We start from the raw sequence: 57,671 nt of genomic DNA on the forward strand, positions 1-57,671 counted from the left end.
CTCAAATAACCATAAAAAGGCGTGGGGCCTACACTTTTTTAGTGTAAGCTCCCACGCCTTAGTTTTTATTTACTGGGGTTTTGTCCCAGCCTCTTCTTTTTTTATTCTCCTATTCCTTTGAATGTTTTGATGCGTTCTTCTATGGCATCCCTTACCTCTTGAAAAACACGCCACTTTTCAGCTTCTGTTCCCGTTGCTTTTGCTGGATCGGGAAAACCCCAGTGATTTTTTTTGACGTGAGCCGGGGTGACTGGACAACTTTCTAATGCATCATCACATAGTGTAATAACAAGTGAAGCGTTATTAAGCGTATGTTCATCAACCACAGATGACTTTTGCTTTGAAATATCAATACCTACTTCTTGCATCGCCTTTACTGCTAAAGGATTTAAACCATGCGCCTCAATGCCAGCACTTCTAACATCCCATTCTTCACTTAAATATTTCTTTCCAAATCCTTCTGCCATTTGACTACGACAAGAATTACCAGTACAAAGAAAATAAAGTATAGGTTTACCCATCCTTTCCCTCCTCTTAAAAAATGACTAATGTGATATATAGACCCATTAATGTGATGAATAATGTTGGAATCGTTAAGATCATCCCTACTTTAAAGTAATATCCCCACGAAATATGAACATCTTTCGTTTTTAGAACATGTAACCATAATAATGTAGCGAGTGAACCGATGGGTGTTATCTTCGGTCCTAAATCACTGCCGATCACATTGGCATAAATGAGTGCTTCTTTCATAACTCCAGTTGCATTCGTCTCAGCAATAGCAAGCGCATCAATCATAACAGTCGGCATATTATTCATAACCGATGACAAGATGGCAGCGATAAATCCCATGACAATAGTTGCAACAAACATGCCTTGATCAACAGCAACTTGAATAACATCAGCTAATACAGTTGTTAGTCCAACATTTCGTAAGCCATATACGACGACATACATCCCAATGGAAAAGAAAACGATGTTCCATGGTGCGTTTTTTATAATACGAACAGGTTCTACTGTCTCACTATTTTTTCCTAATAATAAAAATAAAATAGCAATCGTCCCTGCTATAAATGATACCGAGATTCCCAAATATTCACTCGTAAAATAACCCGTTAACAATAATAATAAAATGACCCAGGATAACTGAAACATCCGTTTATCTTTAATGGCAGTATGTGGCATCGCTAATTCATTGACATCATAGGTTTTTGGAATATCTTTTCGAAAAAACAAATAAAGCACCACAATACTAGCAATTAAAGAGAATAGATTAGGAATAATCATTCTAGACGCATATTCAACAAATCCAATTGAAAAAAAGTCAGCAGAAACAATGTTTACTAAGTTACTAACGATAAAAGGAAGCGATGTCGTATCAGCAATAAATCCACTCGCCATAATAAACGGCAAGATGAACACGTCCTTAAATCGTAAAGCTCTAACCATTGCTAATACAATCGGAGTTAAAATGAGTGCTGCACCATCATTAGCAAATAAAGCCGCTACTAGAGCTCCTAAAATGGAGATGTAAATAAACATTTTTACACCACTGCCATTTGCTAGACGAGCCATATGTAAGGCAGCCCATTCAAAAAAGCCAATTTCATCTAATACGAGGGAAATGATAATAATTGCCACAAACGCTAATGTTGCGTTCCATACAATATTTGTAACGTCTTTTACATCTGCCAATGTTACGACACCAAATAATAGAGCTAAAATAGCTCCCCCAATCGCTATATAACCAATTCCAAGATTTTTGGGTTGCCAAATAACGAGAATAAGTGTCATAAAAAATATAATAATTGCCATGATTATTGCTATATCCATATACAATCCTCCATCATTTACATTAACAAATTGTAATATTGTCTATTTTCTTTAATAATTCATATGGAACTGGAATTTGCTTAAGAATGTGATCGATAAAGGGATACTCATTCGATTCTTTATTTAATTCATAATACACCCATTTTCCACGACGCTCTTCATTAACTAAATTTGCATCACGTAATCTTCTAAGATGCTGACTAATAGCGGGCTGAGACATATTTAATACTGAGACAAGTTCACAAACACAACATTCTTTCTGTTGAATAAGCTTTAAAATCATTAATCGCGTTTTATCTCCAAGTAATTTCAAAACAGGTACAATCGTATCAATATCCATTACTTTCGTAGCCAATTATGTACATCTCCTTTTTCATATAATCAAATAATTATATGATGATATTATAAATTGAAATGACCTAATAAACAAGAAGACAGAACACCAGAAGTCATTAACGAAGCCGCTTGATATACAAGGAATATTTATAAAACTGATTTTACGTCGGTCTTAATAATCTTGGGTATTCAGATTATGGTGTGGAAGACTACACTCTAAAACTTGAATAAATACTAAGTTTCTGTAAAATTTTAAAAAATTAAATAAGGAAAATGTTTTCTAGGGTTCGGTAACAAGTATGTTAGTCTGGTCCAAGAGAAAACTCACAGCTCATCTGTATCACGAAAGCCTGGGAGAAACTGTTTAACAGTTATCGCCGCTTTTTTTGAGGTATCTTGGTTAATTGAATTAAAACACACTGATGATTTTTGGACTTGGAGTGGAACAATTATTGTAATTATCATCAGTTTTTATTTAATGATTATGACACGTAGAAAACTCCCTGTTGCAACGTTCTATACATTATTTGTAAGATTGGGTACAGCAGGGAAGATTTTTTCAGATGTCGTATTTTTTCGTGAAAACATTTAAAGTAACAAAGATTATATTGATTTTAGTTTTATTAGCAGGGGTAATTGGTTTAAAATTAGTTACTAAAAACAATGTTCAAGAAGGTGTTGAACCTTAATGACATAGGTTACTTTAGTAGTTACAAGTTTATTTGAAATGTTTGGTGTTTCAATGATAATTTAATTGCATAAAGATCATAATTTGGAGTCTGTAATACTGCTAATTCTTGCATTTGGAGCAAGTTTTGTATTTCTTGCACATGCAATGAAATCATCTATATGGACTATATGCAATCTGGACAGGGTATGGGTACTTCAGGAGGAGCGTTATTAGGAATGATATTATATGGCGAATCAAAAGACTGGAAAAGAATAGTTTTTATAACAATGGTATTAGGATCAGCAGTTGGTTTAAAGCTAGTCTCGTAAAAGAGAAATACCTTGGTAAATATGGAAAAAGAGATATTCAACTACTTCATTTCTCCCATTACAAACTCCTATATAGAGTCTCTAAATCGTTTAATTAAAACAATGAAACATATTGGGGCGTGGATACTCTTTTGAAACACTTAGAGCTTTTGAGATTTACCTGAATAGCATGCAAAACGAAATAAGCGAAGAAACTTATCCGGTTTTCCCTCTTGTTCCAATCTGCGTATTTTTTAAAAAAGCTGTTCAGATGATTGGATCATCTTTGATCTTCAATACATTGTGTTGTTATAATTTTCCTCTGTGAGAGGATGTATTGAAGGATCAATGTAGCCTCTCATTTGGAGTTTTAGACACGAGAGGTCACATTGAAGGATCAATAAGGTGTCTCATTGCGTACTTTCACTGCGAGAGTACATGTTGACCCTTAAATATTCGCCACAAATTATCTTAGACAAGACTAACCATAAGAAGTAGTCAATCCCAAACTTGCAGATCAAATGTGATGAGGCGTTGACCGAGTTCCATTCTATCTCCTTGTTCGACATGAGCCTAAAAGCCTCCTCCTTTTAAAACGACTGTTTCTAAACCAGTGTGAATAAGAACTTCTACACCAGCATCAATTTTTAAACCGCTGGCATGTTTTGTGGGGAAAAGGGAAACCACTTCATCATCTTCTTGTATCATCGCTATCCCATCCCCTACTATTTTTTCTAAAAACGTTGGATCCAGAACCGTTTCCAGTTGTTGAACCGTTCCATTTAAAGGCGCATAAATAACGTATTGGCTATCCACATTTTGTTTATTAGCCATATCAAGTACTTCCCATATAATATATTAACTTGTATAGGCATCTTATAATTCAGTTTTAACCTGTATATACATGTTCGGCAACAATATTATAGAAGCCACCATCTTTTATAAGAACGCTTTAAATTATGTTACCCAAACTTCACGATATCACATAAAAAAATCGATATGTCTGAAAGTAAAAGGACATACCGATTTTATCTATTCATTAACTTTTATTTCGTTTTGCTGCTTTTTCACGTTCTGATTTATTTAAAATTTTCTTCCGTAAACGAATGGATTCTGGTGTTACTTCACAATACTCATCATCATTTAAATATTGTAAAGCTTCCTCTAAAGACATATCGCGTGTTTTTCGAATCGTAACCGTTTGGTCTTTATTAGCGGAACGCATATTCGTTAAATGTTTCTCTCTCGTAATATTTACGGTTAAATCATTTTCACGGTTATGTTCTCCAACTATCATCCCAGCATAAACTTCTGTACCAGGTTCAACAAATATAACACCACGATCTTCTAATTGCATAATTCCGTAAGTTGATGCTTTTCCAGTTTCAAGGGCAACTAAAGCCCCTTGACGACGACCACCAAGCTGTCCAGGTGTAACCGGTTGGTATGAATCAAACGTATGATTAAAAATACCATAACCTTGTGTTTGTGTCATAAATTCCATAGCGTAACCGATTAAGCCACGGGATGGGACCTTGAATTCAAGGCGCACTTGACCGTTACCGTAATTAATCATATCTAGCATTTCGCCTTTTCTCGAACCGAGAGATTCCATAACAGTCCCTGTATATTCTTCTGGTACATCAATTTGTACGCGTTCAACGGGCTCATATTTCACACCATCGATTTCTTTTATAATAACTTTCGGTTTAGATAGTTGTAGCTCATAACCTTCACGACGCATATTTTCTATTAATATGGATAAATGTAATTCCCCACGACCTGATACAATCCATGCATCAGGTGATTCGGTCGGTTCCACACGAAGACTCACATCTGTTTCTAACTGTTTCATTAATCGTTCCTTTATTTGACGTGAGGTAATATACTTTCCTTCCTTGCCAGCAAACGGGCTATTATTGACGACAAAGGTCATCTGTAACGTTGGCTCATCAATACGGACTTCTGGCAAGGCCTCTAAATGATCTGGTGGACAAATCGTTTCACCAACATTTAAATCGTCCATACCTGATAAGGCAACAATGTCACCGGCTTTTGCTTCTTTAATTTCAATCCGCTTCAAACCAATAAATCCAAACAATTTCGTGACGCGGAAAGATTTTGTCGAGCCATCGTTTTTCATAACAACGACTTGTTCACCGACACGAATTCTCCCACGAAAGATGCGTCCAATTCCAATTCGTCCAACATAATCATTATAGTCTAGTAATGAAACTTGAAATTGTAATGGCTCTTCGCTTTTAGCCTTAGGAGCAGGAATATGTTCTAATATCGTTTTAAAAACAGGATCCATTGTTTTTGCTTGATCGTTTGGTTCCAGTCCTGATGTACCGTGCAATGCAGAAGCATAGACAACTGGAAATTCCACTTGCTCATCATCTGCACCTAAGTCAATAAACAAATCCAACACTTGGTCAATAACCTCATCCGGTCGTGCATTAGGGCGGTCTATTTTATTTAATACAACGATCGGTGTTAATTTTTGTTCCAATGCTTTCATTAATACGAAACGTGTTTGTGGCATCGTTCCTTCATAAGCATCAACTACAAGAATAACACCATCTACCATTCTTAAAATACGTTCAACTTCACCACCGAAATCAGCATGTCCCGGCGTATCAAGTATATTAATCGTTGTACCTTTATATTTTACAGCCGTATTTTTAGCTAATATCGTAATGCCACGTTCTCTTTCAATCTCATCAGAGTCCATAACACGATCATCTACTTGTTCATGTTCATGGAATGTTCCTGAATACTTTAATAGCTGATCAACTAACGTTGTTTTTCCATGGTCTACATGTGCAATAATCGCAATATTACGTATATCTTCTCTTCGTTGCACAGGCAACGCTCCTCTCTTTATAACAACTTAATTAGTATAGCACATCTCATATGCTACTAAAATATTTGCATTTAATAAATTTATTTTTTTATCAGCTGGTGAAACATCATTTTAAACTTCGCTCCACCTAAGTCTGAATCATAGACTTCTATCTTACCATCTGAACGCTCGATAATCGCTCGTGAAATAGCAAGTCCTAATCCTGTTTCTCCATGCTTACCTTTTACAAAACGTTGAAATATATGCGGTTTCAGTTCATCCGGAATACCTTGTCCATCATCTTCTACAGTGATGATGACATGTTTATTATCTTCAGTGAGACGGATTCGCACAATGTCATGCGCATGACGAACACCGTTTATCGTTATATTTAACATCGCTCTTAATAGTTTTTCTTGATCTGCTTTAACAATCAACCCTTTTGTAACAGCATAATCCAAAGTAATATTTTTATCATTAGCTAAAGGAATGACGCGATCAATCACTTGTTCAACGAGCTCTGCCATATGAACAGGTTCTTCTTGATAGACCGTTTTCTCACTTTCTAATTTCGCTAAAATAGTCATTTCATTGATAATTTTTTTCAAACGTTTTACTTCAACAACCATGACTTCTAAGCCTTTTTCGGCTTCTGCTTGATCAAAGACACCTTCTTTGATCCCTTCCGCATAGCCTTGAATCGTCATTAACGGGGTTTTCAGTTCATGGCTAGCATTTTGAAAAAAAGTTTGCTGTGAATTGATATATCGTTCTAATTCATTCGCCATATGATAGACACCTTCTGCAACTTCATGAATTTCCCCAGTCGCTTGTATCGGTTGGATCTCATTAAACTTTCGCTGTTCAATCTTTTTTACTTGATGTTTTAAGTGAGTCAGTGGTGTCACCATTTTTCTCGTTAAAAAATAGCTCAATATAACAGCTACAATTGCCCCGATTAAAAACACAAGTAAAAGCCGAGTAAAAAAATCATGCTGAACAAGCTTCAAATCATGGAGCGGTGTTAATAATATAAGTTCCAATCCTGATGATCGTGGGTAAAAAAGAATACGGGATTGCACAAACTTATCATTGCGATAGCTCATTAATTTTGCGTGCATATTGGAAAAGTCATTAGATTTTATAAATCCTTGAACGACTTGATCCGGCATCGTTGAATAAAGCACTTGATCCGACTCTCTATCATATAAAAACATCTGTAAATCTTGTTCTTTAAGAAACGTATTAAACTGTTCAATATCTTTTTGGGTTTTATAGCGATCTGATAATACTTTTACAATAATTTGGCCTTTTTGTTCAAGTTGTCTTTGTTCATTTGAAATTAATAAATCCATGATAAGTGAATAAATGACAAAACCGGTAATCGCCATCATAATAATTAATAACATCGTAAAAGCTGTGTTTAATTGGGCTTGAAGTTTCATGTGGGTTCCTCTTTATCTCTCAGGCGATAACCATAACCCCATACCGTCTCTAATGGTATATGATTTAATTTTTTGCGAATACGTTTTACTAAATCATCAACAGCACGGTCACTGCCGAAGTAGTCTTCACCCCATACTTTAATAAGTAACTCTTCACGCGAGAAAGCCCGATTAACATTTTGTGATAATAATAGTAATAGGTCGAATTCCTTTGTCGTGACTTCTCGCTCTTTTCCTTTCCAGAACAGTCGCCGATCATGTTCATAAATGAGTAAGTCTCCTACTTTTATACGATGATCATCCTTTTGTTTATGTTGAACGGTAGAATCCAGACGTTTAAATAGACGTTTAACCCGGGCAACGAGTTCGCGAGGGCTAAACGGTTTTGTTAAATAATCGTCTCCACCTAATTCCAATCCAAGAATCTTATCAATTTCTTCATCTTTTGCCGAAATGATAATGATAGGAACATCACTTTCATTTCGAATTCGTTTACAAAATTCATACCCGTCCATTCCAGGTAACATAATATCTAAAATCCACATATCTGGAGGATTCTTTTTCCATAACTTCCAACCCGCTTCAGCTGAATCTAATAATGTCACATGATAGCCTGCTTTTTTTAAAAAAGCCGATACAATATTTTGGATATTCGTATCATCTTCAACTATACCGATATGCTTCATCTAGTCACCCTCCATTCGGTCTTTACTTCTATTTTCCCATATTCAAACAGTAAATAACAACATTCGCATTTAACAGACTCACATTTCCATACTTATTCCACAATTATACCAAATGAATACAAACTTCTTGATGTAAAATAACTATATAAGAGATAATAATAGAGAATGACCTTTTTATCTTTTATGAAGAAGGAGGCTTTTTCATGAGACATGATGATATGAAACCATATAATCAATCAGAAGCAAACCATCACGACGAAAATGAAACCAAACGTGACGTAGCTGAAACTGATACGTATAAACTAAAACAAGAAGAATCCTTAATCTTCAATGATGGACAGGGTGAACAACATACACACTCTAATCAACTGTTAACACCTGCTTCAAACGATGAATATAACAATCAACAAATGGCACGTCAATCCAGCCATAGAAAAACAAATCATTCGTCTCGCTTTAATATAGGAGCTTTTTTTAGTGGTATGATAGGTGGGTTAATTCCTGTAATTGTAGCCATATTATTAATCATGAATCATGTCTTACCACTTCCTATTTCAGGCAATGAACAACCACAACAAACACCAATAAAAGAAGAGTATAGCGAAGAGGTCGTATCGAACATCTCAAGTGATGATGCAGAAGTATCCACAGACATTTCAGAAGTATCTGATGCTGTTGTAGGTGTTCTTAATTTGCAACAGCGAAGCATTTGGGAACCGAGTGAAGAAGTCGGATCAGGTTCAGGAATTGTCTATAAAAAGAAAGATGGATATGCTTATATCGTAACAAATGAACATGTTGTACAAGATGCTCAGGAATTGGAAATAGTCTTTAATGATGATAAACGAGCAGATGCTAAGGTACTTGGAACAGATAAATTAACAGATTTAGCCGTTTTAAAAATTGATGGGAAACACGTTAAAACAATTGCAAAACTCGGCGATTCTGAAAAGCTAAAGGTCGGTGAAACGGTCTTTGCCATCGGAAATCCTTTAGGTATTGAATTTGCTAACTCACTGACAAAAGGAATCATTAGTGGACTTAACCGTTCAATTAGTGTGGATACGAATGGCGATGGGCAACCAGATTGGATTACAGAAGTTATTCAAACAGATGCCGCGATTAATCCAGGAAATAGCGGTGGCGCATTAGTTAATAAAAATGGAGATGTCATTGGTATTAATTCAATGAAAGTAGCAAGACATGCTGTCGAAGGAATTGGCCTTGCGATACCAATTGATGCTGCGTTACCTATTATGAAACAACTCGAAACAAATGGTGAAGTCGTTCGACCATTTATTGGCATTAGCTCGGCTCCATTAAGCGATGTCCCACCGCAATATAGAAATCAAATCGTTTTACCGAAAAACATCGAAGGCGGTATGGTCATCGCCAACGTTGAAGTCGGTTCCCCGGCTGACAAAGCAGGTTTAAAACAATTTGATATCATTACAAAAATCAATGGTCAAAAAGTGACTTCTATCTTAGAACTAAGAAAATTCCTCTACACTGAAGCTAATGTTAATGAAAAGGTGACTATTGAATTTTATCGTGATGGTAAAAAACAAGAAGTCGAATTAAAACTAACAGAACGAAGTATATAATAAGAAGAGGCTGGGACAAAACCACTGAAAGATGAAAAAATATTTTTGTTCATTTTTTCCTACTGTCCTAGTCCCCTTCTCCTAATGATCATGACAGTATGTGAATGATCATTAGAGCAATCTGTGGTTTGTTTGTATAGTAAAGAGATACTACAAATTATTGTCGGGTATTCTTCGCTATCATTTGAACTTTTGGATAAAATCATGCGGAGTGAAAAGAGCTACTCTACATGGACTTAAAGATTTGCACGTAACCATGCGGGGTGGAGAGAGCTACTCTGCATGGTTTTAAAGATTTGCACGTAACCATGCGGGGTGGAGAGAGCTACTCTGCATGGTTTTGAAGATTTGCGCGTAACCATGTGGGGTAGAAAGAGCTACTCTACATGGATTCTAAGATTTACGCGTAACTATGCGGAGTGGAGAACTTTTCTCGTTTCCAATTTTGATTTTTTGTATGTTATCATCTAATAGATGATAACAAATATGAAAAACGTAAAATAAATGTTGAACCAGTTTTGGATTCCTGAAGGCTAATTTGTCATTCCCTCAATTTTTCGTCAGTGGAAGATCGAAAGTAGAAAATGAATGAGCATTTACATTAATGGCGATAAACTTAAGAAGTATACCGCCAAAATACAAAATAATAATCATAACAATCCGAAACAAAAAATTGTGGAAACAACATGTTAATGTTTATTCCGCAATTTTTCTCTTTAAGACTGGTTTTTTAGTCCTTTTAATTTATCGAATCGTTTTTTTTAGTAAGTAAAACACAATAACAAAAAAGCACTTACTCTTCTTCTGTAATCTCATAATTTTCCAGTTTATTTTGTCGGAGTTCTGTTCCGAGAATCTCTCCGTCATCGGTTGAAGTCATCATGTTTTCAATTTCTTCTACAAAACCTACGAAACCGTCATTGTTTGGATACATCTCGTTATAGTCTTTTCGATCGCCAAAGAAATCAGACGGTGTTTCACTTGTACCGTATTGACTCACTTCTTGCCAGGCATCTTCAGCATCATAGCCTAATTGTTTCTCTGAAGTTGTATCATCCGGATTAATATTCGGACTAAACACTTGCTCTTCGACGGGGCGAGCGTTCTCATAAAGTGTGTTCGAAGCGTGTTCGATACAACGATCTGTCGTCGGAACAGCTTCTAAGCGCTCATAAGGAATATCCTCCCCGCATTCAACACAAATGCCATATGATCCTTCTTCAATCGCATGGAGAGCACGATTGATATCTTCTAACTCCTTCTCTAAATGTTCATTAAGAGCTAAATCCTTAGCTCTTTCATATGTTTCCGTCCCTAAATCCCCTGGATGATTATCATAATTCGACAATTCACCAGTTGTTTGTCTTTGGGCATTTTCTAAACCATAATGATTTTGAATTTGTGGAAAAAGTTCATTTTGCCTTGAAACTAATGTCGCTTTTAAATGATTCTTTTCCGTATCTGATAACATCGTCACTTTACCTCCTTAAACCTGTATAACAAATAGGTAGATGTAAAGTTACTTTATGTTATTTTGATCCGTTCATTCTGTTATTTCTTCCCATTACAAAACGGTAATCTTCCGTAATAGCTATCATCTCTGTGAAGTAGAATAATTTTTCTTAAAAAAAGAGCCCAGTTACGCGGAATTGAACTCTTTTTTATTTAGCTTAAATTCTTTTCACTCAAAGTTTACATTCAGCTTTTATACTGACTCCGGACTTATGTCATTCCCATTATCCAGTAAATTGACGATTCATTATTGAAGAAGATGTAAAACTTCCAAAAAGCATTCTCAATGTTAGAAATTATGGATATGTACTCACGAATAAATGTTAATGATTTATATTAAAAAAAGATGACATTTCAAATCAGGCGTCATCTTTTTTAATCTGTTCTATTTCTCTTTGGACAATAAATGCTAAATCATGATTTCCAAACAGCTGCAAAGCTTGTATAACAGTCTGTTCTGGAATCAGCTGGGACTCTTCTTTCGGTACTGTTAATTTAAGTGCCTCTTCTAAAAGGGGATTTATCATTTGCTCAGGATACGCTTCTTTATATAATTGTTCTGGATCCAGATCATGATTTATACACCACTGCGCATAAACAAGAATCATCATCTTTTCATCAGATTGATAACTATCTATGACTTGTTGTTCGACTTCTTTTTTATTCAATCTAAATCTACCTTCCATCGTTTATTTTTTTCGAAAACAATAAACCCACATAAAAGAGAGGGCTTGTTGTAATTCTTCAGTCAATTCCGCGTAATGATGGACTTTGACACCTCGTTTATATACACCGAAACCATCAACAAAATGAAAGCCTTGTTCCTCTGCTAGTTGTTTCAACTCCCACGGCATCATTGTATTACAAATTGCCACTTGTTCATACAATCTTGGATAACTATTTTTCCTAGGTCCCGCTGTTGGACCTAATATACCTACAAAAAATAGACCATCTTCTTTTATTACGCGGTCAATCTCTTGCAGTCCTTGCAACGGATGCTCTAACCATTCCAACACATTGATTGCCATCACTGCAGAAAATGAATGATCTTTAAAAGGAAGCTCGTGAATACTTCCCTTCAAAAAAGAAATACCCCTATAATTGGCTTTCGCAATGTCAATCATATCAGCGGATAAATCAACACCTGTCACATCATAGCCCGCTTGTTTTAATTTAAAAGATCCATACCCATCACCACAGCCAATATCAAGAATTGAAGCTTTATGTTGAAGATGTCTTTCGATAAATGGAACAATCTGCTTACGACTCCCTTTATCCCACATGTTCCGACTTCTTTCACTCCACTGGACGGCTTGACTATCCCATTGTTTTTTCGTTTCATCTTGCCAATTAAACACTTTCTAAAATTCCCTCCCTTTGTTTCTCTATATCCCTTTAAATTCATTATAGACTATTCAATAAATGTTTTTCAGGCTCTATACTAAAACTCTATGGTAATCGCTTTAAATGAGTATAAAGGAGATACTAAACAGCTTTTATTTGATTACTCAAATGGCTTTTTAGAAAGGATTAAGAAAACATCTGACAAAAGTCATAAAGAGAAATGCTTTTTATTTTAGAAATTTTCCTCAGGAAACGGGGGGAGTACTGCTATTACATAAGTATAAATAATTGGAAGCCACGTTGGATAAATGAGGTTCCAATCTCTCACTTATCCCAATATTTGGCATAATAGTGTTATTCAAAACAAAAAAGGCCTTCTTCATCACGAAGAAAGACCTTTTCTTTTTATCAATTATAGTTTAACAACGTTTGCCGCTTGTGGGCCACGGTTACCTTCAACGATTTCGAATTCAACTTCTTGACCTTCTTCAAGAGTTTTGAAACCTTCGCCTTCGATCGCTGAGAAGTGTACGAATACATCGTCACCGTCTTCACGCTCGATAAAACCGAAACCTTTCTCTGCGTTAAACCATTTTACTTTTCCAGTCATTCGAACAACCTCCTTATCCAATATAGTGTTGCAAAGTAATTGAATCATGAATACTTTTACACCACTTTGGTAAAGAGATCGTAAAAAATTATTCAACCTTCAATTTCCTTTTGCTATGTCTAACTTTACCTGTTTGTGGTGCTCATTGCAAGTAATAAGGAAAAATTTTTTAAAATTTTTTTGTTTTAGCATTTTCCTCGGTCTTATTATTCGATATATGTTCATTAGTATACGTCAGGTAAAATGATTTTCTTTTGTAATAAATGGTATCTTCATCATCTGTCTGTTATACACATTACTTAATTCATTCGAAGACGAAAAGATAGCTCTAGTTCGTCAAATACTTATACAGATTTAACGAAATACATCATGTCAATGACATGTCGCAGTCACTTTTCATAGATGTATCATTTTTCCAAAAAAACCATTTAAAATTCAATTGTCTACGATGATACGATGACATGAAAACTGTCCGACTTTCCTAAGTTTTTATTTATAAATGCAGAGTATTTTCTCTTATTTTATGCAAATATTAAGAGTAGATAATAATTATTTTTACATTTAAGCAAACATAATGACCATTGCATATCCTTATTCATATTTGATATAATTATTATTTGCAAGGTGTTTATAGTGTAAACCACATAATCATTTGTTCTTGCAAAATAAATGGGATAGGTGGTAACAAATTATGAAGGAAAAGTATCGCGTATTATTATATTATCATTACGTTCACATTGAAGATCCTAAAACATATGCGGCGGAGCATCTTCAATATTGTAAAGACTTAGGTATTAAAGGACGTATTTTAGTTGCTCATGAAGGAATAAATGGAACCCTTTCTGGAACAATTGAACAAACTGACACTTATATGGAACACATGAAACAAGATCCACGTTTCAAAGATATGGTTTTCAAAATGGATTTACATGACGGTCATGCCTTTAAAAAAATGCATGTTCGCCACCGTCCAGAGCTTGTCACACTTCGCTTAGAAGACGATATTAACCCTTTAGAATTAACCGGTAACTATTTAAAGCCGAAGGAATTTTATGAAGCCATGCAAGATGAAAACACAATCGTTATTGATGCACGTAACGATTATGAATACGATTTAGGCCATTTTCGTGGAGCTGTTCGTCCAGATATTCGCACATTCCGTGAACTTCCTGGTTGGATTAAGGAAAATAAAGAAATTCTAGAAGGGAAAAAAATCCTTGCCTACTGTACTGGTGGCATTCGTTGTGAGAAATTCACTGGCTGGTTAAAACGTGAAGGGTACGAAGATGTTAACCAATTACAAGGTGGTATCGTCACATACGGCTATGATCCTGAAGTACAAGGGGCATTATGGGATGGAAAATGCTATGTCTTTGATGAGCGTATTTCAGTTCCAATAAATAGAAAGGAACATGTTATTGTTGGCGTTGATTACTTCGACGGTACACCATGCGAACGTTATGTTAACTGCGCAAATCCTGAGTGTAATAAACAAATCCTTTGTTCTGAGGAAAATGAGCATAAATATATGCGCGGTTGTACGCATGAATGTCGAGTACATCCTCGCAACTTATATATTAAAGAACATAATCTTTCTGAAGAAGAAGTCGATCGCCGTCTAAAAGCAATCGAAGAAGAAGACAGATTAAAAAGAAAAGCAATGTAAACATAAAAAAACACGAGTGGTTCTTTATGAACTGCCCGTGTTTTTATTTTGAAGCTATGATGATGTTGTTGCCGACTGCTTATACGCAACCTTCTTGCTGTTATTAATAGAACGCTTTCTTAATAAGATGCGCTGATAAATGTTATTTAATAATAAAGCTAACACAATAAATGCTGTGCCTACTACATCGTATAACGTTAAGTTGTATCCTTGAACGTATCCAATCACTAACGTCGTAACAGGTACAAAACTTAAAAATAACAAACTGTTAATAGGCTCTAAAATTCGAACCCCTTCATTCCAGCCAAGAAGCGCAATAACCCCTGGAAAAATAACCATAAATATCATATCATAACGAACAGCATAAATCGCGTCTATCGTTGGAGCTTCAACTAAGCCAAACAAAGTCGTTAAAAACACAATACCTGTTGTTGTCACAATACCATATGTTAATGTCAATGTTGAGTAGCGAAGGATTGACCAATCAGGAAAACGTCCTCCACCCATTGTATAGACAACCCATCCAACAATACCAAAAAATAAGATTCCTAATGGGAACAACTGCTTATGGAGATTGGACAAGAAGCCAAGATCACCATTAGTTACAACAAGAACAACTCCTAAAAAAGCAATTCCTATTGAGAAAAGTGTAAACGCGCTTGGCCTTCTCCTACTTAACATCCATATAATTAATACGGAAACCATCGGGCTAAGTGACTCCATAATAGAAGCTAGTAAAGTTCCTGTTTCACCGAGCATTTCCTGACCCCAAAAAATAAATAAATTATAAATCGTAAACCCCATCGTTCCAAAAAACCACACATAAAATCCACGACCGTCTGTGTGAAAAGCCTCTTTTCCCTCTTTCACTAATAAGATGATGATTAATATGAGTGCCACAGGAATATAACGAAAAATAGTAAAATAAAAAGAGTCGATATATTTAAAACTATGGTTCGCAACCGGAAACATAGCACCCCATGATATACTCGCTAATAAAGCTAAAAAAACACCCCATAACATCTTGTTTTTACGCAACCATTCTCAACCCCCGTTGATTGTTCTATATCTATTTAACTACAGCTTTATTATCAAGTGAAATGATTATTATTGATATTTGACATCACTTTAAGAGATAGCAATTTTGTGTGAAAAATACAAATATTACTATGTATATGGGTAATAACAATTTTATAAAGGGACAATTGCACGTCATAAAAAACATTAACGCATTTCACAATGATTCAATGAACGACTTATTAACACTAATCATTCTCTTTATTAGAATTACCGTTTTTTTAGACATGTTATGTTTATATGATCAACTCATATTTTGAAACAATTATGTTAAAAAATAATCCGAAACAATCCAACTTTTTCTAAAAAAATCAAGTTTATGATGACATGCATTTCAAATAATAAACTAGCAGTTAAAATTGGATCACTGTCAAAGCATACACATTCATAAGAGACGGAGATAAGTATTGAGCTTGAAACTTTTAAAATAATGTAAGACACCACTTTCCATTTAATAATCGCACTTATAGCAGCATTTGTTATGAAAAAATATAAAACATAAAGGAAGGTATATGTTATTCGGGAATTCATCCATAGCTTGCTTCATAGATATCTTATATAATGATATATAAGAATATTTTCCATCTTATTAAATGATGTTAGGAGAGGCTGTCTAATGGATTTAAAAGATTTATATATATTTCAAAAAGTAGCTGAAAAAGGTAATGTTAGTAAAGCGGCTGAAGCATTAAATTATGTGCAATCAAACGTAACGACGCGCATACAAAAGTTGGAAGAAGAACTTCACACACCACTTTTTCATCGACATAATCGAGGGATGGTGTTAACTCCTGAAGGAAGAAAGTTAATTACCTATGCTGAGAAGATTATTTCTATAGTCAATGAAATGAAAAAAGTGATGCACGATTCAGACCAACCAGTAGGAAAGCTTGAAATTGGTACAGTTGAAACGGTGATTAAACTACCATTTATTCTTTCAAAATATAATAAGCAATATGAACACGTTGATTTATCTTTAACTTCTGGTGTAACGAAAGAGTTGATTGATCAAGTACTTCACTATAAGCTTGATGGTGCTTTTGTTACAGGTAATCACAAAAGTGCCCACCCAGACCTTGTTCAATATAAAGCTTTTGAAGAAGAACTTGTTCTCGTGACAGATAACACACCAACGACAATTGAAGAAATAAAGCAAAAACCACTACTTGTCTTTCGTTCAGGATGTGGCTATCGATCCAAGCTTAGAGAGTGGCTTCGTGATGAACAAGTTGTACCAACAAAAATAATGGAGCTTGGAACTTTAGAGACTATCTTGGGTAGTGTATATTCCGGATTAGGTGTTACTTTTATCCCTTATTCAGCTGTTCAACACCATGAAGCAAGAGGACTTATTCAATGTCATCATTTGCCAGAAAAGTATAGCAAAATCGATACCCTTTTCATCTGTCGAAAAGATGCATATCAAACTGCTTCATTAGAAAAATTTATTGAGACATTACAAACATGTAAAAATGATACAAAAGCACCGTTACCATTTATTTAAGATTGAGAAGACATGGACGAAAGTCTGTTATAGCTCAACGTCGAGATTACAAGAAATGACACGAGATATTAGTTCACAATAAAAGACACAATAAGAATCTTTGTTTGATGAAAAATAAGCGTATGTTGAAATAGGTTTAGGCGAATGATTGACAACAAAAAAGCACCGTCCAAAAGTATTAAAGAACACCCATTGGACAGTGCTTTTTTATGATAACACTTTATCTAAAAAATCTTTTGCGCGGTCGGTTTGTGGATTAGTGAAAAAGGTTTCTGGATCACCTTTTTCAATGAGTTTTCCATCATCTAAAAATAAAATTTGATCCGCCACTTCTTTAGCGAAATTCATTTCATGTGTGACAACGACCATTGTCATTCCCGAATCTGCTAAATCTTTCATAACATCTAATACTTCTTTGACCATTTCTGGATCAAGTGCAGATGTCGGCTCATCAAATAACATAACTTCAGGGTTCATCGCTAGAGCTCGCGCAATAGCAACCCGCTGTTTTTGCCCGCCTGACAGTTTATTTGGATATGTGTTTGCTTTATCTGTTAAACCAACTTTATCAAGTAACTTATATGCCGTTTCTTCTGCATCAGCTTTAGAAATATTTTTAACTTTCTGCGGAGCATATGTTACATTATCAAGTACGGTCATATGTGGGAATAAATTGAAGTGTTGAAATACCATACCAATATGTTCCCGCATCGCTAATTTATTTGTCTTAGGATCGGTAATTTTTTTACCTTTCAACCAAATATCGCCTGATGTTGGCTGTTCTAATAAATTTAAACAGCGAAGGAATGTTGATTTTCCAGATCCAGAAGGACCGATAATAGCGACAACTTCACCTTGTTTGATCGTTGTTGAAATTTGTTTTAATACGGTATTTTCCCCAAACTTTTTCACTAATTGTTCGACTTTAATCACTTTGGCGCATCCTCCGTTCTATCCGTTTACCGATTTGCGTTAATATAAAGACCATCACCCAATAAATAATACCAGCAAATAGGAGAGGTTCAAAGTTTCGGTAAATCTTAGCTCCAACTATTTCGGCACGACGCATTAAATCTAAATAGCCAATGACTGATACAATAGCAGATTCTTTCGTTAATGTAATAAACTCATTCATTAAAGCAGGTAAAATATTTTTTAGAGCTTGTGGCAAAATAATATGGACCATCATTTTTTGATATGGCACACCTAAGGCTTGTGCTGCTTCAACTTGACCGCGATCAACCGCTAAAATACCAGCACGAATAATTTCTGAAACATAAGCTGATGAATTTAATCCGAATGCTAAAACAGCAGATAAAAATGCAGATATATCATATCCAATTAATTGAGGTACAGCATAATAAATAATCATTAATTGTAGAATAAGTGGTGTTCCGCGAAAAATAGATGTATACGCATCAGCCAACCATTTCAAAAATGATAATTTTGTAATTTTACATAATGCAAGTATCGTTCCTAATAATAAACCAATCGATATTGAAAAAATGACAAACTTTAACGTCACCCATATCCCTTTTAACATAAAAGGAATATAAGGCACGATTTGGCTAAAATCCAAATTCATGCCTCACACCTCTCCTTCTCTTGTTGACTACTTCATCTTTTATTTTGCTTCATAATCGGATAACCATTTTTCTCTTAACTTTTCCATTTCTCCATTTTCTTCTAATTCGTTAAGTATCTTATTTACATCTTCGACAAGTTCACTATCTTTTGGAAATGCAATACCCATACCTGGTGCACTTTCTGTAGGGTCTTCAAAACCAACAAGATCTTGTGATTCCATATATCCTGTCGCTACTTCATGGTCCATATAACCAACATCTACTCGATTCGACATGATTTCCTGAATTACAATATTAACATTATCGAGCTTCTTCACTTCGAAACCGTATTCATCAGCTAATTTTTCTGCACCTTCTTCCTGAATCGACCCTAACTGAACGCCAACAACTTTGCCTTTTAAATCTTCCATTTGCTTCACTTCATTTTCAGGTTTACTAATAAACATTTGACTTGAATGATGATATTCCTCCGAAAAATCAACATTTTTCTTACGTTCCTCTGTTGCACTCATACCAGCAATTGCGATATCTGCTCGCCCTGCTTGAAGTGCGCCTATAATACCGTCAAAATTCATATCTTCTATTTGCAATTCAAATCCTAACTTTTCACTAATCATTTCTGCTAAATCAATGTCAAATCCAATTATTTCTCCCGCTTCATTCCGTGTTTCAAATGGTGGAAATTCAGCAGCCGTCACCATCTTTAAAATTTTCTTATCATCTTTTCCATTCTTTGCAGATGACGTTTCCTCTTCACCACTACATGCAGCTAATAAACTAACAAGCAACATAACGATGAGACTAATGACTATGTTTTTCTTCATGTTCCTACTCTCCTTTGATTTGTTTAAATTCTTCCTGAACGGCTTGAAATAACACTGAATCTGTCAATAAATCAAAACCTGTACTTGCTAAAGATAGAGCACCGTCAATGAGTGCTTGATGACCATCTTTTGTAATTGTTTGGTCAGCGAATGCTTTCGTATGTGCAATTAAACCTTTTTTATTTAGACCGATATATGGGTGAATGGCTGGGACAACATGACTGACATTCCCCATATCGATTGACCCGCTTGCAGGTTTCGCTTCATAAACCGGATATGGACTAATCGCTTGAAGGTTTTTTGTAAAAATATTAGACAATGTCTCATTTGTAATCATATTGTCATAGCTCAATTCATAGTTAGAAACCTCTAACGTTGCACCAGTCATTAATGCTGCCCCTTTAGCGATATTGACTACCTTTTCATTCACTTGATTAAGTGCTTCACGGGTTTTGGCACGCGTATAAAACTGTGCGATTGCTAAATCTGGGACAACATTTGCAGCTTGCCCACCTTCTGAGATGATGCCGTGAATTTTCACATGAGCTGGTAGATGTTCACGCAAAGCATTGATGCCATTAAACAATTGAATCACACTATCTAACGCATTAATACCTTCTTCTGGTGAAGCTGCTGCATGGGCGCTTTTGCCCGTGTATTTAAATTGCAGAGCATCCATCGCCAATGATTCACCACTTTTATATGATTGATCCCCAGGATGTAAAATCATCGCTACATCTATGTCATTAAAAATACCTTGCTCACTCATTGGTACTTTTGCACCATTCGTCTCTTCAGCTGGTGTCCCAAGAACGATTATTCGACCTCCGATTTCATCTAGCAACTTACTTAAAATAATACCTGCTCCAACGCTCATCGTCCCAATTAAATTATGACCACAGCCATGGCCAACCCCTGGTAAAGCATCATACTCAGCAAGAAATGCAATCGTTGGTCCTTTCTTTTCGGAAGCAAATTGGGCCTTAAATGCAGTTGGACGACCGGCAATTCCTCTTTTTATTTGAAACCCATGATCGTAAAGTAAATTTGTTAATTTCTTCATCGATTTGTATTCTTGATCCCCTAATTCAGGATTGTTATATAAATCATCACTTATGGACCACAACTCTTGTTTGATCAGTTCTATTTCAGATCGCAATCGACTTTTCATACATGTTCACCCGTCTGTATAAATATTATTGATTATGTATATTTATACTACAATATGCATTAAAATGCAAGTGCTTTTTATAATTCTTAACGAAAGAACTTCTAAGTCGGCTTAAAAATTTATGAAAATCAAGTAAATCGTTTATTAAAATAACGAAAAATTAGGCGGAGAAAACAGTATCGTTTTCTCCGCCTATAATCCCCTTATATTTGATTCAATGTAAAAGTTAATATGCTTTTGACCAGTAAACCATTTCTTTTGCTTTTTCACCGCAGCATACACACGTATCGGAAATATGCTCTTGATCGAAAGGTATACAACGTGATGTCGCTGTTGTATCTTCTTTAATTTTTTCTTCACATTCGATGTTACCACACCACATCGCTTTAATAAAGCCACCTTTTTCATCGAGAATTTGTTTAAATTCATCCATTGTTTTAGCAACAGATGTCATGTTTTCACGATGTTTAAGGGCACTCTCATAAAGATGTTGCTGGATTTCTTCTAATAATGCTGGAAGACGTTCTGCTAAATCATCCATCGCTACAAACTCTTTTTCGCCTGTATCACGACGAACAAGGACAACTAGATTGTTCTCGATATCTCTTGGCCCCATTTCAATCCGAACTGGGATTCCTTTCATCTCATATTCATTGAATTTCCAGCCAGGCATTTTGTCACTTGCATCGATATCGACACGGACGATGTCTTTTAATCGGTCACGAAGCTCATATGCTTTATCAAGAACACCTTCTTTATGTTGCGCGATTGGAACGATCATTGCTTGTGTTGGTGCTACACGTGGTGGTACGACAAGTCCTCGATTATCACCATGCACCATGATAAGCGCACCCATAATACGTGTTGACACACCCCAAGATGTTTGGTGAACATATTGTTGTTTACCTTCTTTATCTAAATATTGAATGTCAAATGCTTCAGCAAACCCTGTTCCAAGATAATGTGATGTTCCAGATTGTAAAGCACGACCATCATGCATCATGCTCTCAATGGTGAGTGTATATTCTGCACCAGCGAATTTCTCTTTCTCCGTTTTCTTACCTTTTAACACTGGAATTGCCAAGAAGTTTTCACACACGTCGGCATAGACATCGAGCATTTGTCTTGTTTCATGTTCAGCTTCTTCTTTCGTTGCATGACATGTATGACCTTCTTGCCAGAGAAACTCTGACGTGCGTAAGAAAGGTCGTGTCGTTTTTTCCCAGCGAACGACATTCGCCCATTGGTTATATAATTTCGGTAGATCACGATAGGAATGAATGTTTTTCGAGTAATATTCACCGAATAACACTTCTGATGTCGGGCGAACGACGATGCGTTCCTCTAACTCTTCGTCACCACCATGCGTGACCCAGGCAACTTCAGGGGCGAACCCTTCAATATGATCTTTTTCTTTTTGCAACATACTCTCTGGAATAAATAATGGGAAATATACGTTTGTATGACCTGTCTCTTTAAATTGACGGTCAAATTCTCCCTGAATATTTTCCCAAATGGCATATCCATATGGTCTAATAATCATTGTCCCACGGACTGGCCCATAGTCTACGAGTTCAGCTTGCTTAACAACATCTGTATACCATTGACTAAAGTCTTCTTCCATCGCTGTAACCTTTTCAACAAAATCTTTGTTCTTTTTACTCATTTCAAGCACACCTTTCTTTCATTTTTTAAACACAAAAAAACCTCCATCCTGAAGGGACCGAGGCTTGGTGGTACCACCCTTTTTTGCAATATAAAGCCAGACATGTATTGCACACTTCATTAGGTAACGGTTATTAGCCGCGCCAATCTTCAAGCATTTGTCTTTCTGATGGCGAACTCAAAGGCAGGTTCCAATTTACCACTTTGGAAAGTTGCACCGACCCTTTCCTCTCTAAGAAAGTGTATAAACTGTACTGATCCTTTTCATCGTTTCATATATTGCTTTTTGATGGCATCACATATCAATTGCGTTCATCACCGAAGCCATGCATACTTTGATTATACTATACATTTTACAAAATACAATGGCAAGTAAATTAACAAGAAACATCTATCATTAAAATGTTTTTTCATATAATGAAAAAGGTGTCCCTTCAATGTCGACTGTCTTTTGAAACATATATCCAGCTTGACGATAAAATTCATTTAAAACATGATTTTCGCCCACACAATCAAGGCGAATCAAACCATTCGTTACTGATAGGTTTTTTTCTATCCAGAATAAGAGCTCTAAACCGATTTGTTGGTGACGATACATTGGATGGACTGCTAGACGGTGCAAATAAAGCGCATCATCCTTTCGCTCTCCCCAAAGGGCTTGATCCCATTCGCTTTGGTCATGTGTTAAATTAAATGTCGCTACAAGTTGCTCCTTGTCAACAACAATATATGTCGTTCCTTCTACCACAGCTGCTTCTACTTCTAAAATAGCTTGATAATCAAGGAGATATTCCCATTGTTGGATGCCTTTTTGTTTTAAAGTCTGGGCAATATCGTGAAGCATTTGAAAAACAAATTGAACATCTTCAAGCGTCGCTTTTTTAATTGTAAATGTATTAAATTGATCCATTCGAAAAATAAATGACATGACATTAACCTCCACTTCTCCATCGTATACGATGATTTTATCATGTAATGAGTGATCTGTTGGTATTTATTATTATTTTACTTATATAATAGTATGAGACGGGGGTGACAAGTTGAACGCTGTTAATATTATCGAACAATTAAAGAAACGAAAACGATCCATGATTGGGGAAGAACAATTAAAAAAGTCAGCTGTCTTAATTCCACTCATTGAAAAAAAGGATGGTATTCATATCTTATTTGAAGTTCGCTCGATGATTTTACGTAGTCAACCGGGAGACATTTGCTTTCCAGGGGGACGAAAAGATAGAGAAGATCCAAGCCCATTACATTGTGCCATTCGTGAAACATCTGAAGAACTGGGTGTTAACGCCTCTGACATAAAAGATGTCGCACCACTTGACTATTTTATTCCAGATATGGGGCGAATTATTTATCCATTTGTTGGGAGAATTACCGAAAATCATAAACTAAAACCGAACCGAACTGAAGTAGCGGAAGTTTTTACTGTTCCATTAGACTACTTTTTAAATACAGAACCAAAGAAATATAAAGTAAACTTACAAGTTATTCCTGAAAAAAACTTCCCGTATCACCTCATTACAGGGGGAAAAGATTATCAGTGGAGAACACCAAAGATAGACGAACTGTTCTACCAGTACGATAATCGTGTTATATGGGGACTAACAGCACGGATTTTAAAGCATTTTATTGATCTTATTAAGTCTGAGTGATGTCAAAACAGTTAGTGATTTACTATATTATGAAAGTGCGAATACAGTAACGAAAAAGCAGCCTGATTAATAGATTCAGACTGCTTTTTCTTATTTCTTATGAAACAACTTCGCCACCGAGTACATTTTTTACATGTTTTAAAGCAAAATCATGACCTACAGCGTTAAAGCTTGCCACTCCTTTTTGGTGAACGACGACTTTAAATCCTTTATTATATGCATCAATTGCCGTATGAAGAATGCAAATATCTGTACATACACCAACAAGATGGACTTCTTCAATGCCTCGTTCTCTTAATTTGATTTCAATATCTGTTCCTTGAAACGCACTATACCTTGTTTTATCCGTGTAATACACATTTGGTTTATCTTTATATTTTTCATAAACATCGGCAAGCTTTCCGTACAGCTCTTTCCCTGGCGTTCCGACTATATTGTGTGGTGGGAATAATTGATTTTCCGGATGATATGGATCATCTGCTTCATGAGCATCCATCGCAATAGCGACAAAATCACCCGCTTCAATAAATTCTTCTGTCACTTTAGCAATATAATCCTCTAATACTTGACCAGGTGCACCGCAAGTTAGTTTTCCATCATCAGCTACAAAGTCATAAGAATAATCGATATTTAATAAAGCCCGTTTCATCATAAACCCTCCCAAAAGATTGTGAAGCGTTTTACAATCTAGTATTACATATAATATAACAAGTTTTTTGAAATAATTCTATACGATTAATTAAAAAATATTTATACAATTAAATCAAAAGAAAACACTGCCTTAAAGGCGTGTGTTTTCTAACGTTAAGTAATTATTTTAAAACAGTCGAATGGACTTTAATTGAATGTGCCTTGCCAAATTTACCGAAAGCGGCATGATACGTTGGACCGACTAAATCATTATATGAAAAGCCATGCGCAATGGCGGTTGTTACGAAACTTTTTGCATGGTGAACCGCTTCTTCTACTGATTTACCTTTAGCTAAATAAGCGGCAATGGCAGCAGAGTATGAGCATCCTGCACCACTTGTATTTTGCGTATCGATTCGCGGGGCTTCAAAAGTTGTTAATGTTTCACCATCATATAAAACATCAACCGCTGGTCCAGATAAACGCCCACCTTTTACTAAGACGTATGTTGCCCCTAACTGATGTAAATCGACTGCCGCTTGTTTTAAATCATCTACTTCCTTAATTGGCCGATCATCAAGTAAGACAGATGCTTCAGGCATATTCGGAGTGATAATGGTCGCTAACGGAATTAACCGTTCGCGTAGCATTTCAATCGCATCATCAGCTAACAATTTCGAATCGAGCTTACCGACCATTACAGGGTCAACAACAACATGCTTCGTCCCTGCCTTACGAATCATATGAGCGACGCGTTTAATAATTGAAGTTGAAAACAACATCCCCGTTTTTAAAGCATCAATCCCGATTTGCCATTTCGCCGTAGCAAACTGAGCTTCAATCGCTTCAATCGGCATTTGATGAACATTTTTGTTTGTTGTTGGATGACGGCCAACAATGGCGGTAATCACACTCATGCCGTAGACATCCAACTCTTGAAATGTTTTTAGATCAGCTTGAATGCCAGCACTTCCTCCTGAAGCGGCTCCAGCTATCGTCATGACACGTGGTAAATCAAACATGAATAAATCCCCTTTAACTTATATTCAAAAAATCATTGCGATGAAAAACCAAATGATCATCATAAGTTGTATTATTATTTTAGCAACTGTTCCACCCAAAAAGCCAATTAATGAGCCTGTTGCAGCACGAGTTGCTTCATGAATAGACCTAGCTTGAAACAATTCAACTATAACAACAGCGATAAACGGTACGATAAGAATACCAAACGGCGGAAAAAATGATCCTATAATTACAGAAATAGCCGCTATGTTTTCACCTAACTTACTACCTCCAAAACGTTTGACGAAGTGACGATTAGCAATGATATCAGCTAAAAATAACACTACCGTAAACACAATCATCATTGTCCAAAACAACCAACCTAATTCAGTTGAATTGATTTTAAAATGATAGACGAAAAAGCCGAGCCAAATCAATAATGATGAAGGAAGAATTGGAAAGACCAATCCGATAAAACTTAAGATAAATAATAGAATAATGAGTATCCAAAGATAAATATCTGCCATCTTTACACCTACAATTTGTGAAATACCACGAATGAAAGACTCTCTCGCAAACTTTTTCCTAATACAATTTGTTGAGTGAAGATCTCTACAATTTGTTTACCTTATTGTAAATGATACGCTTCTCTACTTGTTTGTTCAACTTTTCTTTTAATAGGCATTTACATAGACTTTTCTCTTAACTCTTCTTACACTAAAGAAAATAAGTAAAGGAAGTGGATCATATGATGATTAAAGGTATTCACCATGTATCAGCCATTACAGCTCATGCTAAAGACAATTATTATTTTTACACACATATACTCGGCTTGCGTCTCGTAAAAAAAACGATTAACCAAGATGACCCTTCTGTCTATCATTTGTTCTATGCTGATGAAATAGGTAGTCCTGGAACCGACTTGACATTCTTTGAACTGCCATATGCAGGAAAAACGATACCCGGGACCTCGAGCATTTCAATAACCTCTTTACGCGTGCCAAATGATGATGCTCTCACATATTGGTTAGACAGATTTAATCATTATCATGTCACACATCAAAATATTTCAAACCAAGGCAAACGAAAAGCCATTTATTTTCAGGATCCAGAAGGCCAGCGATTAGCACTTGTTTCTGATGAAAACAATAATGGAATACCTGGTGGAAAACCATGGAAGCATAGCCCAGTACCCGAACAATATGGGATTTGTGGTCTCGGACCTGTCCGATTAACTGTAGCTGATAAGCAGCCTACTGAACATATTCTGACAAACATATTAACATTTAAACTCATTGACAGATATCCTTCCCATACAGAAGGTCTCGAAGATATTTACGTTTTCTCAACAGGGGAAGGTGGAACAGGGGCAGAAGTTCATCTCGAAGTACGCACTGATCTCCCACAGGAACGGCTTGGACGAGGGGGTGTGCATCACGTTGCCTTTCGTGTGGAAGATGAAGATGAGTTAAATGATTGGCGTCACTTCTTAACTCAAAACAGAATTGCCAATTCGGGAATTATCGACCGATATTATTTTAAAGCACTTTATTTTAGAGAGCCAAATGGGATTTTATTTGAACTGTCTACTGATGGACCTGGTTTTACAACCGATGAAGATTTAGAGCATCTAGGAGAATCGCTCGCTCTACCACCTTTTTTCGAAAATCAGCGAGAAGAAATTGAAGCAATTCTCGAACCGTTAAATACGCGTAGATACAAATAAACACAAATGTCGGCTTATCTAATAAATTGATATATCTTTTTTTAATAAATTAGAGCAAATATCAGCTTTTAAAAGATAAATAAAATTCCACTCTTTTTAGTAAAGAGTGGACCTTTTATGTTATCAAGACGCTTCTAAGTACCAATATATTTGTCTGTCTACATGTCAAAAAAACTAAATAACCTTAGATCCTCTATGATTACAGAGCTAAGGTCAGTTAATCCATTTTTACCATTTCTGTTCTATGCTAAACATGAAGCGATTCGTTTTTTCCGTTCTTTTTGAACATCTATTGATTATCTTCGTTCTGATCATCATTCAAAGAAGGATACGGGTCGACATCATGCTTATATGAATAAGCTTTAGATATTAAAACCAATGATATTATTAAAACAATCACTACGATTGCAATCATACCAACGATATAATATGTCATTTTCCTACTCCTTTTAAGACTTTAAATCTTCTCCGATAATACGAACCTCTCGTTCAAGTTGCACACCAAATTTTTCCTTTACTGTTTTTTGGACATGATGAATTAAATCAATGTATTCTTGGGCAGTTGCATTGTTCTTATTAACGATAAATCCCGCATGTTTTGTTGATACTTCGGCACCCCCAACTCTTGTACCTTGTAAGCCACTATCTTGAATTAACTTTCCAGCAAAATAACCTGGCGGGCGCTTAAACACACTACCACATGATGGATATTCTAACGGTTGCTTCGATTCACGCTTAAAAGTTAAGTCATCCATAACATCTCTAATCGTATGATAGTCACCTTTCTGTAATTGGAAAGTAGCTTCTAATACGATATATCCCTTTTCTGGAATATTACTTGTTCGATATGATAAGTCCAGTTCATCAGCTGTTAAATGTAATCGTTCACCTTCTTTAGTGACAACGAGTGTGTGAGCGAGAACATCTTTTATTTCACCACCATATGCTCCTGCATTCATATAAAGTGCTCCACCAACTGAGCCAGGTATGCCACAAGCAAACTCTAAACCTGTCAGTTCTGCTTCTAATGCTTTTCTCGATACATCAATAATCCGTGCGCCACTCCCTGCAACAAGTGTCGTTCCATCCGTATGAATCTGATTCAATTGGTGTAAGTTCATGACAATCCCACGAATGCCACCATCCTTAACAATTAAATTCGAACCATTTCCTAATAAAGTAAATGGAACTTGCTCTTTATTAGCGAGTTTAACGACTTGTTGAACTTGTTCATACGTTTCAGGTGTAACGAAGAAGTCCGCCTTTCCTCCCAAACGTGTATAAGTGTGATCCTTTAAATATTCATCGACTAACACATCTTTTTTCGGAAGAATTGAAATTAATTTATGATATAAATCATGATTTATCATGCTACTCAGTCCTTTAAGTATTTACTTCAAGTCATAAAAAATAACTCATGTTTATTATTGTACGAAAAAAAAGTGGAGCTTTCCACTAACAATCATATGTCAAAACATAGTAGCATATGCTAATATGTTTTGACATACATTTTTACACTAGATACATATGAAACAGCACTGTATACATACGACAGTGCTGTTTTATTTACAGTTTCGTTTCTATATCAGCCGTTTCTTTTAACTGTTTTATTTTTTTCTGTAGTTTTTCCTGTTGTTTACGTTGGGATATTTGTTCTTTTAATACGCCTTCTATATCATCAAAAGTTGGTAAGTTTTCATCATCTTTCTTTAACTCTTCATAAAGCTCTTTTGCTTCTTCATCAGAAACTTTAACTGGAATCTCTTTTCCCACATACTTCATATAAACTAAACTATACATAATCTGTTCTTTAAACGATTCTTCCGTTAGCTGAAATTCTTCCAAATAATCATTTAGTTGTTCCCCATTTTCATTTTTTAACTTCGTAAATTCCTCTTCCACTTCATCTTTAGTGACGTGAATACCTTTTGCTTCAGCTTCTTGGCGTAACAACTCATGAGCAATCAGTTCATCTAGCGTGTCATTTTTTATAGCCTCTTGGTCATCAATATCTTGTCCAAATTGATGACGTTTCATTTTTGTCTGGATGTAGAGAGAATTATAATATTGACCAGTTATTTTATGACCATTAATTTCAGCGACAATTTTATCATCAATAACTTTTTCTTCTTCAGAAATCGTTAGGTCAGTATTTTGTTGCGTTTTATCTCCATCATTACTTTTCTCACCACATGCTGCCATGATGATTAATAATGCACAAATCATAAGCCCGATTAAGAATACTCTTAAATTCTTCATTCATAAAAGCCTCGTTTCATTCTATATTATCTTTATTGAAACATAGGAATTGAACACAAGTCAACTTATGCCTATAGATAAATCATGTGATTACTTACCATTTTTAAACACGCAAAAAGCTCCCGTTAAAGGGAGCTTTTCTATCCTCTATTTTAAGAAAGGGGGAGTAGAAGTTACTTAATGCTTGATTCTATTTCGGAAACCATTTTTTCAACAGAAACGAGTCCACCACCAGACAAATACCAAATCTCTGGATCTAAATAGACTATGCGATCGTTTTTATATGCTTTTGTTTTTTGAACGAGTTTATTTTCAACAACTTGTTTAGCTGATGATTCACCATCTACAACCGCACTTCGATCTACAACATATAATAACTCAGGATCTTTTTCGACAATATATTCAAATGATATGTTCATTCCATGTGTTGAAGCTTCAATATCTTCATCAACTGGTTGGACACCGAACACATCGTGAATAATTCCAAATCTTGAATTCGGGCCATATGCACTTACTTTATCATCGTTTGATAAGATAACAAGTGCTTTTTCATCCATTGCTTTTGCTTTTTCTTCTACGGATTGAATTTTCTCTTCGATTGCAGCTATTTCATTATTCATCTCATCTTCTTTATCAAATATTTCACCAATGACTTCCATATTTTCTTTAAAAGATTCCATATATCGAGTTGTATCTACACCTAAAAAGATTGTCGGGGCAATTTTGCTCAATTCGTCATAAACTTCAGACTGACGTTCTGATATGAAAATCACGTCAGGATCGATTTCACTAATCTTGTCAAAATCTGGCTCCTTCAAACTTCCAATATTAGCATAGTCATCACTTGTATATTTATCTAAGTATGATGGAATAACACCACTTTGTGCCACTCCTGCTACTTCAATGCCAAGTTTGTCCAATGTATCTAGAATTCCAAAGTCAAAGACAACGACTTTTTCTGGATTTTTTGAAACTTCTGTTTCACCTAACTCATGCGTAATTGTCACTGTCGCCTCTTCAGATGGAGAAGTGGTTGTATCATTTGTTTGCTTTTCTCCTTCACTGTTACCACAAGCTCCCAATGTCAATACTAATAGTGCAGTCATTAATATCATTATAAATTTTCTCATGACAACGAACTCCCTTTTACGATTTATTTTCTGTCACTAATGTTGCCATTTACAATACGGATTGCCTTATCAATAAAGGCTCCCCCTTCTTTATGGTTTACTTCATGGACATTCTAAGGTAAACTAAATGTATGGACTTGCCTTTGTACGGTTTATCTTATGAATCGTACGAAGGTTTTTTTATTTATAATGGCTTTTCCGCATTTTGTGCAACATTAGTGATCAAAAATAAACACAAATGCGTTGATTGTTAACTTCTTTAATATCAATATCCATATCGTAAATTTCTTTTAACACACAGCGGTCAATTACGTCACAAGACCTTCCTTGTTTAACAATTTTTCCATCTTTAAGTGCGACGATATGATCTGAATAACATGAAGCAAAATTAATATCGTGAATAACGATCACAACTGTCTTTCCTAACTCATCGACAAGCTTTCGTAAAATCTTCATGATTTGCACGGAGTGACGCATATCTAAATTATTAAGCGGCTCGTCAAGCATAATATATTCTGTATCTTGAGCAATAACCATAGCAATATGCGCCCTTTGACACTGACCGCCACTTAATTCATCAAGATATTTATCTTGAATATTCTCTAATTCCATATATCTAATCGCTTGATCGACCATTTCCCAATCATCTTGTTTAAGTCGACCTTTAGAATATGGAAAGCGTCCAAATGATACGAGTTCGCGCACAGTTAATTTTAATTGAATGGAATTTGATTGCTTTAAGATTGAAATTTTCTTTGCCAAGTCATTATTTTTAACCTTATCAATATCTTTACCATCGATTTCAATTATTCCCTCATCTTGAGCGATTAACCGTGTAATCATTGACATTAATGTACTCTTACCAGCCCCGTTAGGACCAATAAAAGATGTAATCGTGCCTTTTTCAATTGATAAAGACACATTATCGATGACTTTTTTATCGTGATACGACTTTGATAAACGTTCTACCTTTACCATGATCGATTCTCCTTTAATAATAAGTAGATAAAGTAAATACCACCGATGAAATTAATAATGACACTTATCGGCGTTTGAAAGACAAACATTTTCTCAACAATCAACTGTCCACCAATTAATGCGATAATACTAATAAGCGCTGATCCCATCATAATATATTTATGGCGATATGTTTTTAAAAATTCATATGCCAAATTAACAACTAATAAACCTAGAAATGTCATTGGACCTGTTAATGCTGTTGCTATAGAAACAAGCACACTAACGATGACAAGTAGATGCTTAACAACATAGTTATAAGGGACACCTAAGTTTATAGATAAATCTTTTCCTAGAGCTAAGACATCCAAATACTTCGCAAATCGCCAAAAGTAAACTAAAACAAAGAAAACAAGTATAACAGATAAGTAAACAAGGTTAGTATTAACATTATTAATACTAGCGAACATTTTATCCTGTGCAACCATAAATTCATTCGGATCAATTAACACCTGCATAAACGACGTTGCACTATTAAAAAATGTACCTAATATAAGTCCGACTAATAATAGAAAATAAATATTGCTATTTTCCCCTTTAAATAAAAACCGGAAAAGTATAAGAGAAAATAGAACCATGGCTAAAATAGATATGAGATAGTTCACATTACTGTTCATCATAACTAAAGAATGAGAGCCAAAAATGTAAATCATAATTGTTTGAACGAGTAAATATAATGAATCTAATCCCATCACACTTGGCGTCAAAATTCGATTGTTCGTTATCGTCATAAAAATCGTTGTCGAAAAGGCAATTGCCCCACCAGAAATAATGACAGCAATCACTTTCACAATACGTCGCGGTAATATATAATCGATATTCCCCGTTAAGTCATAAAAAATATACAAACATGTTAATATGATAGCCACAAGGAATAAGATGACTGTTTTCTTTTTATAAGCCATATTTCTTTCTCCTTAGTAACAGATAGAGGAACATCGCACTTCCTATGACTCCTACCGTTAAGCTAATTGGTATTTCATATGGATAGATGATAACCCTACCAATAATGTCACAAACAAGTACAAATACTGCTCCTAATACCGCTGTATGTGCAAGACTTTTCTTTAAATGATCACCTTGATAAATCGTGACGATATTCGGGATGATCAGTCCTAAAAACGGGATAACACCGACTGTTAAAACGACAGATGCTGTCACAAGAGCCACAATCATTAAACCGAGATTTACAACCTGACGATAATTTAAGCCTAAGTTCTTAGCAAAATCTTCTCCCATACCTGCAATCGTAAACTTATTAGCAAATAAGAAAGCTAAAGCTAATATTGGGATACTAATAAACATCAACTCATATTTGCCACTCATAATCATTGAGAAATCGCCTAACATCCAAGAACTAATGTTTTGGATTAAGTTGTTTTTATAAGCGAGAAAGGTCGCTAATGAACTAATAATATTCCCAAACATAAGACCTACTAGTGGGATAAAAACTGTATCTTTAAATTTAATTTTCTCAAGAAGCTTCATAAAGATAAATGTCCCTGCAAGTGCAAATAAGAAAGCGAGCGTCATTTTCGCTAATGGACTTGCCGATGTAAACATAAGCAAAGCAACGAGTATCCCTAACTTTGCAGAATCAAGCGTTCCAGCCGTTGTCGGTGAGACAAAACGGTTACGACTTAATTGCTGCATAATTAAACCAACAATACTCATACTCATACCAGCTATCAATATACTAATTAAGCGTGGGATACGACTATGCCATAAAATATCTCTTTGGTCTTCTGTTAATGAGAATATATCATTTAATGATAATTCGGATACACCAACGAATAGTGATGTAATCGATAGTATGATGAGTGATATGATTAAATAACGTAATTTCAAAGTATCCCTTCTCGCCTCGTGGGAATTATTTTGAAAATTCCCAATTGATAATCGTTTATAGTATGTCTAATTTATTGATAATGAGAGTCATTCTCAATTAGTGGCTAAATTGATTATAGCATAGTCTACTGTTTCGTCAACTGTTTTTACAACATTTTCAGTAGTTTTATGGTAAAAGTCATTTATTCTTCAAAATTATAAATGAGAATGAAGTGAAGAAATAAAAGAGTCGGTCCAAAACCGACTCTTTTATACGTCTTCTTCTCTCTCAATAACACAACCATCATCTGTACAATAGCTCGTCTCAGAATGTTTCGGTGTTATTGTTTCAAATGAAGGTTTAACACGCCGTCTTTTCCAAACTTCATCTAATACTTCTTTAAATACATGTGTTGGCTGTGCTCCTGAAACAGCATATTTTTCATCAAAAACAAAAAAAGGCACTCCCTGAACTCCTATCTCGCGAGCTACTGCTTCTTCTTCACGAACATATTTTGAAAATTTGCTTGACTCAAGCATATCTAATACTTCTTCAGCATCTAAACCAATATCGCTTGCCAATTCTGTTAAAATTTGGTGGTCACTAATTTGCTTTGATTCTGAGAAATAAGCAGCAAATAGGCGTTCAGCCATTTCCTTAGCCTTTCCCTTCTTCTCAGCAAATTTAACGAGACGATGCGCATCAAATGTATTACTATGTTGAATGGAATCAACACGATATTCTAGACCTGCTTCTTTTGCCTGTTCGACCATCTGCTGAACGGATTGTTTTGCCTGTTCAATAGTCATCCCATACTTACTCACTAACAATTCATAATACTTCTTGTTTCGAATTGGTTTCGCTACTGGATCTAACTCATAGCTTTTAAATTCAAGCGAAATTTCATCTTTAAATTCAAAATCATTAAGTGCCTTTTCTAGTCGACGTTTTCCTATATAACAAAATGGACAAGCGAAATCTGACCAAACTTCTATCTTCATCTTGTCACCACCTCTTTTCTTGCATGTATTTTAGCATAGAAAAAAGCATTTTTATATGTTTGTGCTTATATTGTTTAATGAACCTTGAATCAACAATTTTACACTACAAGCATAGGTTTAATTGTTTTGTTACGTAAACTTTAAGTATCATATATACATCAATAAATCATTTATACACATTTAAAAAACTCTCATAAATCAGCTACTGATTTATGAGAGACAATCTATTATTCCATGAGAGATTTACCCATAATTTCAACTCGATTCGTTTGTTTTAGATCTGTTAACGTCTTAGCACCGATACCAAACATCGTAATTCTTAATTCTAACTCGATTTGCTCCATTATTTGTAATACGGATTCAACTGATTCTGTTGCTGCTTGTAGTAAAGTACGTGCAAAACCAACCATATCTGCTCCAATTGTTATAGCTTTTGCTGCATCATGCCCAGTTTTCATTCCACCACTTGCAATGATCGGTATATTAGGTAATACACTTCGAACAGATACGATACAGTCTTTTGTCGGGATACCCCATTGATTAAATGCTTCAGCGGCCGCTTTTCGTAACGGGTCTTTGGAACGTAATTTTTCTACTTGACTCCAAGATGTACCTCCAGCTCCAGCAACATCGATATAAGCAATACCGACATCAGCTAATTGTTTTGCAAGTTCTCCTTCAATACCAAAGCCTACTTCTTTAACACCGACGGGAACATGTAATGCTTTACATATCGATTCTATTTTAGGTAACAAACTTTCAAAGTTAACATCACCTTCATCTTGAAAAACCTCTTGTAAAGGATTTAAATGCAAAACTAACGAATCTGCTTCAGTCATATCAACAATGCGTTTCGCTTCATCTATACCGTAGCCATAATTCAGTTGCACAGCTCCTAAATTAGCTATAAGGGCAGCATTTGGGGCTTTTTTTCGAATAAGAAATGAATCTTGATAGGCTTCACTTTCTAATAACGCTCTAGTTGAACCTAAGGCTATCGCCCAGCCACGTTCTTCTGCTGCTAGAGCAAGATTTTGGTTAATCTGGGCAGCTAATTTTGATCCGCCAGTCATCGAACTAACTAAAAATGGTGCTTTTATTTGTTTTCCTAAAAAGGTCGCAGCGATGTCAATATCATTAAAATTAATTTCTGGTAATGCATTATGAATAAATGAAATGCCTTCTAATCCTGTTGTTTTATTAACACCTTCGACTTGATCGGTTAAACAAAGACGTATATGTTCAGTTTTCCGCTTATTAATTCCCACTTCTGACATTTTTTCACTTCCTACATACATATTTGGAAAAAGTTGTTCACTTGAAGTTATTGAATCCTAATTCGTACCTACATGATAACAAAAAAAGAAACAGATTAAAAAACATATCGTGTAACAACATGCTCTTTTTATTAAAGTAATGATAACGTTTCGCCTAATTTTAATAGCAATAATTTTTCCTTCTTAATATTTCGACGTACCCATTCATTCATAAGGCGTTCAAGCGCCTCTAATGGCGTGTCATCTGCTAGCATAAATGCACCATAATGAGTCGGAATCATATACTTGGCCCTCGTATCTAGAAATGCTTGTACGGCTTCTTCAGGACTAACATGTTGGCGATGCATAAACCACTCAGGCTCATAAGCACCAATAGGCATTAACGCGTAATCAAGTTCAAATCGCTCACCTATTTCAGTAAATCCTCTAAAATAGCCACTATCACCTGCAAAATAGATAGCTGGCATTCGTTCTCCAGTGATCACCCATCCACCCCAATGTGATGTATTTGTATCAAATAACGTACGCTTCGTCCAGTGCTGGGCGGGGACGAAAGTGAATACTAAGTCTTTTAGGCGAAAAGATCCCCACCAATTGAATTCTGCGACATGCTCTATCCGCCGTTTTGTAAACCACTTTCCTAATCCAGCGGGTACGAGAAAAAGGGGATTACCAGGTAAATGATAAATCGTCTGTTGATGTAAATGGTCATAGTGGCTATGTGAAATAAGGACGACATCTATCGAAGGTATATCTGCAAGTGGAATGCCAGGCGATGTAAGTCGTTTATATGTAAATAATTGTTTCGCCCACACGGGGTCTGTGATGATATTCAATCCGTTAAGTTGAATTAAGAACGTACAATGTCCAATCCATGTGATGGTTGGCTCTGTCCGGTTCGTTTGTAGGTTTGTAATTTCAGGGTTTTCTACAAGTGGAACTTGAAAAGACAGATCCTTCTGTTTTTTCATCCGCTCCTTAAACCAGAGTAGTAAGTCACGCCATGAATGATTAACTTGGATATTGTCTAAGTTTTGATAGCGTGTTCGTTTCATAAAACCTTCCTTTTATTAAAATCTTTTAATCTTAATAACATGCTTCCCCAAAAATAATGAATTTAAAAGACAACCTCAATATATTATGTCATTATATCAAATATTAATTCGAATCATTTATTAAACATTTTTTTATTTTATGTCGATATAAAATAAAACATCTTTGTTTTCGCTAAATTAGTGTTCTATTTATTGTTATATAAATGCATTTTACAGACGTCTTTTCAAATGACGAGATGCGATTGGATAAGGGAATTGGGGGTCACGAGAAGATGAAAAAACATAAGCAAAAAAGAAAAAGATTTGAAAAGAGTTTTCTGAAATGGAACAATTATTCAATTGGCAGAAAATATATAACCGTTTTCTTTTTAACAGTTTTCTTTTTTATAGTGGCTGGTGTTATTGTATTTATTCAAATGTTTCAAGGTAACAAGAGTTTAGAAGACGTAGAAGTCACAAGTTCTCTCGTAAGTGATATGTCAGAAATGGCGGCTATTATTCAGACGAAAGATGTACAAATATCGGATTTCTTACTAACGAATAGTAAGCGTTATATTGAAGCATTTGAACAATATCAAGCTGAATTAGATCAACTGATTAAAAAAGTCAAACCGCAACTTCAAACAGAGAAGCAACGAACGACATTTAACAACATCATAAAAAATGATGCGAGAGTAAATGAGATATTTTATGATGAAGTGTTAAAATACGTAGATATGAAAAGTGACTATATGGCACTATCAACTCGAAATCAAACCTCAGAACTACGAGCTCATACGATACAACTCGTCGATGAATTAATGGACATGGTGAAAAAAGAAGAAGCCAAATCTGTAATTAGTGCGAAATCGAACTTAAAAATAAGTACAATCGCCTTAGTCATTGCTTTACCTACTGTCATCATGATTGGTGTTATGTTAATGATTTATGTCAGTCGAAAAATATCAAGTCATTTAAAGAAAGTCGTTAGCATCACGTCTGAAATAGCAAAAGGAAATCTTGCTGTATCTGATATGAATGACGTTGGAAATGATGAGATTGGTCAACTCGCACAGGCATTAAATCGAATGAAAGGAAATATGACAAATATTTTATCCAAGGTGGCAAACGCTTCAAAGGTTCTTACTAATCAAAGTAATGCACTTAACCAATCAGCACGTGACATTAAAGAAGGTAGCGAACAAATTGCTACAACGATGGAGGAACTATCTTCTGGTACAGAAACACAAGCAAATAGGACGTCAGATTTAGCAGAAAAAATGACTCATTTTGTTCAGAAAGTCACCCTTTCAGAAGTAAATGGTTCAGAAATAGAATCTCATTCTAATCATGTGCTACAGCTAACAGAAGAAGGTACAACTCTTATGAATCAATCTGTAAAACAAATGAATCAAATTGACACAATCGTTAAAGAATCTGTTAAAAAAGTTCAACGTTTAGATGCACAGTCTAACGAAATATCAAATCTCGTATCAGTGATTAAAGATATTTCAGATCAAACGAACTTACTCTCCTTAAATGCCGCCATTGAAGCGGCGCGTGCAGGTGAACATGGACGTGGATTTGCTGTCGTTGCAGAAGAAGTCAGAAAGCTATCTGATCAAGTTGCCAAGTCTGTTGGTGAAATTACAAGGATCGTAAACAATATTCAAGAAGAAACAGATGAAGTTGTTCATTCACTTAACCAAGGATATGACGAAGTGAAATCTGGTACAAACCAAATTGAAAAAACTGGAAAGACTTTTTCCGTCATTCATTCATCCATCACGGATATGGTTACAAAAATTAAAAGTATCTCTACCTATTTAAAAGAAATGAGTATGACAAGTGATAATATGAATCACTTAATTAGTGATATTGCTGCTATTTCAGAAGAATCTGCAGCAGGAGTTGAACAAGCAGCAGCTTCAGCTGAGCAATCTTCAAATGCAATGGAAGAAATTACACGAAATGCCAGTGATTTAGCTGATTTAGCAATACAGCTACAAGATGAGCTAAAAGTCTTTAAGTTCGTATCCTTTTTTGACCAATCTAAATAAAAGTGAAACCTTTGATTCGCTAAACCGTATAGTGAGGTGAGAAAATATCATACAGTCTAGGAGTGATAGATGATGTTAGTCGTTACAGCAAATCATGTTCCCGGAAAAAATATCACAAAAACGTATGGACTCGTTAAAGGAAGTACCGTCCGTGCCAAACACGTTGGAAGAGATATCGGTGCATCATTTAAAACACTTGTCGGTGGAGAAATCAAAGGCTATGCAGATTTAATGATAGAGGCTCGGGAAGAAGCAACAAATCGTATGATTGAAGAAGCAAGCCAGTTAGGAGCCAATGCAATCATTAGTATGCGTTATCAAACGTCACAAGTTATGAACGGTGCTGCTGAAGTCATAGCCTATGGAACAGCTGTCATTATTGAATAATTAAGACGAAACTAGAACATAGCCCAATTAAAAGTGTATGAAATCATGATTTATACATTTGATTTCATACACTTTTACTTTTAAATATCATATAACCTTTCTATTTATATACTATTAAGGAATAAATAAACGATTAAATAGCTCTAGAACTCTCTTCAATACAAAGCCAAAGTCCTTTTTTATGAATTCCATTATCTACCTGACAGGGAAGCCTTCAACTAGTTCTTATCTTCTTCTTGTTATATGGCGATAAAAAACAATCAATCGTGTGATCATTAACCATTCCTGTTGCTTGCATAAAAGCATAACAAATGACCGGACCGACGAAGGAAAAGCCACGTTTCTTTAAGTCCTGACTCATTAATTTTGATTCTATTGTTTGCTTCGGTATATCTTCTAATGATTCATACTTATTTAAAATCGGTTGGCCACCAACAAATTGCCAAATGTACTTATTAAAGCTACCGAATTCCTTTTGAACTTTTAGGAAAGCTTTGGCATTTGTTATAACAGAAAGGATTTTCCTTTTATTCCGAATGATTCCTACGTTGTTCAAAAGACGTTGCACATCTTTATCATCATATTGGCTTATTATGTCAGGTTGAAACTGACTGAAAGCCTCTCGGTAATGATGACGCCGATGTAAAATCGTTATCCAACTTAGACCTGCTTGAGCGCCTTCTAAACAGAGCGCTTCAAATAGTAAGCGATCGTCGTGCAACGGTCTTCCCCACTCGTGATCATGATACTCAATATATATAGGATCGTCTGTCACCCATTGACAACGTCGTTTAAGAGCCATATCCTACTCCTCCTTCGTTTCCACACGATGATCCTCATAGGAAATCCAATCACTGTAGCCACCAGGATATAAGTAAATCTGGTCATAGCCTGCTTTTTTAAGTGCAAAAATATTAGGACATGCTGAAACACCAGAACCACAGGACACAATAATAGGCGTATCTTTTGGCAATTGTTTAAAATGTTGTTTTAACATGGCTTTACTTTTATATTGACCATAATCCGTAAATACATCTTTCCAGAAATAATTTTTAGCACCTGGAATATGTCCCGCCTTATGATAAAGTGGTTCTATTTTTCCGAGATAACGCGCCTTCGAACGCGAATCCACTAGAATGGCCGCCTTGTTTTTCAACTTTTCCTTTAGTTCTTCGATGTTAATAGTATGTCTATATGTCTGTTTTGCCTTATAGACAGTCGGCTTTTGTTTAGGAAGCCTCGTTTCTAACGAAAGTCCCGCTTCTTTCCAAGCAGTTAATCCCCCATCTAATATAGAGACTTTTCGGTGACCAATTGCTTGCAACATCCACCATAGTCTCGCAGCAGTCATATCACGCCCATCATCGTACACAACGATTTTTGTATGATGATTAATCCCATGTTTACCGAGTATATCGACAAAAGAAGCTAAATCAGGTAGAGGATGTTTTCCACCATGTTTACTTACCGGTCTAGATAAATCTTTATTTAAATCAAGATAAATAGCAGTCGGAATATGTCCCTCTTGATAAACTTTATAACCATATGTTTCATCAGTTAAATCAAAACGAACATCAATAACAGTTAGACGCTCTTTTTTATCTAGTTTTTCTTTTAAATGCTGAACGTGAATTAAGTTCGCCAACGTCATATCGCCTCCCATCTTTACCTTCTATGTTAGCAAATTTTTAATCTATGAAAAATATTTTATAAAAGAATATGATAAAATAAAATAATATATGAATGAGGAGCTGAATAATTATGAAAGAACAATTAATCGAACGTCTTACTACATATGTTAAAATCGATACCCAATCAAATGAAAACAGTCAAACAACCCCTTCTACTAAAGGCCAATGGGATTTACTTCACTTACTAGAAAACGAGCTAGAAAAGCTTGGACTAGAAAATATAACACTTGATGACAATGGTTATTTAATGGCTACATTACCGGCCAATACAGACGTTGACGTCCCTACGATAGGTTTTCTCGCTCATGTTGATACAGCAACTGATTTTACAGGAAAAAATGTTAAGCCACAAATTGTTGAGAATTACGATGGTCAAGCAATCATGTTAAATGAAGACTTAGGGATTGCCTTGTCACCTGATGATTTTCCTGAATTAATTAACTATAAAGGACATACGCTCATAACGACTGATGGGACAACGTTACTAGGTGCAGATAACAAAGCAGGTATCGCGGAAATTATGACAGCATTAGAATACTTAATAAATAATCCTGAAATTAAACACGGCACCATTCGAGTTGCTTTCACACCTGATGAAGAAATTGGCCGTGGTCCGCATAAATTCGATGTCGAAAAGTTTAATGCAGATTTTGCCTATACGATAGATGGTGGCCCACTTGGCGAACTCCAATATGAAAGCTTTAATGCAGCATCAGCGAAAATAATATTTAAAGGGGAAAATGTTCACCCAGGTACAGCGAAAGACAAAATGGTAAACGCTGGTAAGATGGCTGCAGAGTTTATTCAACATGTACCTGAACAGGAAGCACCTGAATATACAGAAGGCTATGAAGGGTTTTTTCACTTAATTTCCGTTAATGGTGATGTTGAAAAAGCGGAAGTTTATTACATTATCCGTGATTTTGATAAAGATAAGTTTTCTGCACGAAAAGATCTGATTAAACAAATTGTTGAAAAAACGAGAGAAAAGTATGGAAATGACCGTGTCATATTAGATTTACGAGACCAATATTATAATATGCGAGAAAAAATTGAACCCGTTAAGGAAATTGTCGAAATAGCAAAACAAGCGATGATAAATTTAAATATCGAACCTATTATTGAACCAATCCGTGGTGGAACAGATGGTTCGCAATTATCCTATATGGGCTTGCCGACTCCGAATATTTTTACTGGTGGGGAAAATTTCCATGGCAAGTATGAATATATTTCTGTTAATAATATGGAAAAAGCCGTTAAAGTTATTATAGAAATATGTCGTTTGTTTGCAATGGATCGTAAATAATTTAATGACATTCATAAAATAAGGAGCGGACAAACGATGCACGTCAATATTAGAAATGTATTTTTCATTATCTTTCTTTTATGTTTCTTAACAGCTTGTGAAGAAGTAGATCTAGCAAATAAATCGAAACAAGCTCCTTCAGTTGAAAGCGGTGCTACACAAAAAAACGAGGAGGTTAAAAAAATGATTCTACCTGATACGCCCCTTCAAAAAGGAGATCAAGGTGAAGATGTTAAGGCTGTGCAACACATACTTAAGAGCATAGGTTACACAGTTAAAGAGTCTGGTATATTTGACGAAGAAACCGTGTGGGCTATGACTGATATCCAGCTACAACAAAGTGATTCACTCGAAGTCACTGGTTTATACAATCATGAAGTGAAAGCTATACTAGAAAATTGTCTTGAGGAAAAAGTTGACATCCAACCTGGTAATGGTTTTGACGAGAACAATATTGAATTTAATCCTTATGAAATTTTAGTATTAGTGAATAAAAAACATATGCTTCCTGAAGATTTTGTTCCAGAAGATCTTGTCGTACCTGATGTGCCTTTTCCATTTACAGAAGATTTACCTAAAAAAATGATGCGTAAACCTGCAGCTGCTGCATTAGAAAAGTTATTCGCCGCAGCTCAAAAGGCAGATTTAAATTTATTTGCACAATCAGGTTATCGCTCATATGAACGTCAAAAAGAATTGTATACGGCCTATGTAGAACGTGATGGTGAAGATGCTGCAAATAAATATAGTGCTCAACCCGGACAAAGTGAACACCAAACGGGGTTAGCGATGGACGTAACAAGCCCTGACGTTAACTTCTTACTTAATGAAGCTTTCGGTGAAACAGATGAAGGTAAATGGATTAAAGAGCATTGTCATGAGTTCGGTTTTATTATTCGCTACCCTAAAGGAAAACAATCGATTACTGAATATCAATTTGAACCTTGGCATTTGCGTTATGTTGGTGAAAAGGCTGCAAAGGAAATAATGGAAAAAGGAATTACACTGGAAGAATATTTAGAAGATCTATCTTATTAAGAGTTTATATAAGAGAGGGCATTCCATAATGTACCGAAGTTTAGATACTCTATAACTGATATGCAACTTCATTTGTATAAAAAAGAGTCCAGTCCGATACTGAACTCTTTTTTTATTTAACTAAATATTATCCTATTTTTAAATACATGTTGACGGTGCTACTTGACTTGTAATGGTTTCTTTTTCTGGAACACAGTAGTAACCTACAACATGAAAATTATATTTTTTCAAATCACGGATACTAACATTTCGAGATATACGATCTGATGCAATAATTGCAACTTTCTTCGTTGGAATCTGCTGGTAGTTACGTCCTAGATAAGGTATCGGAATATGGATAATTTGAGAATTATGATCGTATACAATGTCATTATAATCACGAACATCAATTAACGTTACATCATCACCTGGCATTTTTTCTAAACGTTTCACACCAGGGACAGGGACATAACGTTTATAATAAATGCTTAAGATGATGATAAGCATCAAACTTAGCAAAATATATTCCATCTGGTTATGACTCCTTTTTATTATAAATAATGTGCATAAAGTATAGTATATGATTCTTCATTAATTCGTCAAACATTTAGTTTCAGGAAGTATTCATGAAAATGACAAAAAAAGAAGAGGATGTTGATGTAATATTTGTTGTGAGGATTAGTTAATCAGCTTTATTCTATCTATTTGTTGTTCTTCGTCAATTTTGGCATCGAGGGCACGGATACGCTCAAGAGCAGTATTAGGATCTATTTTTTTATAATGATGGTGACCACCTGCTTCTTCATCCGCTTCATCAGCTAAAGCAACAACTTGCTGAAGAGGATCTAAATTCAATTGACCCTCAGGTAAATAGGAATCCGTATGAAGTAATATAGCGATGGCGATTTTTTTTGCATGACGTGGATTTTCACCTATTTCCATTAGTAATTCATGGGCACGATTTGCTCCCTTAATCGCATGAATATCATTTTCTTTATACTGTTGATAATCCCATTCGCCATTTTTATACCAAGTATAGTGTCCAACATCATGTAATAAAGCCGCTTTTGTCGCAAGATCAGGATTGACTTGGAATCTTCTCGCAAAAATATAAGCATATTCTGTTACCTGAATGGCGTGAGCAACACCTGAACGTTTTAAATACTTCTGAGTCGTAGGATGAACAAATACTTCTTCTAAAGTCACTCTTCGCATCCATTATACCTCCCCTCTTATTTGAACGAAAAATATATTGTTAAAGAATATAACATGTTTCAAATCAATTTGCAAACCGTTACTAATCCCGCTTGAAATCGCGCGATTTTCGCCCAGGGTTGCGCGATTTTGACCCAGGGTTGCGCGATTTTAGCCCAGGGTTGCGCGAAAAGCCGCCAAGCGGTGCTGGCGGCTTTTCTATAGGCTTTAATTTTATGCTTAGTCTCTCATAAAATGATACGGTCTTCAATCTTCAATAAATCGTGTGTTAATATTATATGCTACTTGCATTTCCAATTTGTATAACGTATAAATGAATTAATAGTATATTTTTTAAAAATTATGTGAAATACTTCACAAATGATAGGGGTTTTCAAAATGGTAACATTTCTAAGAAAAAAAGGCATTTCTTTATCATTAAAAGAATACGTTATTACAGCTTTAAGTTATATGGCACTCGGACTATTCTCTTCACTCATTATCGGTCTTATTATTAAAACAATTGGTGAACAACTTGTAACCATTGACATGTCAACAATCGGCAGCTACATGATTGATATGGGTTCCTTCGCCATGGATGCGAAAATTATGGGTGGTGCGATCGGTGTTGCAATTGCCTATGGACTAAAAGCCCCGCCACTTGTTTTGTTTTCTGCTTTATTTGCTGGAGCATTTGGAGCTGAACTTGGTGGACCCGCTGGAAGTTATGTTGCAACATTATTTGCTACAGAATTTGGAAAACTCGTTTATCAAACGACACGCATTGATATTATTATCACCCCCTTTGTTACGATCTTTATTGGTTTTGTAACAGGGAGCTTAATTGGTAAGCCAATTGATTCGTTTATGACTGGTTTCGGTCATATCATTAATTGGGCAACAGAACAACAACCTTTCATTATGGGAATTATCGTTGCTGTTCTTATGGGATGGGCACTTACTGCACCGATATCAAGTGTTGCTATTGCTTTGATGCTCGGTTTAGATGGTCTAGCAGCTGGAGCAGCTACTATAGGTTGTTCTGCACAAATGATTGGTTTCGCTGTATCAAGTTATCGTGATAACGGTATTGGTGGTCTATTAGCACAGGGGCTAGGAACGTCGATGCTTCAAGTTGCAAATATTATTAAAAATCCCCTCATTATATTACCACCTACAATTGCTGGAGCAGTTCTTGCTCCTTTTGCTACAATCGTCTTCCAATTAACGAATAATCCTTCTGGAGCAGGGATGGGAACGAGTGGATTAGTTGGGCAGATGATGACATTTGAATCAATGGGGTTTTCATGGCATATATTATGGCTAATAATTGGTCTACATATTATAGCACCGGCTATCATTAGTTTAATCTTTTCTGAATGGTTTATAAAAAAAGGGTGGATTAAACCTGGTGATATGAAAATCATGTATCAATAATAAATAAACACTCATATTACTTTAAATGGATTGAGCTTATCATATAAGGGAAAGTTGCAAATTCTGCTCTCATTCGATATAATTTAATTGATAATGATTATCAATTAATCATAAAGGAGACAAATCAAGATGGGGTTATCTAATCTTAGAGAGATTATCCGCGGGCGTCGTTCCATAAAAAAAGGCTACACAAATCAAGAAGTGAAGAAAGAACTTGTTTTAGAATTATTAAATGATGCTGTATGGGCACCAACTCATGGAATGCGTGAGCCTTGGCGGTTTATTTTTATAAATCAAGATCATTTACCAGAATTCGCTGAAAAAGTAGCTAAAACATATCCAGAAGAGATGCAAGAAAATCGTAAAAATTACTTAATGGAGCCAAATGCAATTTTAGTCGTCGTTATGGAAGCACCACCACTCCCTAAACAATGGGATGAAAACTTCGGTGCAACAGCTGCTATGATTCAAAACTTCTGGTTATTAGCTTGGGAAAAGAAACTCGGAGTCGTTTGGAAAACAAATCCACATATTTATAATGAAGAAGTGAAAAAACTTTTAAATGTTCAAGAACATGAAAAAATTGTCGGCTTTTTACATCTAGGCTATTTTGAAGATATACCTGAAGATAAAGGGCGTACAAAAGCAGATGACAAATTTACAGTATACGGTATGTAAATCATGTTTCAGAAAAAGAAGTGAAGAAGCGAAACAATCGTTTCTTCACTTCTTTCATTTTTTATTCTTCTCATATCATTAAATCCTTTATAATGCTCATTTAATTTCACTTCCCACAAAACAATATCTTTATTTCTGTATAAAACAATCGAATTAATCAATGCTAAGAAATATATACAACTCTCATAAGAAAGGAGTAAAAACAATGAAGACATTACAAAGAATTGCGCTTATTCTTACCATTATCGGTGCCATTAATTGGGGTTTGATTGGTTTTTTTAATTTTGATCTTGTTGCTGCAATTTTCGGCGGACAAGATGCAGCGTTTTCTCGAACGATTTATAGTCTTGTCGGTTTAAGTGGATTGTTCGCCATTACATTGCTATTCGATCAAACAGATGATATTCATCATGAGGAAATGCAAGAAGGATCTTATCAAGATGTCAGGTATGGCACAGAATTTGCAGAAGACCAAGATTTAACAAGTAACGATTTAGAAGATAAATAAAAAGCCGATAGTCATTAAAAGAGCAAGCGAAGAAATGTCTTTAATTCTTCGCTTGCATTGGATTAAGCTATTTGCTTATTTCTCATCCCATACTGAGCTTTTAAGCTTCTGATCTGCTTCATGACGCTCGATAGCTAATTCAATCAATTTTGTAATTAAATCTGTATACGACATACCACTTACTTCCCATAATTTCGGATACATACTAATTTTTGTAAATCCTGGAAGCGTATTAATTTCATTGACATATAAATCACCATTATCCGTTAAGAAGAAGTCAACACGTGCCAATCCTTCACATTGAAGCGTTTCATACGCATAAATAGCTGTTTCTTGAACCTTTTTAATTTCTTCTTCTGTTAAGTCTGCTGGAATAGCAAGTTCAGCACCCTTTTCATCGATGTATTTTGATTCATAAGAATAAAAGGCAGTCTTCGGTAAAATTTCACCAGGCACAGAAGCTATCGGATATTCATTACCTAGAACAGAGCATTCAACCTCTCTACCACGAATGGTTTCTTCTATGACGATTTTATGATCATATTCAAAAGCAAACTCAATCGCTGACATAAATTGCTCTTCTGTTTCGACTTTACTGATCCCGACAGAGGACCCTTGATTAGCTGGTTTAATAAAAAGTGGTAAGCCGAGTTGTTCCACAACTGTTTGATAATGGATTTGCTGTTTTTTTGATCGGGTATAGACAAGCCCTTTGGCTACTTTTATTCCCGCAGCTGCTAACAGACGTTTCGCAATATCTTTATCCATACAAATAGCCGAACTTAACACGTTTGGACCTACATATGGTAAATTAGCCATTCTTAACATACCTTGTAAGCTACCATCTTCACCTAATGTTCCGTGAACGATTGGAAAGACAACGTCCAATTGCTCAAGGACTTCAGCGGTTTCAGTCTGAATGAACTGATGGTCATTCGATCCTGGAATAATTGCAACTGATTTGTTAGATTTATTTAATTCAATATGTTTTGGATCATCAGCATTTTTCAAGTATGAATGTTTATCATTCACGTGCCATTTTCCGCTTTTATCAATCCCAACAAGGACAACATCAAATTTCTCTTCATCAATCGCATCAACGATATTTTTTGCAGATTGTAATGATACTTCATGTTCAGCTGACTTTCCACCAAAAATAATCCCAACTCTCGTTTTCTTCATCTTTTTATATCCTCTCTTTATCATAAGCTTTATTTAATATGTATGCACATTTGATTGATAAATGAATGACCTATTTTCCCCTGCTTCGCTTAGCATGCAAGTAATCCTTAAAACTCACTTCACCTTTTTCCATTCGTTCTTCTAACAGTTCAAGGGAATCTTGAACAGGATTTTTTTCAGCTCGGAAGCGGTATAAAATATAAATCAACGCAATAAAAACAAGGACTGTGAGAAGAATGCGGACACCAATTGGAATCGACCAAAGCGCTAACATAATCCTATCACCTCGTCATTGTTCATTATCTTTATTTAAGCACAATCTGTTGGAATTGCCAAATGTGAGAAACTTTTAAAACCCCTTTCATTCAAATGTATATTTGATTGACAAATACCATTCTCCTTTCATATAATACATTCAAATGAATATTTGAATGAGGTGTTCCGATGTCTAAAGTAAACCACGCTGATAATGATAAACAAACATGTGATATATATTGTTATGATGAAGAAATTGTGAATGACGTAAAGCCAAAAATAAAACAAGTGGATGGTGTAGAACAGATTTTTAAAGCTTTGGCTGATTCCACACGTTTAAAAATTGCCTATGCACTAACGATTGAAAAAGAATTATGTGTATGTGATGTCGCTCATATTATAGGAGCAACAACTGCTACAGCTTCTCATCATTTACGTTTGTTAAAGAATATGGACCTTGCAAAAAGCCAAAGAAAAGGGAAACAAGTCTTTTATTCTTTAAAGGACGACCATGTTAGACAATTAATTTATATTGCCATGGTCCATGCACATGAGGAGGATCACGATGTCTGAACAACAAACACAAACATATCGTCTTGAAGGATTATCCTGTACAAACTGTGCTGCAAAATTTGAAAAGAACATTCGTCATATCGAAACAGTTGAAGATGTTCAACTTAATTTTGGAGCATCGAAAGTGACAATACATGGTGAAGCTTCAATTGAACAATTAGAAGAAGCTGGCGCATTTGATGATATTAAAGTATTCCCAGAAAACATACGCCTTAGTAAAACAAAAGAACCTTTTTGGAAGAAAAAGGCGAATAAAACCGTATTAATTTCTCTTGTTTTCGTATTATTAGGATATATATCGCACTTTAATTATGGCGAGAATCATGTTGTGACCATCGGATTATTTTTAACTGCTATTATCATCGGTGGTTATCAAATGTTTATCGAAGGATTTAAAAATTTATCCGTATTAGATTTTGATATGAAAACATTAATGACGATTGCGGTAATCGGTGCAGCTATTATCGGTGAATGGGCTGAAGGTGCTGTTGTTGTATTTTTATTCGCAATTAGTGAAGCTTTAGAAGATTATTCAATTGATAAAGCAAGGGAATCGATCCGATCTTTAATGGATATTGCTCCAAATACAGCTATTATTAAGCGAGATAATCAAGAAGTTGAAATGAAAGTAGAAGATGTCCGAATTGGTGACATCATGCTCGTTAAACCTGGACAACGGCTTGCAATGGATGGAGAAGTCATTCGCGGAGAATCTTATATGAGTGAAGCTGCTATTACGGGTGAATCGCTTCCTGTTTTTAAATCAATTGGTCATGAAGTATTCGCTGGCTCCATTAATAAAGAAGGATTTCTAGAAGTAAAAGTTACAAAACATGTTGAAGATACAACGATAGCTAAAATCATTCATCTCGTTGAAGAGGCACAAGCTGAAAAAGCCCCTTCGCAAAAGTTTGTCGATCGATTTGCCAAGTATTACACGCCAACTATCATGTTAATAGCGTTACTCGTTGCTATTATACCACCAATATTCGCCCAAGCGGATTGGTCGACATGGGTATATAGTGGATTAGCTGTACTTGTTGTTGGTTGTCCTTGTGCACTCGTTATTTCCACACCTGTCGCTATTGTCACAGCAATTGGTAACGCGGCACGACACGGTGTTTTAATTAAAGGTGGTGTTCATCTAGAAGATTTAGGACATTTACGAGCGATTGCCTTTGATAAGACAGGGACACTAACGGAAGGAACACCAAAAGTAACACATGTCATACCATTAAATGATAAAAATGAAACAGAGATTTTGTCAATCGCTCATGCCATTGAATCTTATTCCGAACACCCGCTAGCAAAGGCGATCACTAATTATGCAGAACAGGTACAAGTGCCTAAATATGATGCAAAACAGTTTCAATCCATCACAGGAAAAGGCGCTAAAGCGACGATTAAACATACTGAATACTATATTGGAAGTCCTGCCTTTTTTAATATTGAACGAACAACGTCTGAAACCATTCGTCATACAATCAACGAATTACAAAAGGATGGTCAAACCGTCATCGTTCTCGGAACAAAAACAGAAATATTCGGTTTAATCGCTGTTGCTGATCAAGTACGTAAAGAAAGTCACGATATAATCGATCAATTACATCAAATCGGTATAGAAAAAACAATTATGTTAACGGGTGATAATAAAAATACGGGACTTGCCATTGGCCGCGAACTTGGTATATCGGAAGTTAAAGCGGAATTATTACCAGATGAAAAATTAAAAATGATAAAGAGATTACAACAACAATACGGAAAAACCGCCATGGTTGGTGACGGAATTAATGATGCACCAGCACTTGCTGGATCTTCAGTCGGAATTGCGATGGGTGGTGCTGGAACAGATGCAGCTCTTGAAACAGCTGATATCGCTTTAATGAGTGATGATTTATCTAAATTACCGTACACTGTGGCACTTAGTCGTAAAACACTTGCAATTATTAAACAAAATATTTCATTTGCGCTTGGATTAAAGTTACTTGCTCTCCTACTCGTCATTCCAGGATGGTTAACACTTTGGATTGCGATTTTTGCCGATATGGGAGCAACACTTATTGTTACCCTAAACTCTTTAAGACTTATTCGTAGTAAGTATATTTCAGCATAAAAATAATAGCGTTCGCTATATACGAGCGAACGCTTATTTATTTGACATATTTTGCTTTCCTTCATAAGCCCTTCGACGGCTTTCTTTCAAATAAGCTTTTATATTTGGACAGGCGTCACATGTCTCATCTTTAAATTGCAAATACAATTCTTTATATTCATCATCTGAGATCTCACCTTTAGCAAGACTTTTGTTTAATGCGTTAACGACTTTTTGATCACGCTTTTTATCTTTCCTAATAATAATCATCGTCGTGAGAATCGTAATGATAATGACGCCAATCCAAAGTAAGCCAAACAGTTCCCCGCCCTGCATTTATATCCCCTAACACAAATGCTGCTACTACTTATTTAACCATGATTGAATTAGAATTGAAACAAACTTAACTTAAGAGAAATATAGTCCAGTATCTACACCTATTTTTCCTTTACAATTTAACTTCTCATCGTTATGATGATACTAAGATATGATAAGCACTAGGGGTGCCACTTTTGGCTGAGAAGATTAATTATTCTAACCCTTTGGACCCGATCTAGATCATACTAGCGTGGGGAAGTGCAGTATTCCATGGCATAGTTTTATTCACATGGTGCTGCATTCCGATTGTGAGGGTGCAGCTTTTTTTATGACATGAATTTAAACCAATCAAAGGGGGAGTTATTTTGGGAGAAACATGGAACATCTTACGAACGGGCTTTCACGATGCCCATATTAATATGGCACTAGATGAATCGCTATTGAATTGGCATAGTCAAGGACTTATTTTGCCAACATTACGTTTTTACGGTTGGAAAGAACCATCACTATCAGTAGGGCATTTTCAAAAGGTTGAGAAAGCAATCTATTTCCCTGGGTTGAAAAAACATGGCTGTCAATATGTTCGGAGATTAACAGGTGGTAGTGCCGTCTTACATAATCATGAACTTACTTATAGTATTGTTGTTTCCGAAGAACATCCAGAAATTCCACAAACGATACAGGAAGCATACTATGTATTGTCACAAGGTGTATTGGAAGGATATAAAAATCTCAGCATAGAAGCCGAGTATTTCATTCCGAAACAAAAGAGCAAAAGAACAGCTGTCTGCTTTGAAAGGCCAACTTTTTACGAATTAGTCGTTGATGGTAAGAAAATATCAGGTCACGCACAGACGAGAAAAAAAGGAGTTCTTTTACAACATGGTTCTATTCCTATTCAGATGGATATTGACATGCTTTTTGATCTATTTATCTTTCCTAATGAAAGAATGCGTGACATGAACAAGCGTGCCTTTAGACATAAAGCAGCGAGCATCGAGCAATTAACAGGGCGAACATTTACATACGACGAAGTGGAAGAAGCATTTTATCATGGATTTCAATCAACACTAGACGTTCAATTTAAATCTTTTGAACTGACAGACAGTCAATGGGATGAAGTATATCAATTAGCAAATAAAAAGTATAAAGAAACCGTTCCGTCATTCATTTAATCATTCTCACTAATCTTTTTAGGAGGCAAAACATGAAAAATAATAAAGAGATGTTAAGAAAACCGAAGTGGTTAACGACGAATATTAACACGAATAAATCTTATACGAAATTAAAAAAATTAATGCGCTCTAAAAATCTTCATACAGTTTGTGAAGAGGCGAAATGTCCAAACATCTATGAATGTTGGAGTGAACGTAAAACAGCGACATTCATGATACTAGGGGATATATGTACGAGAGGTTGTCGATTTTGTGCCGTTAAAACAGGGTTACCAAGTGAATTAGATTGGGATGAACCAGAAAGAGTGGCAGACTCCGTTCAGTTAATGGGACTCCGCCATGTTGTCGTTACAGCAGTAGCTCGCGATGACTTAAACGATGGTGGGGCTCAAGTATTCGCTGAAACTGTACGCGCAATTCGGAGGAAGAATCCTGGCTGTACAATTGAAGTTCTTCCATCTGATATGAAAGGTGATTATGAAAGTTTAAAAACATTGATGGATAGTCGACCTGATATTTTTAACCATAACATTGAAACCGTAAGGCGATTAACAAAACGTGTACGTGCACGTGCAACATATGACCGTTCACTTCAATTACTAAAAAGAGTTAAATTATTATCACCGCATACTCCGACAAAGTCAAGTATTATGGTTGGTTTAGGGGAAACGAAAGAAGAGATTATTCAAGCAATGGATGATTTGTTAGCACATGGCGTTGACATTATGACAATCGGACAATATTTACAACCGACACGAAAACATTTAAGTGTTGAACGATATTATCATCCTGATGAATTTAAGGAATTAAAAGAAATTGCATTAGAGAAAGGATTTAAACATTGCGAATCCGGACCGCTTGTTCGTTCATCATATCATGCAGATGAACAAGTTAATTACACAGCTCGTCAACGGCGGATTAAGTATATGAAAGGGTATGAACAACAAGAAGGTAAAGAAATAGACTTTACTTTCAACCATTAACAATTAAGACCATTTTCAAAAATAGAGCGTGTTTATTTTAAAGATGCTCCACCAACGTTTATGTAACCATTATCAAAAGACAAAGGGGAATTTATTTATATCACAGTTGAAAAATCTACCATTGACACCACCATTCGTAGCAATCATTATTAACAAAAGAGAACCTCTCACAAGGAAGGTTCTCCTTTATTATTTTATTTATATTAGTCAAAATTACGAAAACTAAATAGGCGATGTCGCATATGAAATGATATAAACTTAATTTAACATACGAAATGGACTCATAAACAAAAAGCATGCCTAGACAATCAATCCGTGCTATGATAACAGAAAGAATGGAGGATAAATGATGAGAGAATTTAAAGATTTACATTCAATAGAAGAAATAGATACCTTCATAAATGATCATCAACTCGCATTTCTCTATATAAGCATGCCTAATTGCAGTGTGTGCCACGGTCTTTTACCACAAGTACAAAAACTAATGGAGAACTACCCACAGATTCAGCTAGCACATGTTGATGCATCAGAAGTAGAAGCTGTTGCCGGTAAATTTTCTATTTTTACCGCTCCCGTTCTACTCTTCTTCGTAGATGGTAAAGAATATGTACGTGAAGCACGAATTGTTCATATGGATTTATTTAATGATAAACTAAAGAAAATATATGAAAATGTGGCTGAATAAAATTCCGCCACATTTTTATTTTTAAAATGTTACAATAAAATTGAAGTTTGATTTATAGAAAGGGGTTTTGTTGCAATGAGAATTCTTGTCGTAGGAGCAAGTGGAACAATTGGAAAGGAAATTGTTAAAACACTTGAACCAGACCATGAGATTATTCGTGCGAGCAGAAATGGTGAAGATGTTCAAGTCGATATCTCCTCGCTTGATAGTATAAAAAAGATGTATGAACAAGTAGGAAAAATTGATGCTGTCGTTAATGCAGCTGGTGGTGCAAAGTTCTCAAAACTAACTGACATGACACCCGATATTTATAATGTAGGGATTGAGAGTAAATTGAAAGGACAAGTTAATCTTGTTTTATATGGTTTAAATTATATGAACGACAATGGAAGCTTTACATTAACAACAGGTATTATGATGGATGATCCGATTCGTGAAGGGGCTGCGATTGCGATGGCAAACGGTGGTGTCAAATACTTTGTCAAAGCAGCTGCCATTGAAATGCCTAGGGGTATCCGCATCAATAGTGTTAGCCCAACAATTATGGAAGAATCATGGGAAGCATTAGGGGATTACTTCCAAGGCTTTAAACCAGCTCCAGCACGTGAAGCAGCATTACTTTACAAAAAAAGTGTCCTCGGCTTACAAACAGGAAAGAATTACGAAATGTATTGAATACAAATGATTAGGATTGATCCAAAAGTCGATTTAACTTTTGGGTCAATCCTGTTGTAAATAATCATTTTCAACATCCAGTCCAGAATTTCCCCTAAACTGGATTCATTTACTGATTAATATTAAGAAATGCATTTTGAAAAACATAGTCTTTTACAGGTGCTTTCCCTTTTTGTTCGACTTTCCCTTTATATATCGTTTCACCGGTAACAATGTCCACAATAATTAGTTCAATACTCTTACTTTCATCTATTAAATTCGTTACGTATAATTTATTATTATAAAATATTGTATTCGCTCGATAATCCCCGTACTCGTCTACAAACGAATCAAATGTTTGTTTAGATGTTATCTTTTTCTTAGAGTGATCATAACCTACAACATGAATGCTTTGTTCAGCTTGTTTAACAAAATATAAGACATCCCCATTAAAATGCTCGAATGTATACCCTTCAAGTTCTTTCGGAATCGTTATGTCACTCAGTTTATTTGCCTTGATATCATATTTCTTCAATGCTACCGTTGATTGTGTTTGTTGATTATACTCGCCCTCTTCCTCACTCTCAACCGTTATATCTTTATAAGATCTTTCTTCAATCATAATAAAGTCTGAAAATCCATCCTTTTTATCTGTATGAAAGTCGAGCGTTGAATATTGATTTTCTGAAATGTCTTCATTCGTATATTCGAATATTTTCTCAGCGTCTATCACTTTTTTTGTATCTATATCAATGGTATATACGACATAGTCCGTTAGTGTTATGTGACTTTTTGGTTCTTCATATTCATTCGAAGTGATAATCTTCAATTTATTATCATTTAATGAAGCTGTTACTAGGAAAAGCCAGCTATATTTATCGACATGCGGTAGTTTGACTTCAAAAGAGTCTTTCTCTTTTGTTTTTAAATCATATATTGATACAGTGACGTTATGTTTTTCACCATTATGAGTAAATGGATTTAAACTATCATCTATATGCACAAGTAAATCATCTTTTTCAAAAAAACGTCCTACACTTTGCTTCCCTCTGATAAAGCTACCGTATTTCTTTCTTAGCCGATTTATTTGGGAGTTTTTAGATATGTGTTTCAGATGTTCATAGATAGATAAATGACTATAAACAATTGAGCCCTTATTCGTAATCCCTACCATTTCCCGTCCATCAGTATAATTGATTTCAGTGTCTAAACTAATGTGCTCAACTTCTTTATCATCTCCTGACTGCTTTGCAATAAAGAATTGTGCAATAGCTTTAGAATTTGATTGCAAATGTATATAATAAGTTATAAATACAATACTCGTTATAAGCGGTATTATAATAACTTTCCAATACTTTCCCATCTTCTTTCCTCCTCTTATACCGTAATTTTTTTATTTAATAAAAAACGACTTGTTAATATCGACATAACAAACACTAAAACACATAAAATGAGTTCAAAGTAAAACAGTTCAAGCGGATATAGATAAGATGTCTCCGTTATAGCAATCATAATGACTGGAGAAAAGAGAATTAATAATGATAAAGCAATATATAAAATGCCATAAACAATCCCTTTTAATCGAAAACTACGTTCGAATAAAATCGCAGTAAATATTAGAGAAACAGCTAATAAACCGAGACCATAATGAATCATAAAATTACTAAATGAAAAAGGAAATAGAATTGTTAATACATTAAATCCGCTAATCATTTCCTTAAAAGATAAATTCATAAAATAAGCTTCTGGCACTAAAGAACCCATAAGTTTATTTAATACCGGTAATAACATAATTTGTAAGGCAACAAGGCTTAGAACCATCACCATAATCGTTGTTAATTTAGCAAAAAATATGTTCATCCGTTCTGTTGGTAACATAAGTAATCGATAAATAAATGTATTTTTCCCGAACCAGTCGCGATACCATATTAAAAGTGTGTAAATCAGTAGAACACTTATACAAAATAATATGGGTCCTTGAATCCAAAGAGAATGAATAATTGCATACATAGACATATCCCCAAATTGGCTTAAAAATTCATCTATAGCCATACCTTCATGGTAAACATGTTCATTAATTTTATTCGTGTAAGATCTGGATGTAATCACAGCACCTAATACTTGGACGATAACCGTAAAGCCAACAAGAGCTAGGTATCCTTTTAAAAAGCGCCCCATTTCAAAATTAAATAGTTTGACATAGTTCTTCATACTCGAAACACCTC

60 protein-coding genes, 3 pseudogenes, 1 riboswitch and 1 other annotated feature (1 of these 65 running past the window's edge) are annotated in these 57,671 nt (G+C 35.3%); of the genes and pseudogenes, 22 read left to right on the plus strand and 41 right to left on the minus strand.

All coding sequences use genetic code 11. The annotated features are described in order from the left end of the window. Nucleotides 1-101: 101 nt before the first annotated feature. From arsC to HNQ35_RS10385, 3 genes are read right to left on the minus strand one after another with little or no spacing between them, the layout of a single operon-like run. Nucleotides 102-521 (minus strand): arsenate reductase (thioredoxin), encoded by a 420-nt coding sequence (arsC, locus tag HNQ35_RS10375; protein WP_146938159.1) that lies wholly within the window; start codon nucleotides 519-521, stop codon nucleotides 102-104. 13 nt (nucleotides 522-534) lie between these two features. Beyond that, nucleotides 535-1,833 carry an arsenic transporter gene (locus HNQ35_RS10380; protein ID WP_146938158.1) on the minus strand — a complete coding sequence of 433 codons (1,299 nt, stop codon included), beginning with the start codon at nucleotides 1,831-1,833 and terminating at the stop codon, nucleotides 535-537. Between the two features lie 22 nt (nucleotides 1,834-1,855). Further along, entirely contained in the window at nucleotides 1,856-2,188 is a 333-nt protein-coding gene (locus HNQ35_RS10385; protein WP_146938157.1) for an ArsR/SmtB family transcription factor, read from the minus strand. 354 nt (nucleotides 2,189-2,542) lie between these two features. On the opposite strand from HNQ35_RS10385, the pseudogene HNQ35_RS10390 reads away from it, so the two are divergent. The 3 genes and pseudogenes from HNQ35_RS10390 (at nucleotide 2,543) to HNQ35_RS10395 (ending at nucleotide 3,303) form a co-directional block, all read left to right on the plus strand. Next, a pseudogene (locus tag HNQ35_RS10390) lies at nucleotides 2,543-2,858 on the plus strand (DMT family transporter). Between the two features lie 65 nt (nucleotides 2,859-2,923). After that, a pseudogene (locus tag HNQ35_RS14280) lies at nucleotides 2,924-3,168 on the plus strand (DMT family transporter). A 21-nt stretch (nucleotides 3,169-3,189) separates the two neighbouring features. After that, nucleotides 3,190-3,303 carry a transposase gene (locus HNQ35_RS10395; RefSeq protein ID WP_371862320.1) on the plus strand — a complete coding sequence of 38 codons (114 nt, stop codon included), beginning with the start codon at nucleotides 3,190-3,192 and terminating at the stop codon, nucleotides 3,301-3,303. 417 nt (nucleotides 3,304-3,720) lie between these two features. Here the strand turns inward: HNQ35_RS10395 and HNQ35_RS10400 are convergent, their stop codons facing one another. The 4 genes from HNQ35_RS10400 to HNQ35_RS10415 all read right to left on the minus strand — a co-directional run bounded on the left by HNQ35_RS10400 (nucleotide 3,721) and on the right by HNQ35_RS10415 (nucleotide 8,123). Beyond that, the gene (locus tag HNQ35_RS10400) at nucleotides 3,721-3,981 is read right to left on the minus strand and encodes a PTS glucose transporter subunit IIA (protein ID WP_246118091.1); all 261 of its coding nucleotides are present in this window, start codon (nucleotides 3,979-3,981) and stop codon (nucleotides 3,721-3,723) included. 205 nt (nucleotides 3,982-4,186) lie between these two features. Continuing rightward, nucleotides 4,187-6,013: a translational GTPase TypA gene (typA, locus tag HNQ35_RS10405; protein ID WP_146938156.1), complete on the minus strand. Its 1,827-nt coding sequence runs from the start codon at nucleotides 6,011-6,013 to the stop codon at nucleotides 4,187-4,189. A gap of 80 nt (nucleotides 6,014-6,093) precedes the next feature. After that, entirely contained in the window at nucleotides 6,094-7,437 is a 1,344-nt protein-coding gene (locus HNQ35_RS10410; RefSeq protein ID WP_146938155.1) for a sensor histidine kinase, read from the minus strand. After that, nucleotides 7,434-8,123 carry a response regulator transcription factor gene (locus HNQ35_RS10415; protein ID WP_146938154.1) on the minus strand — a complete coding sequence of 230 codons (690 nt, stop codon included), beginning with the start codon at nucleotides 8,121-8,123 and terminating at the stop codon, nucleotides 7,434-7,436. Before HNQ35_RS10415 ends, HNQ35_RS10410 begins: the two co-directional genes overlap by 4 nt. Nucleotides 8,124-8,326: 203 nt before the next feature. On the opposite strand from HNQ35_RS10415, the gene HNQ35_RS10420 reads away from it, so the two are divergent. Continuing rightward, nucleotides 8,327-9,727 carry a S1C family serine protease gene (locus HNQ35_RS10420; protein WP_246118090.1) on the plus strand — a complete coding sequence of 467 codons (1,401 nt, stop codon included), beginning with the start codon at nucleotides 8,327-8,329 and terminating at the stop codon, nucleotides 9,725-9,727. A gap of 485 nt (nucleotides 9,728-10,212) precedes the next feature. Next, a pseudogene (locus HNQ35_RS14585) lies at nucleotides 10,213-10,443 on the plus strand (transposase); the annotation flags it as partial. Nucleotides 10,444-10,520: 77 nt separating this feature from the next. Here HNQ35_RS14585 and HNQ35_RS10425 read toward each other — a convergent pair. From HNQ35_RS10425 to cspD, 4 genes are all read right to left on the minus strand, one after another. Further along, complete coding sequence (locus tag HNQ35_RS10425) at nucleotides 10,521-11,198, minus strand: TraR/DksA C4-type zinc finger protein (protein WP_146938153.1); 678 nt, start codon at nucleotides 11,196-11,198, stop codon at nucleotides 10,521-10,523. A gap of 400 nt (nucleotides 11,199-11,598) precedes the next feature. Next, nucleotides 11,599-11,907, minus strand: a complete 309-nt coding sequence (yxiS, locus tag HNQ35_RS10430) for a protein YxiS (protein ID WP_146938152.1) — start codon at nucleotides 11,905-11,907, stop codon at nucleotides 11,599-11,601. A 21-nt stretch (nucleotides 11,908-11,928) separates the two neighbouring features. Further along, complete coding sequence (locus HNQ35_RS10435; protein ID WP_246118089.1) at nucleotides 11,929-12,597, minus strand: class I SAM-dependent methyltransferase; 669 nt, start codon at nucleotides 12,595-12,597, stop codon at nucleotides 11,929-11,931. A 398-nt stretch (nucleotides 12,598-12,995) separates the two neighbouring features. After that, entirely contained in the window at nucleotides 12,996-13,193 is a 198-nt protein-coding gene (gene cspD, locus HNQ35_RS10440) for a cold-shock protein CspD (RefSeq protein ID WP_146938151.1), read from the minus strand. Nucleotides 13,194-13,884: 691 nt separating this feature from the next. Here cspD and trhO point away from each other — a divergent pair. Beyond that, the gene (trhO, locus tag HNQ35_RS10445; protein WP_146938150.1) at nucleotides 13,885-14,859 is read left to right on the plus strand and encodes an oxygen-dependent tRNA uridine(34) hydroxylase TrhO; all 975 of its coding nucleotides are present in this window, start codon (nucleotides 13,885-13,887) and stop codon (nucleotides 14,857-14,859) included. 54 nt (nucleotides 14,860-14,913) lie between these two features. Here the strand turns inward: trhO and HNQ35_RS10450 are convergent, their stop codons facing one another. Further along, on the minus strand, nucleotides 14,914-15,897 hold the full coding sequence (locus HNQ35_RS10450) for a DMT family transporter (RefSeq protein WP_174771676.1): 984 nt from the start codon (nucleotides 15,895-15,897) through the stop codon (nucleotides 14,914-14,916). Nucleotides 15,898-16,552: 655 nt separating this feature from the next. On the opposite strand from HNQ35_RS10450, the gene HNQ35_RS10455 reads away from it, so the two are divergent. Beyond that, nucleotides 16,553-17,440 (plus strand): LysR family transcriptional regulator, encoded by an 888-nt coding sequence (locus tag HNQ35_RS10455; protein WP_146938149.1) that lies wholly within the window; start codon nucleotides 16,553-16,555, stop codon nucleotides 17,438-17,440. A 207-nt stretch (nucleotides 17,441-17,647) separates the two neighbouring features. Here HNQ35_RS10455 and HNQ35_RS10460 read toward each other — a convergent pair whose 3' ends face one another. The 6 genes from HNQ35_RS10460 to HNQ35_RS10485 form a co-directional block, all read right to left on the minus strand. Next, complete coding sequence (locus HNQ35_RS10460; RefSeq protein ID WP_146938148.1) at nucleotides 17,648-18,373, minus strand: amino acid ABC transporter ATP-binding protein; 726 nt, start codon at nucleotides 18,371-18,373, stop codon at nucleotides 17,648-17,650. Further along, complete coding sequence (locus HNQ35_RS10465) at nucleotides 18,366-19,025, minus strand: amino acid ABC transporter permease (RefSeq protein ID WP_146938147.1); 660 nt, start codon at nucleotides 19,023-19,025, stop codon at nucleotides 18,366-18,368. The genes HNQ35_RS10460 and HNQ35_RS10465 overlap by 8 nt, the downstream gene beginning before the upstream one ends. A 39-nt stretch (nucleotides 19,026-19,064) precedes the next feature. Next, nucleotides 19,065-19,850: a transporter substrate-binding domain-containing protein gene (locus HNQ35_RS10470; RefSeq protein WP_146938146.1), complete on the minus strand. Its 786-nt coding sequence runs from the start codon at nucleotides 19,848-19,850 to the stop codon at nucleotides 19,065-19,067. Between the two features lie 4 nt (nucleotides 19,851-19,854). Continuing rightward, the gene (locus HNQ35_RS10475) at nucleotides 19,855-21,021 is read right to left on the minus strand and encodes a M20 family metallopeptidase (RefSeq protein WP_146938145.1); all 1,167 of its coding nucleotides are present in this window, start codon (nucleotides 21,019-21,021) and stop codon (nucleotides 19,855-19,857) included. A 226-nt stretch (nucleotides 21,022-21,247) separates the two neighbouring features. Continuing rightward, nucleotides 21,248-22,687: a proline--tRNA ligase gene (gene proS, locus HNQ35_RS10480; protein ID WP_146938144.1), complete on the minus strand. Its 1,440-nt coding sequence runs from the start codon at nucleotides 22,685-22,687 to the stop codon at nucleotides 21,248-21,250. Nucleotides 22,688-22,736: 49 nt separating this feature from the next. Continuing rightward, nucleotides 22,737-22,963 (minus strand) — a binding site (T-box leader). A 120-nt stretch (nucleotides 22,964-23,083) separates the two neighbouring features. Beyond that, nucleotides 23,084-23,614: a GNAT family N-acetyltransferase gene (locus HNQ35_RS10485; protein WP_146938143.1), complete on the minus strand. Its 531-nt coding sequence runs from the start codon at nucleotides 23,612-23,614 to the stop codon at nucleotides 23,084-23,086. 112 nt (nucleotides 23,615-23,726) lie between these two features. On the opposite strand from HNQ35_RS10485, the gene HNQ35_RS10490 reads away from it, so the two are divergent. Continuing rightward, entirely contained in the window at nucleotides 23,727-24,347 is a 621-nt protein-coding gene (locus HNQ35_RS10490; protein ID WP_146938142.1) for an NUDIX hydrolase, read from the plus strand. A 97-nt stretch (nucleotides 24,348-24,444) separates the two neighbouring features. Here the strand turns inward: HNQ35_RS10490 and HNQ35_RS10495 are convergent, their stop codons facing one another. The 3 genes from HNQ35_RS10495 to HNQ35_RS10505 all read right to left on the minus strand — a co-directional run bounded on the left by HNQ35_RS10495 (nucleotide 24,445) and on the right by HNQ35_RS10505 (nucleotide 26,506). After that, on the minus strand, nucleotides 24,445-24,996 hold the full coding sequence (locus tag HNQ35_RS10495; protein ID WP_146938141.1) for a cysteine hydrolase family protein: 552 nt from the start codon (nucleotides 24,994-24,996) through the stop codon (nucleotides 24,445-24,447). A 163-nt stretch (nucleotides 24,997-25,159) separates the two neighbouring features. After that, the gene (gene thiD, locus HNQ35_RS10500; protein WP_146938140.1) at nucleotides 25,160-25,999 is read right to left on the minus strand and encodes a bifunctional hydroxymethylpyrimidine kinase/phosphomethylpyrimidine kinase; all 840 of its coding nucleotides are present in this window, start codon (nucleotides 25,997-25,999) and stop codon (nucleotides 25,160-25,162) included. A gap of 24 nt (nucleotides 26,000-26,023) precedes the next feature. Continuing rightward, nucleotides 26,024-26,506, minus strand: a complete 483-nt coding sequence (locus tag HNQ35_RS10505; RefSeq protein ID WP_146938139.1) for a DUF456 domain-containing protein — start codon at nucleotides 26,504-26,506, stop codon at nucleotides 26,024-26,026. A 221-nt stretch (nucleotides 26,507-26,727) separates the two neighbouring features. Between HNQ35_RS10505 and HNQ35_RS10510 the strand changes: the two genes are divergently transcribed. After that, nucleotides 26,728-27,705 carry a ring-cleaving dioxygenase gene (locus HNQ35_RS10510; protein ID WP_146938138.1) on the plus strand — a complete coding sequence of 326 codons (978 nt, stop codon included), beginning with the start codon at nucleotides 26,728-26,730 and terminating at the stop codon, nucleotides 27,703-27,705. Nucleotides 27,706-27,994: 289 nt separating this feature from the next. Here HNQ35_RS10510 and ytzI read toward each other — a convergent pair whose 3' ends face one another. From ytzI to HNQ35_RS10560, 10 genes are all read right to left on the minus strand, one after another. Then, a complete protein-coding gene (ytzI, locus tag HNQ35_RS10515; RefSeq protein WP_146938137.1) occupies nucleotides 27,995-28,141 on the minus strand; it encodes a YtzI protein in 147 nt (48 codons plus the stop codon). Between the two features lie 13 nt (nucleotides 28,142-28,154). Then, nucleotides 28,155-29,075 carry a UDP-N-acetylmuramate dehydrogenase gene (gene murB / locus HNQ35_RS10520; protein ID WP_146938136.1) on the minus strand — a complete coding sequence of 307 codons (921 nt, stop codon included), beginning with the start codon at nucleotides 29,073-29,075 and terminating at the stop codon, nucleotides 28,155-28,157. Nucleotides 29,076-29,271: 196 nt separating this feature from the next. Beyond that, entirely contained in the window at nucleotides 29,272-29,964 is a 693-nt protein-coding gene (locus HNQ35_RS10525) for a SurA N-terminal domain-containing protein (protein ID WP_146938135.1), read from the minus strand. Nucleotides 29,965-30,137: 173 nt separating this feature from the next. Beyond that, nucleotides 30,138-31,094 carry a siderophore ABC transporter substrate-binding protein gene (locus HNQ35_RS10530; protein ID WP_146938134.1) on the minus strand — a complete coding sequence of 319 codons (957 nt, stop codon included), beginning with the start codon at nucleotides 31,092-31,094 and terminating at the stop codon, nucleotides 30,138-30,140. A 222-nt stretch (nucleotides 31,095-31,316) separates the two neighbouring features. Then, on the minus strand, nucleotides 31,317-32,072 hold the full coding sequence (locus tag HNQ35_RS10535; protein ID WP_146938133.1) for an iron ABC transporter ATP-binding protein: 756 nt from the start codon (nucleotides 32,070-32,072) through the stop codon (nucleotides 31,317-31,319). Continuing rightward, nucleotides 32,066-33,016 carry an iron chelate uptake ABC transporter family permease subunit gene (locus HNQ35_RS10540; RefSeq protein ID WP_146938132.1) on the minus strand — a complete coding sequence of 317 codons (951 nt, stop codon included), beginning with the start codon at nucleotides 33,014-33,016 and terminating at the stop codon, nucleotides 32,066-32,068. Before HNQ35_RS10540 ends, HNQ35_RS10535 begins: the two co-directional genes overlap by 7 nt. Continuing rightward, on the minus strand, nucleotides 33,006-33,959 hold the full coding sequence (locus HNQ35_RS10545; protein WP_146938131.1) for an ABC transporter permease: 954 nt from the start codon (nucleotides 33,957-33,959) through the stop codon (nucleotides 33,006-33,008). The genes HNQ35_RS10540 and HNQ35_RS10545 overlap by 11 nt, the downstream gene beginning before the upstream one ends. 249 nt (nucleotides 33,960-34,208) lie before the next feature. Beyond that, the gene (locus HNQ35_RS10550; protein WP_146938130.1) at nucleotides 34,209-34,940 is read right to left on the minus strand and encodes a DsbA family oxidoreductase; all 732 of its coding nucleotides are present in this window, start codon (nucleotides 34,938-34,940) and stop codon (nucleotides 34,209-34,211) included. Between the two features lie 227 nt (nucleotides 34,941-35,167). Beyond that, nucleotides 35,168-36,217 (minus strand): type 2 isopentenyl-diphosphate Delta-isomerase, encoded by a 1,050-nt coding sequence (gene fni / locus HNQ35_RS10555; RefSeq protein WP_146938129.1) that lies wholly within the window; start codon nucleotides 36,215-36,217, stop codon nucleotides 35,168-35,170. Nucleotides 36,218-36,348: 131 nt separating this feature from the next. Further along, nucleotides 36,349-37,272, minus strand: a complete 924-nt coding sequence (locus tag HNQ35_RS10560; protein ID WP_146938128.1) for an MBL fold metallo-hydrolase — start codon at nucleotides 37,270-37,272, stop codon at nucleotides 36,349-36,351. 272 nt (nucleotides 37,273-37,544) lie between these two features. Between HNQ35_RS10560 and HNQ35_RS10565 the strand changes: the two genes are divergently transcribed. Further along, complete coding sequence (locus HNQ35_RS10565) at nucleotides 37,545-39,311, plus strand: methyl-accepting chemotaxis protein (RefSeq protein WP_146938127.1); 1,767 nt, start codon at nucleotides 37,545-37,547, stop codon at nucleotides 39,309-39,311. Between the two features lie 72 nt (nucleotides 39,312-39,383). Beyond that, nucleotides 39,384-39,698 (plus strand): YbjQ family protein, encoded by a 315-nt coding sequence (locus HNQ35_RS10570; RefSeq protein ID WP_146938126.1) that lies wholly within the window; start codon nucleotides 39,384-39,386, stop codon nucleotides 39,696-39,698. Nucleotides 39,699-39,912: 214 nt separating this feature from the next. Here HNQ35_RS10570 and HNQ35_RS10575 read toward each other — a convergent pair whose 3' ends face one another. Beyond that, the gene (locus HNQ35_RS10575; protein ID WP_146938125.1) at nucleotides 39,913-40,500 is read right to left on the minus strand and encodes a DNA-3-methyladenine glycosylase I; all 588 of its coding nucleotides are present in this window, start codon (nucleotides 40,498-40,500) and stop codon (nucleotides 39,913-39,915) included. Nucleotides 40,501-40,503: 3 nt separating this feature from the next. Then, nucleotides 40,504-41,349, minus strand: coding sequence for a sulfurtransferase (locus HNQ35_RS10580; RefSeq protein WP_246118088.1), 846 nt, complete (start codon nucleotides 41,347-41,349; stop codon nucleotides 40,504-40,506). 110 nt (nucleotides 41,350-41,459) lie between these two features. Between HNQ35_RS10580 and pepT the strand changes: the two genes are divergently transcribed. Both pepT and HNQ35_RS10590 read left to right on the plus strand, forming a co-directional pair. Next, on the plus strand, nucleotides 41,460-42,695 hold the full coding sequence (gene pepT / locus HNQ35_RS10585; RefSeq protein WP_146938123.1) for a peptidase T: 1,236 nt from the start codon (nucleotides 41,460-41,462) through the stop codon (nucleotides 42,693-42,695). 36 nt (nucleotides 42,696-42,731) lie between these two features. After that, the gene (locus HNQ35_RS10590; protein WP_246118087.1) at nucleotides 42,732-43,733 is read left to right on the plus strand and encodes a D-alanyl-D-alanine carboxypeptidase family protein; all 1,002 of its coding nucleotides are present in this window, start codon (nucleotides 42,732-42,734) and stop codon (nucleotides 43,731-43,733) included. Nucleotides 43,734-43,871: 138 nt separating this feature from the next. On the opposite strand, the gene HNQ35_RS10595 is transcribed toward HNQ35_RS10590, so the two are convergent. After that, nucleotides 43,872-44,243, minus strand: coding sequence for a rhodanese-like domain-containing protein (locus HNQ35_RS10595; protein WP_146938122.1), 372 nt, complete (start codon nucleotides 44,241-44,243; stop codon nucleotides 43,872-43,874). A 147-nt stretch (nucleotides 44,244-44,390) separates the two neighbouring features. After that, entirely contained in the window at nucleotides 44,391-44,927 is a 537-nt protein-coding gene (locus HNQ35_RS10600; protein ID WP_146938121.1) for an HD domain-containing protein, read from the minus strand. Between the two features lie 378 nt (nucleotides 44,928-45,305). On the opposite strand from HNQ35_RS10600, the gene HNQ35_RS10605 reads away from it, so the two are divergent. The 3 genes from HNQ35_RS10605 to HNQ35_RS10615 all read left to right on the plus strand — a co-directional run bounded on the left by HNQ35_RS10605 (nucleotide 45,306) and on the right by HNQ35_RS10615 (nucleotide 47,529). Continuing rightward, on the plus strand, nucleotides 45,306-46,343 hold the full coding sequence (locus HNQ35_RS10605) for a PTS sugar transporter subunit IIC (protein WP_146938120.1): 1,038 nt from the start codon (nucleotides 45,306-45,308) through the stop codon (nucleotides 46,341-46,343). A gap of 129 nt (nucleotides 46,344-46,472) precedes the next feature. After that, nucleotides 46,473-47,021, plus strand: a complete 549-nt coding sequence (locus HNQ35_RS10610; protein ID WP_146938119.1) for a nitroreductase family protein — start codon at nucleotides 46,473-46,475, stop codon at nucleotides 47,019-47,021. Between the two features lie 205 nt (nucleotides 47,022-47,226). Then, on the plus strand, nucleotides 47,227-47,529 hold the full coding sequence (locus HNQ35_RS10615; RefSeq protein WP_146938118.1) for a DUF378 domain-containing protein: 303 nt from the start codon (nucleotides 47,227-47,229) through the stop codon (nucleotides 47,527-47,529). A gap of 75 nt (nucleotides 47,530-47,604) precedes the next feature. On the opposite strand, the gene ddlA is transcribed toward HNQ35_RS10615, so the two are convergent. Together ddlA and HNQ35_RS10625 are read right to left on the minus strand one after the other, a co-directional pair. Then, a complete protein-coding gene (ddlA, locus tag HNQ35_RS10620; RefSeq protein ID WP_146938117.1) occupies nucleotides 47,605-48,711 on the minus strand; it encodes a D-alanine--D-alanine ligase in 1,107 nt (368 codons plus the stop codon). A 70-nt stretch (nucleotides 48,712-48,781) separates the two neighbouring features. Further along, nucleotides 48,782-48,985 carry a hypothetical protein gene (locus HNQ35_RS10625; RefSeq protein WP_146938116.1) on the minus strand — a complete coding sequence of 68 codons (204 nt, stop codon included), beginning with the start codon at nucleotides 48,983-48,985 and terminating at the stop codon, nucleotides 48,782-48,784. 170 nt (nucleotides 48,986-49,155) lie between these two features. Between HNQ35_RS10625 and HNQ35_RS10630 the strand changes: the two genes are divergently transcribed. Both HNQ35_RS10630 and HNQ35_RS10635 read left to right on the plus strand, forming a co-directional pair. Then, complete coding sequence (locus HNQ35_RS10630; RefSeq protein WP_146938115.1) at nucleotides 49,156-49,539, plus strand: ArsR/SmtB family transcription factor; 384 nt, start codon at nucleotides 49,156-49,158, stop codon at nucleotides 49,537-49,539. Continuing rightward, entirely contained in the window at nucleotides 49,532-51,652 is a 2,121-nt protein-coding gene (locus tag HNQ35_RS10635) for a heavy metal translocating P-type ATPase (protein ID WP_260173526.1), read from the plus strand. Before HNQ35_RS10630 ends, HNQ35_RS10635 begins: the two co-directional genes overlap by 8 nt. A gap of 33 nt (nucleotides 51,653-51,685) precedes the next feature. On the opposite strand, the gene HNQ35_RS10640 is transcribed toward HNQ35_RS10635, so the two are convergent. Continuing rightward, nucleotides 51,686-51,967, minus strand: a complete 282-nt coding sequence (locus HNQ35_RS10640; protein ID WP_146938113.1) for a hypothetical protein — start codon at nucleotides 51,965-51,967, stop codon at nucleotides 51,686-51,688. 153 nt (nucleotides 51,968-52,120) lie between these two features. Then, nucleotides 52,121-52,223: riboswitch (TPP riboswitch) on the plus strand. A 91-nt stretch (nucleotides 52,224-52,314) separates the two neighbouring features. On the opposite strand from HNQ35_RS10640, the gene HNQ35_RS10645 reads away from it, so the two are divergent. The 4 genes from HNQ35_RS10645 (at nucleotide 52,315) to HNQ35_RS10660 (ending at nucleotide 55,467) form a co-directional block, all read left to right on the plus strand. Further along, nucleotides 52,315-53,124, plus strand: coding sequence for an octanoyltransferase LipM (locus HNQ35_RS10645; RefSeq protein WP_503825949.1), 810 nt, complete (start codon nucleotides 52,315-52,317; stop codon nucleotides 53,122-53,124). Between the two features lie 2 nt (nucleotides 53,125-53,126). Continuing rightward, complete coding sequence (lipA, locus tag HNQ35_RS10650) at nucleotides 53,127-54,107, plus strand: lipoyl synthase (RefSeq protein ID WP_281284187.1); 981 nt, start codon at nucleotides 53,127-53,129, stop codon at nucleotides 54,105-54,107. A 349-nt stretch (nucleotides 54,108-54,456) separates the two neighbouring features. Beyond that, the gene (locus HNQ35_RS10655; RefSeq protein ID WP_146938111.1) at nucleotides 54,457-54,792 is read left to right on the plus strand and encodes a thioredoxin family protein; all 336 of its coding nucleotides are present in this window, start codon (nucleotides 54,457-54,459) and stop codon (nucleotides 54,790-54,792) included. 75 nt (nucleotides 54,793-54,867) lie between these two features. Then, a complete protein-coding gene (locus HNQ35_RS10660) occupies nucleotides 54,868-55,467 on the plus strand; it encodes a short chain dehydrogenase (protein WP_146938110.1) in 600 nt (199 codons plus the stop codon). Between the two features lie 109 nt (nucleotides 55,468-55,576). Here HNQ35_RS10660 and HNQ35_RS10665 read toward each other — a convergent pair whose 3' ends face one another. The 3 genes in view from HNQ35_RS10665 to HNQ35_RS10675 are tightly spaced (at most 14 nt apart) and all read right to left on the minus strand, a layout consistent with a single transcriptional unit that may run on beyond the window. Continuing rightward, nucleotides 55,577-56,809 carry a hypothetical protein gene (locus tag HNQ35_RS10665; RefSeq protein WP_146938109.1) on the minus strand — a complete coding sequence of 411 codons (1,233 nt, stop codon included), beginning with the start codon at nucleotides 56,807-56,809 and terminating at the stop codon, nucleotides 55,577-55,579. A gap of 14 nt (nucleotides 56,810-56,823) precedes the next feature. After that, nucleotides 56,824-57,657 carry a hypothetical protein gene (locus HNQ35_RS10670; RefSeq protein ID WP_146938108.1) on the minus strand — a complete coding sequence of 278 codons (834 nt, stop codon included), beginning with the start codon at nucleotides 57,655-57,657 and terminating at the stop codon, nucleotides 56,824-56,826. Continuing rightward, nucleotides 57,654-57,671, minus strand: partial view of an ATP-binding cassette domain-containing protein gene (locus HNQ35_RS10675; protein ID WP_146938107.1) — the 3' end only. 672 nt of this gene lie beyond the right edge of the window; only the last 18 of its 690 coding nucleotides appear in the window; its start codon lies off the right edge, out of view; it ends in the stop codon at nucleotides 57,654-57,656. The genes HNQ35_RS10670 and HNQ35_RS10675 overlap by 4 nt, the downstream gene beginning before the upstream one ends.

This window comes from Cerasibacillus quisquiliarum (genome assembly GCF_014202495.1).
In the GTDB taxonomy this organism is placed as follows: domain Bacteria; phylum Bacillota; class Bacilli; order Bacillales; family Amphibacillaceae; genus Cerasibacillus; species Cerasibacillus quisquiliarum.

Excerpts from the sequence above, each read along its gene's own strand:
- arsC (WP_146938159.1), bottom strand. The coding sequence starts at position 521 with ATGGGTAAACCTATACTTTATTTTCTTTGTACTGGTAATTCTTGTCGT.
- HNQ35_RS10380 (WP_146938158.1), bottom strand. The coding sequence starts at position 1,833 with ATGGATATAGCAATAATCATGGCAATTATTATATTTTTTATGACACTT.
- HNQ35_RS10395 (WP_371862320.1), top strand. The coding sequence starts at position 3,190 with ATGGAAAAAGAGATATTCAACTACTTCATTTCTCCCATTACAAACTCC.
- HNQ35_RS10400 (WP_246118091.1), bottom strand. The coding sequence starts at position 3,981 with ATGGCTAATAAACAAAATGTGGATAGCCAATACGTTATTTATGCGCCT.
- HNQ35_RS10410 (WP_146938155.1), bottom strand. The coding sequence starts at position 7,437 with ATGAAACTTCAAGCCCAATTAAACACAGCTTTTACGATGTTATTAATT.
- HNQ35_RS10415 (WP_146938154.1), bottom strand. The coding sequence starts at position 8,123 with ATGAAGCATATCGGTATAGTTGAAGATGATACGAATATCCAAAATATT.
- HNQ35_RS10420 (WP_246118090.1), top strand. The coding sequence starts at position 8,327 with ATGAGACATGATGATATGAAACCATATAATCAATCAGAAGCAAACCAT.
- HNQ35_RS10425 (WP_146938153.1), bottom strand. The coding sequence starts at position 11,198 with ATGTTATCAGATACGGAAAAGAATCATTTAAAAGCGACATTAGTTTCA.
- cspD (WP_146938151.1), bottom strand. The coding sequence starts at position 13,193 with ATGACTGGAAAAGTAAAATGGTTTAACGCAGAGAAAGGTTTCGGTTTT.
- trhO (WP_146938150.1), top strand. The coding sequence starts at position 13,885 with ATGAAGGAAAAGTATCGCGTATTATTATATTATCATTACGTTCACATT.
- HNQ35_RS10455 (WP_146938149.1), top strand. The coding sequence starts at position 16,553 with ATGGATTTAAAAGATTTATATATATTTCAAAAAGTAGCTGAAAAAGGT.
- HNQ35_RS10465 (WP_146938147.1), bottom strand. The coding sequence starts at position 19,025 with ATGAATTTGGATTTTAGCCAAATCGTGCCTTATATTCCTTTTATGTTA.
- HNQ35_RS10470 (WP_146938146.1), bottom strand. The coding sequence starts at position 19,850 with ATGAAGAAAAACATAGTCATTAGTCTCATCGTTATGTTGCTTGTTAGT.
- HNQ35_RS10475 (WP_146938145.1), bottom strand. The coding sequence starts at position 21,021 with ATGAAAAGTCGATTGCGATCTGAAATAGAACTGATCAAACAAGAGTTG.
- proS (WP_146938144.1), bottom strand. The coding sequence starts at position 22,687 with ATGAGTAAAAAGAACAAAGATTTTGTTGAAAAGGTTACAGCGATGGAA.
- HNQ35_RS10485 (WP_146938143.1), bottom strand. The coding sequence starts at position 23,614 with ATGTCATTTATTTTTCGAATGGATCAATTTAATACATTTACAATTAAA.
- HNQ35_RS10495 (WP_146938141.1), bottom strand. The coding sequence starts at position 24,996 with ATGAAACGGGCTTTATTAAATATCGATTATTCTTATGACTTTGTAGCT.
- thiD (WP_146938140.1), bottom strand. The coding sequence starts at position 25,999 with ATGTTTGATTTACCACGTGTCATGACGATAGCTGGAGCCGCTTCAGGA.
- HNQ35_RS10505 (WP_146938139.1), bottom strand. The coding sequence starts at position 26,506 with ATGGCAGATATTTATCTTTGGATACTCATTATTCTATTATTTATCTTA.
- HNQ35_RS10510 (WP_146938138.1), top strand. The coding sequence starts at position 26,728 with ATGATGATTAAAGGTATTCACCATGTATCAGCCATTACAGCTCATGCT.
- ytzI (WP_146938137.1), bottom strand. The coding sequence starts at position 28,141 with ATGACATATTATATCGTTGGTATGATTGCAATCGTAGTGATTGTTTTA.
- murB (WP_146938136.1), bottom strand. The coding sequence starts at position 29,075 with ATGATAAATCATGATTTATATCATAAATTAATTTCAATTCTTCCGAAA.
- HNQ35_RS10525 (WP_146938135.1), bottom strand. The coding sequence starts at position 29,964 with ATGAAGAATTTAAGAGTATTCTTAATCGGGCTTATGATTTGTGCATTA.
- HNQ35_RS10530 (WP_146938134.1), bottom strand. The coding sequence starts at position 31,094 with ATGAGAAAATTTATAATGATATTAATGACTGCACTATTAGTATTGACA.
- HNQ35_RS10535 (WP_146938133.1), bottom strand. The coding sequence starts at position 32,072 with ATGGTAAAGGTAGAACGTTTATCAAAGTCGTATCACGATAAAAAAGTC.
- HNQ35_RS10540 (WP_146938132.1), bottom strand. The coding sequence starts at position 33,016 with ATGGCTTATAAAAAGAAAACAGTCATCTTATTCCTTGTGGCTATCATA.
- HNQ35_RS10550 (WP_146938130.1), bottom strand. The coding sequence starts at position 34,940 with ATGAAGATAGAAGTTTGGTCAGATTTCGCTTGTCCATTTTGTTATATA.
- fni (WP_146938129.1), bottom strand. The coding sequence starts at position 36,217 with ATGTCAGAAGTGGGAATTAATAAGCGGAAAACTGAACATATACGTCTT.
- HNQ35_RS10560 (WP_146938128.1), bottom strand. The coding sequence starts at position 37,272 with ATGAAACGAACACGCTATCAAAACTTAGACAATATCCAAGTTAATCAT.
- HNQ35_RS10565 (WP_146938127.1), top strand. The coding sequence starts at position 37,545 with ATGAAAAAACATAAGCAAAAAAGAAAAAGATTTGAAAAGAGTTTTCTG.
- HNQ35_RS10570 (WP_146938126.1), top strand. The coding sequence starts at position 39,384 with ATGTTAGTCGTTACAGCAAATCATGTTCCCGGAAAAAATATCACAAAA.
- HNQ35_RS10575 (WP_146938125.1), bottom strand. The coding sequence starts at position 40,500 with ATGGCTCTTAAACGACGTTGTCAATGGGTGACAGACGATCCTATATAT.
- HNQ35_RS10580 (WP_246118088.1), bottom strand. The coding sequence starts at position 41,349 with ATGACGTTGGCGAACTTAATTCACGTTCAGCATTTAAAAGAAAAACTA.
- pepT (WP_146938123.1), top strand. The coding sequence starts at position 41,460 with ATGAAAGAACAATTAATCGAACGTCTTACTACATATGTTAAAATCGAT.
- HNQ35_RS10590 (WP_246118087.1), top strand. The coding sequence starts at position 42,732 with ATGCACGTCAATATTAGAAATGTATTTTTCATTATCTTTCTTTTATGT.
- HNQ35_RS10595 (WP_146938122.1), bottom strand. The coding sequence starts at position 44,243 with ATGGAATATATTTTGCTAAGTTTGATGCTTATCATCATCTTAAGCATT.
- HNQ35_RS10600 (WP_146938121.1), bottom strand. The coding sequence starts at position 44,927 with ATGCGAAGAGTGACTTTAGAAGAAGTATTTGTTCATCCTACGACTCAG.
- HNQ35_RS10605 (WP_146938120.1), top strand. The coding sequence starts at position 45,306 with ATGGTAACATTTCTAAGAAAAAAAGGCATTTCTTTATCATTAAAAGAA.
- HNQ35_RS10610 (WP_146938119.1), top strand. The coding sequence starts at position 46,473 with ATGGGGTTATCTAATCTTAGAGAGATTATCCGCGGGCGTCGTTCCATA.
- HNQ35_RS10615 (WP_146938118.1), top strand. The coding sequence starts at position 47,227 with ATGAAGACATTACAAAGAATTGCGCTTATTCTTACCATTATCGGTGCC.
- ddlA (WP_146938117.1), bottom strand. The coding sequence starts at position 48,711 with ATGAAGAAAACGAGAGTTGGGATTATTTTTGGTGGAAAGTCAGCTGAA.
- HNQ35_RS10625 (WP_146938116.1), bottom strand. The coding sequence starts at position 48,985 with ATGTTAGCGCTTTGGTCGATTCCAATTGGTGTCCGCATTCTTCTCACA.
- HNQ35_RS10630 (WP_146938115.1), top strand. The coding sequence starts at position 49,156 with ATGTCTAAAGTAAACCACGCTGATAATGATAAACAAACATGTGATATA.
- HNQ35_RS10635 (WP_260173526.1), top strand. The coding sequence starts at position 49,532 with ATGTCTGAACAACAAACACAAACATATCGTCTTGAAGGATTATCCTGT.
- HNQ35_RS10640 (WP_146938113.1), bottom strand. The coding sequence starts at position 51,967 with ATGCAGGGCGGGGAACTGTTTGGCTTACTTTGGATTGGCGTCATTATC.
- HNQ35_RS10655 (WP_146938111.1), top strand. The coding sequence starts at position 54,457 with ATGAGAGAATTTAAAGATTTACATTCAATAGAAGAAATAGATACCTTC.
- HNQ35_RS10660 (WP_146938110.1), top strand. The coding sequence starts at position 54,868 with ATGAGAATTCTTGTCGTAGGAGCAAGTGGAACAATTGGAAAGGAAATT.
- HNQ35_RS10665 (WP_146938109.1), bottom strand. The coding sequence starts at position 56,809 with ATGGGAAAGTATTGGAAAGTTATTATAATACCGCTTATAACGAGTATT.
- HNQ35_RS10670 (WP_146938108.1), bottom strand. The coding sequence starts at position 57,657 with ATGAAGAACTATGTCAAACTATTTAATTTTGAAATGGGGCGCTTTTTA.